The sequence below is a fragment of the Maricaulis sp. genome, from assembly GCF_030149235.1.
Lineage (GTDB): Bacteria > Pseudomonadota > Alphaproteobacteria > Caulobacterales > Maricaulaceae > Maricaulis.
On record NZ_JASBRW010000037.1, the window covers coordinates 1 to 56,823 of the forward strand.

Here is a 56,823-nt window from a genome sequence, read left to right on the forward strand (position 1 = left end):
TTCAGAATGTAGATCACTTGCGTCATGGCCTTGCGTCCCCCCGCGACGAAGTTCTACGACGTGTTGGAACAGCGAGACAAGCAAGCGGAGCGGTTAACGCCATGGACCTCACCGTCAATGGGGAAGCAAAACGGGTCGATGAAGGCCTGAATATTGCCGGACTGCTGGGCGAGCTGGGCCTGGATAGCCGCAAGGTGGCCGTTGAACGCAATCTCGAAATCGTACCGAAATCGGCCTATGCCGAGACCCAATTGCAGAGCGGCGACAAAATCGAGATCGTCGCCTTCGTCGGAGGTGGATAAATGGATGACGCCATGACCCTGGATCGCGCGCTGGAGGACGAATCGCTCGTCGTCGCCGGCCGGACCTTCAATTCCCGCCTCATTATCGGCACCGGTAAGTATGAGACCTATGCCCAGAATGCCCACGCGCTTGAAGCTTCCGGTGCGGACATGATCACGGTGGCGGTGCGCCGGGTGAACCTGTCTAACCCGGACGAGCCGCGCCTCGTCGATTTCATCTCGCCGGAGGATTACACCTTCCTGCCCAATACGGCAGGCTGTTTCACCGGCGAGGATGCGGTGCGCACGCTGCGTCTGGCGCGCGAGGCGGGTGGCTGGGACCTGGTCAAGCTCGAGGTCTTGTCCGACCCGAAACATCTCTATCCGGACATGGCGGAAACCCTGCGGGCGGCGGAAATGCTGATCAAGGACGGGTTCGACGTCATGGTCTATTGCTCCGATGACCCGGTCTACGCCAAGAAGCTGGAAGAGATCGGCTGTTGCGCCATCATGCCGCTGGGCGCCCCGATCGGTTCGGGCCTGGGCATCCAGAACCCGGTCAATATCCGCCTCATCATCGAGCAGACGAAGGTGCCGGTCATCGTCGATGCCGGGGTCGGCACGGCGTCCGATGCCGCTGTGGCGATGGAGCTGGGCTGTGATGGGGTGTTGATGAATACCGCCATCGCCGAGGCCAAGGACCCGATCCGCATGGCCAAGGCGATGAAGCATGCCGTGATCGCCGGTCGCGAGGCCTATCTCGCCGGTCGTATGCCGAAAAAGAAATACGCCGACCCGTCGAGCCCGCTCAGTGGCCTGATCTAGGAAGGCGGCGGGGGACGCTACAGCGCCCGGCCCCGATCACGCACTGGACCCGGTTTACTCGGCCAGCGCTTGCTGCAGCGCTTCTTCCAGACCCATCGTATTGGCGCCCGGGATGACGGTGCCGTTGAGGATGAAGAAGGGCGTGCCGGTCACGCCCATGACCTGGCCCAGGCGGCGGACATCGCCGATATGGCTCATGATGGCCGGATCACTCATGTCCTCGCGCATTTGCTCGACATCAACACCCGCGAGCTCGGCCAGCTGGTCGATACGGGATCCCGGCAGCGGGCCCGAGGCCGTGACAAGCGCCATGTGGAAGGGCTCATAGACCTCAACGCCCTGGCGGTGAGCCGCCAGCGCGGCGCGCGCGGCCTCGATCGATTCCGGGCCGAGGATCGGGTATTCCTTGAAGATGAACTGGACGCGGTCGCCATAGCGTTCGCGCACGTCGTCGACCCATTCGCCGGCCACACGGCAATAGCCGCACTTGTAATCCATGAACTCGACGATGGTGACCTGCGCATTATCCGGACCGAGGCGCGGGTCGCGCTCATCATTGTAGATTGCGTCCTGGTTGGCCTCGATCGCTGTGTAGAAGGAGTTGAGTTCGCGGTCGCGGGCGCGGCGCTGCAGCTCGATCAGCGCGTCCTCGATGATCTCCGGGTTTTCGATGATGTATTCCCGCACGATCTCGCGGATTTCTTCGCGATCGGCTTCGTCGAACTGGGCGTTGGCCGGCGGTTGCTGACAGCTGATCAGGGCGATGGACGCAGCAATGAGCGCGAAGAAACGGTACATGGACAAGACCCTCCAGGAAATCTGCCTCCTTATCTAGACGAGCCCGGCGCGGCTTTCGAGGCCTGCTCTACAGAAGCGCAGTAAAATACCCGTGTTGTGGTCTTGAGGGCTGGCCGTTTGGCGATGGCGCTCTAAGCTCCACGTCCAAGCCAGACAATAAGCGGGAGGACGCATCATGGCAGGTCGATTGGACGGCAAGGTCGCACTGGTCACCGGAGGAGGTCGCGGCATCGGCGCGGCGATCGCGAAACAGTTCGGCGCGGAAGGGGCCACGGTCGTACTCAGCTATGGCGGCTCCAAGGATGCGGCGGAAGCCGTGGCCGAGGCGATCCGCGGCATGGGGCAAAAAGCCGAGGCGGTGCATTGTGATGCCTCGGTCTCCGGCGAGACGGACAAGCTCGTGCGCGAGACGGCCGAGCGCCATGGTCAGCTCGACATCCTGGTCAATAATTCCGGCGTCTATCCGATGACGACGATTGCCAAATGCTCCGACGAGGAATGGGAACGCACCATGGCGATCAATCTGCGCGCGCCCTTCGAGGGCTTCCGTGCGGGCTATAATGTCATGGCACCGGGCGGTTCGATCATCACCATCGGGTCGATCGCGGCCGAGGGCGTGCTGGCGCCGGGCATTGCGGTTTATTCCGCGTCGAAATCGGGTGTGCAGCTCTTGTCGCGCGGCGCTGCGCGTGAGCTCGGGCGCAAGCAGATCCGCTCCAATGTCATCCAGCCCGGACCGATCGACACGGACATGAACCCGGCCGATGGCGATCACGCGGATTTCCAGAAAATGATGGTGCCGCTGGGCCGTTACGGAAAGGTCGAGGAAATCGCCGAGCTGGCGGCTTTCCTGGCGTCTGACGACAGTTCTTACATCAACGGCGCGGTGATCAATGCCGATGGCGGCATGACGTCCTAGGACCGGGCCCAGCTGAAAGGCGAGCCGGTCTGGCTCGCCTTTCAGGCTCTATTCTCTCAGGCGATTTCAAACACGCCGTCGACCTCGACCGCGGCGCCGAGCGGCAGGGCCGGGCAGGAGACGGCGGAGCGGGCGTGGCGTCCCTTGTCACCGAAGACCTCGACCATCAGGTCGGAACAGCCATTGATGACTTTGGGAATGTCGAAAAAGCCCGGTGCGGCGGCGACGAAGCCACCCAGCTTCACAACGCGCTGCAGGCGCTCGAGATCGCCGTCACAGGCGGCCTTGAGCTGGGAGATCAGGTTGATCGCACACAGGCGCGCCGCGGCCTGGCCCGCGTCTACATTCATGTCCTGACCCAGCGTGCCGGTGACCAGCCCGTCCGCACCGAGCGAAATCTGGCCGGAAATATAGACCTGGTTGCCGGAACGCACGAAGGGCACGTAATTGGCGACCGGAGCGACCGGCTCGGGCAGGGTGATGCCGAGTTCGGCAAGGCGGGTTTCGATAGTCATTGAACTCTCCCAGAGGTTTGCACCGCTCTTAAAGTCGGAATGCTTGCTATGCAATCGCGTCGCTTGACCTGACGTTCACGTAAATGGGCATGCTGGCGCCATGACCGAGATCATCACGCAAGACGTCAATCTGAGGGCCCGCGACGGGTTTGCCCTGTCGGCCCAGTCGATCTGCCCGGCGTCACCGCGGGCGGCGGTGTTGATCTCGTCGGGGACAGGTTTCCCCAAAGAGCTTTATACCCGCCTGGCGGCCTATGGTGCCGAGCGGGGTTATGCCAGCCTGATCTATGATTATCGCGGCATTGCCGGGTCGGCGCCGCAGACGATGCGCGGTTTCCAGGCCGATATCATGGACTGGGCCCGGCTGGACTTTGCCGCCGCGCTCGACGCCGCCGCCGCTCTGGCGCCCGGCAAGCCGCTTGTGACCTTGGGGCATTCCGTCGGCGGGCATTTGCTGGGCTTCGCCGATAATGCGCTGACACCGCAAGCCCATGCCTTCATCACGGTCGGGACTGGCTATCATGGCGCTCATGAGCCGGGCTGGCGGCCGAAGGCGCGCATGTTTTGGTGGCTCTACGGCCCGCTCATGCTGGCCCTGCACGGGCGTATCCCGGCCGGCGGTTTGTGGAGCGGGACGGCCCTGCCGCGCGATGTTTTCCTGCAATGGCGGCAATGGGCCCAGCGCCCAGGCTATTTCAGCGAATTTTTCGACGCCCTCGGCGAGCATTCTTTCGACCGGGTCAGCGCGCCGATCCGCAGCTGGAGCTTCAGCGATGACCAGCTGTGCTCACAGCGCGCCGCCGACGATCTCCTACGGATTTACAGCGCGGCACCGAAGGCGCATTTGCGGATCGATCCCGCCTCGGTCGGGGCCGAGCGCATTGACCATCACGGGGCGTTCAGCCGGGCTGCGTCCGGTTTCTGGCCCTTGCCCTTCGACTGGTTCGATGAGGTGTTGTTCCAGTCGGCCGCAACCGAGTTTTCCATTACCGGCTAGCGTTTGGCCGGTTTCAGGGCGCGGCCCTTGATCACGGCGTCTGTACCGAATTTCGCCCGCGCCTGGTCCATGGCCCGTTCGGCGGTGGCGCGCCGGATCGCTTGTGGATCCAGCAGGTCGCCGGCATCGCCGACGGCCTGGGTGAGTTCGGAAAAGCCGATGCCGATCAAACGGTATTGCGTGCCGTTGAGCTCCGCCGCGAGCAGTTCCCGCCCGACCCGGAACAGCGTGTCGGCCAACTGGCTGGGTTCGCTCAGCGTGCGCCTCCGGGTCAGCGTCTTGAAGGCCGAGGTTTTCAGCTTCAGCGTCACCACCGAACCGGAGATATCCTTGGTCTTCATGATGTCGGCGACCTTGACGCAAAGCCGCCACAGCACGCCCTCCAGCGTCTCCTTGTCGCTGTGATCGGTGTTGAAGGTCGTCTCGCTGGATACACTCTTGCGTTCGCCGACCGGATCGACCTTGCGGTGATCCTCGCCGCGCGACAGCCGGGCCAGGCGATAGCCCATATCGCCATAGCGCTGGGCCATCGCCTTGTCGCCGCGCTTGCGGATATCGGCGAGGGTATGCAGCCCGTCCCGTTCAAGCTTGCGGGCAAAGGCCGGACCGACCCCATAAATGGCCCGCACGGGTCGGGGCGCTAGGAAATCGAGCACCTCGCCCTGGCCGATCACAGCAAACCCGTCGGGCTTTTCCAGGTCGGAGGCCGTCTTGGCGAGGAATTTGTTGAAGCTCAGGCCGACAGACACCGTGATGCCGACCTCCTCGAGGATATGGCGTTGCAGGCGCAGCAGGGTGTGGGCTGGTGGCGCGCCATGCAGGCGTTCCGTCCCGGTCAGGTCGAGGAAGGCCTCATCGATCGACAAGGGTTCCACCAGGGGCGTAATGGCGCGCATCAACTCCCGGATGCGATGGCCCTCGCGCGAATACTTGCTGTGATCGGGCCGGATCACGACGGCGTCTGGGCAAGCCTTGAGCGCCTTGAACATCGGCATGGCCGAATGCACGCCATAGATCCGCGCAACATAACAGGCCGTCGAGACGACACCGCGCCGCCCGCCGCCGATGATGACGGGCTTGTCCTCCAGTTCCGGATTGTCGCGTTTCTCGATGGCGGCGAAGAAGGCGTCGCAATCGATATGGGCGATGGCGAGCGCATTGAGTTCGTCGTGGCGCACAATGCGCCTGGCGCCGCACGCGCTGCATTTGAGGGGCTCTGCGTCGAGCGGAGTGAGACAGGCCCGGCAATAGGCGGCCCGGGCACTCATGCCTCGACCTGCCAAAGCCAGGCCGCTCCGCGCACCCCGGAGCTGGCGCCGTGCTGATGCGTCCGCACTTTGGTTTTGACGCCATCGGAAAACAGGAATTCACCCAGCAGCGCCTGCGTCCGCTCGGCGAGGCCCGACGTGTCGGACACGCCGCCGCCGAGAACGACGGTGTCCGCGTCGATGATGTTGATGACGCTGGCGAGCGCGCGTGCCAGACGATGCGCATAGGCCTCGCGGCTCGCTTCAGCCTCGGGTGTCTGTGCCAGGGCGATGTCGCGGGCGCTGAGTTCGGTGCCGTATTGCCGGTTGCAATGCGTCGCCCATCCGGGACCGGAGAGGAAAGTTTCGATACACCCGGTCTGGCCGCACCAGCAGGGTTCGCCGGGATATTCGGAGGGCTGCATCCAGGGCAGGGGGTTATGACCCCATTCCCCGGCAATGCGCTGGGCGCCATCGAGCAACCGGCCGTCAATGACGATACCGCCGCCAACGCCGGTGCCGAGAATCACCCCGAAGACGATGCGGCCGTCGCAGCCGGCCCCGTCGGTCGCTTCCGACAGGGCAAAGCAATCCGCGTCATTGGCGAATCGCATGGGGCGATCGAGGGCGCGGCCGAGGTCCTCGGCGAAGGGGCGGTCATTGAGCCAGACCGAATTGGCGTTGCGCATGCGGCCCGTATCCGGGCTCAGCGAGCCGGGATGGCCGATACCGACATGGGCGCGCTCGCCGGTCGCGGCCTCCGCCTCCTGCACCAGCTGGCAAATCGCAGCGAGCGAGCGGTCATAATCGCGTGGCGTTGCGATGCGGGCGCGGTGGATCTCGCGGCCGTTCGGATCGAGGCCCAGAGCCTCAATCTTGGTGCCGCCGAGGTCGATGCCGATGCGAAACATTATTTTGCCGTATCTGGATGAAATGCCTTGGGAGACCTATCTTGTTCCTAACTTGTTCCGAAAGTCGAGGAAATCCGCCCCAGACTCATGGTTAGTTAAGGAAGATAGGGTTTAGTGCAGGTGGGGTTTATCAAGCACCTAAAGGTGCGTCATCAACGGGAAGCGCGTCGCCGACATGCTGCAGGTCATGCCGAAAAAGGTCCTGATCGTCGAGGATAACGAGCTCAACATGAAGCTCTTCAACGACCTGTTGGAGGCTCATGGTTACGAGACCTTGCAGACCAAGGATGGTTTCAAGGCGCTCGAGATGGCGCGCGAACACACCACCGACCTGATTCTCAGGGATCTCCTGCTGCCGGAAGTGTCCGGCCTGGAAGTCACCAAATGGCTCAAGGATGATGAAAGCCTGCAGACGATCCCGGTCGTCGCGGTCACGGCCTTTGCCATGAAGGGTGATGAAGAGCGCATCCGTGAGGGCGGATGCGAAGCCTATCTGTCCAAGCCGATCACCGTGTCCACCTTTATCGAGACGGTGCGTCAATTCCTGGACTAGGGGGCAAGGATCGATGAGTGCGCGTATCCTTGTCGTAGACGATCAACCCGCCAATGTCAGAATGCTCGAAGCCAAATTGCAGGCCGAGTATTTCGACGTGTGCACGGCCCATGACGGGCCGTCGGCGCTGAGCGTCGCCAATAGCGAACAACCCGACCTGATCCTGCTCGACGTGATGATGCCGGGCATGGACGGTTATGAGACCTGCCGCCGGCTCAAGGCGGAGAATCGCACGCGCCATATCCCCGTGGTCATGGTCACCGCGCTCGACCAGCGCGAGGACCGCATCAATGGCCTCGAGGCCGGAGCAGATGACTTCCTGACCAAGCCGGTTGATGACGTCACCCTGTTTGCCCGGGTGCGCAGCCTCTTGCGGCTCAAGGCCGTGCTCGACGAGTTGCGCTATCGCGACCAGGGCGGGGCTCTGGCGGGCATTGTCAGCGATCCCGCCGAGCTCGATGGCGGCAAGGCTGAGGCGGTGATTATCACGCCCGACGCCAAGGCCGGCGCGCGCTACAACGATGCTATGCCCGAAGGTGTATCCGGGCGTTGTGTCACCGCTCCGGGCGAAGCTGTGGAAGCGGTCGCCGTGCGCTGTGACATCGCCCTGATTGATCTGAGTCATACCGGTTTTGATGGTTTGCGCGTCTGTGCGCGCATCCGCTCGATGCCGAAGACGCGGCAAATGCCCTTGATCGCCATCATCAATTCCGATGATACGCCGAGCGCCGTTCGGGCCCTTGATCTTGGCGTGAACGATATTCTGCATCGCCCGGTCGACGCCCAGGAACTGGCCGCGCGTCTGCGCACCCAGCTGCGCCGCGCCCGCTATGCCGACAAGCTGCGTAACCGGCTCGATGAAAGCCTCGAGATGGCGGTAATCGATCCGCTCACCGGGCTGCACAATCGCCGTTTCCTATCAGCCCGGCTCAATCATGCGGTCGAGAGTGCCAATGTGGGTGGAGCGCCGGTCTCGGTGCTGATCGCCGATATCGACCATTTCAAGCGCGTCAATGACACGCTGGGCCACGAGGCCGGTGACGCGGTGCTCAAGGTCTTTGCAGAGCGTCTCGGCAGCGATCTGCGGGCGCTGGACCAGGCGGCCCGCTATGGCGGTGAGGAATTCGTGGTGATGATGCCGGGCGCGGGTCTGGCTGAAGCCCAGATCGCAGCCGAGCGTCTGCGCCGGGTGATCAGCGAGACCCCGTTCCAGGTCGACGGGATCGGAGAGGTTCCGGTCACGGTGAGTGTAGGCCTGGCCCAGCTGCATGCGGGCGAGAGCGTTGAGTCGCTTCTGCGTCGGGCTGATGCTGCGCTCTATGAAGCGAAGACCGAGGGCCGGAATCGCGTTCAGGCCGCGGTGAATGCCGCAGCCTGATCACGCATCAAACAAGCAGATCAGTCTGCTTACTTGATTTTGCCTTCTTTGAATTCGACGTGCTTGCGGGCAACCGGGTCGTACTTCTTCAGCACGAGCTTCTCGGTCATGGTGCGCGCATTTTTCTTGGTCACGTAGAAATAACCCGTACCAGCCGTGGAGTTCAGGCGGATTTTGATGGTTGTCGGCTTCGCCATGGCTCTAAAGTCCTGGTGTTACGCGCGCGAGCGGCCCCATGCCGTCGCGAGAGCGCGCGAACATACTCATGGGAGGGCGTGTGTCAACTGTTTGACGGTGCCCGAACTGCACGCCAGGCGACGATCAGCACGTAGCCCCCGGCAATTGCGGACAGGACCCAGAGCAGGCCCCAGGGGCCGGCATGGTCCATGGCGATCCCAGCGGCCGGCGGGCCGCCAAATGATCCCAGACCGTATGCGAAGATGAAAGCGGCATTGGCCGCAGCAATGGCACCGCCGGTGAAGCGTTCCCCCAGGAGTGAGAGCCCGACGGTATAAAGACCGCTGACGGCTCCTGACTGCAAGAACATCACGGTCAGCAGCAGCGGGATGTTGGCCCCGGCAAGGCCGACGAAAATGGGTCCGATCGTGGCGGCGCAGGCGATCCACAACAAGGTCAGGCGCCGGTCGGTGCGGTCCGCGACCCAGCCGACCGGGATCTGGAACACGATGGCTCCGAGCGCGACGGCGACGATCATCATCCCGATCATGGAATGATCGAGGCCGATCCGTTCGCCATAGACCGGCATCATCGAGAAAATGAGGGTTTCGATCGCCCCGAAGGCCAGTCCCGCGAGAATCGCGGCGGGCGCCATCGGGATCATCTTGATCATGCTGACCACGGATGCCGCATGAGCGTCGGGGGCGGTTGGGTCAGGCCCGCGCAGGAAGAAGATGGGGATCACGCCCATCAGGAATATCAGGCCGCCGATATAGAAAGCCGCATCGCCAACGCCATGCAGAGAGGAAAACAACAGCCCGCCCGTCCCGAAACCGCCGGCGAGGGCGGTGCCGTATACACCGAGCATCATGGCGCGCCGCTCTGGTGTGACGACCTGGTTGATCCAGCTTTCCGAGATCACGAAGATCACGGTCATGAAACAGCCCACGCTGAAGCGCAGCAGGAACCAGACCCAGACATTGGGGAAATTTGGGAACAGCACGAAGAGCGCCGCCGCCGCCGCCAGCGAGCCGGCCAGAAGCAGGCGGGGCGGTATATAGGTCATCAGCCGCGGCACCAGCGGGGCCATCAGCAGGGTCGACAAGGCCGCTGCTGCCCCATTGAGGCCGACCATCAGACCGGAGCCCGTCATATGTTCCAGCCGCAGCGAGACCAGCGGCATGGACAGGCCGAATACGATGCCGCAGACCATGGCACAGGAGATGGCCGCGACGAGCGAGCGCGTCTGGGCAAACCGATCATCGATGAACAAGGACACCATGGCCGCTGACTTACTCCTAGCCGGGTACAGGTCTTAGTGCTGAAAAATAACCTGGCCGATCAGATGGCCAGCTAGAGCATGTCCACAGCCATGCCGCCGCGGACCTCGCGGATCCAGCGCGGGGGCTCCGGCGCCGGCGGCTGCACGCGTTTCAGTTCGTCTAGAACGAAATGCGTGATGATCGGCAGGTCGAGCGATCGGGATTGGTCCCAGGGCACCCATTGCACGTCTTCCAGCTCGTCGCTGGGCTGAGGTGCACGGTCATCGGCGAGCGCGGAGGCATCGGCGGTGAAGAACCAGGTGTCGAACCGGCGCGTGCGGCCCGGAGGCGTGATGGCGCGGGTAATCAGACGCAGTTCGCCCAGATCGGGCAGTACGCCGTCGCGCAGGAAAGGGCGCCAGTGCGGGTGGCGGGAATGATGCTGGCCGGGACGGGCAATCAAGAGACCGGTTTCCTCGGCTGTTTCACGCACGGCGGCCACCGCGGCGGCGCGGGCCCGGTGTTCCGGGATGCGGCGGCTCATCATGTCGAGGGCTGTCGTTTCAAGGTCGCGGGCGATTGGCGCGGTGGCGTCCGCCCGGTCGACCCGGCCGCCCGGGAAGACGTATTTATTGGGCATGAAGACATGCTTGGACGAGCGCCGGCCCATCAGCACTTCCAGCCCGGCGCCTTCGCCGCGGGTCAGGATCAGCGACGCCGCCAGGCGCGGACGGATCGGTTTGAGCTTTTCATTGCGGCGCTCATCACTCATCGACGGCGTCCTCGTTTCGGTCCGCCGCGTCGCGGAGCATGACCGGGGCGCCGCATGCCTGCACGGCGCGTCGGTCGCGGGCCTTTTTCCGGCCGGGTCAGGATATCGAGCAGCAGCCCGCCGGTCACCGGCGTGGCTTCCTCGATTCGCACGGTAACCGTCATGCCCAGGCGATAGCGATTTCCGCTTTCCTCACCGACCAGAGCATGGGCGCGCTCATCATGATGCCAGCGCTCGGCTCCGAGCTGGCTGATCGGAACCAGGCCGTCGGCTCCGGTTTCCAGCAGCCGGACAAAGGCGCCAAAGCGGGTGACCCCGGTGATCCGGCCTTCAAATTCACCGCCGACGCGTTCCGCCAGATAAAGCGCAATGAAACGGTCGACCGCATCGCGCTCGGCCGCCATGGCGCGGCGTTCCGAATGCGTGATCTCTTCCGCGATCGTGTCGAGGCGGCTGCGTTCCTCATCAGTCTGGCCATCAGGGCCAAGGTCCAGAGCTCGGATCAGGGCGCGGTGGACGGTGAGGTCGGCATAGCGGCGGATCGGCGAGGTGAAATGGGCGTAGCGGTCGAGATTGAGGCCGAAATGGCCGAGGTTTTCGGTATCGTAGATGGCTTGGGACTGGCTGCGCAGCACGACCTCGTTGACGGTCTCATAGTGTTCGGTGCCCTTGGCCTGGGCGAGCAGCTTGTTGAAGCGTTTCGGCGTCGCCTTCTCGCCCTTGCTCCACTTCATCGACACGGTCTGGAGAAAGTCGGACAGGCCCTCGATCTTCTCCAGCGAGGGCTGTTCATGCACCCGGTAGATCAGCGGGGTGCGTTTCATTTCCAGGCTTTCTGCGGCGCAGACATTGGCCTGGATCATGAATTCTTCGATCAGCTTGTGCGCGTCGAAGCGCTGTCGCACTTCAACTCCAAGGACCTGACCATCCTCACCAACCCTAACGCGGCGTTCGGGCGCATCGATTTCCAACGGCTCGCGGTCAGCGCGCGCCTTGGAAAGGGCCGCATAGGCGCCCCATAGCGGCCGTAGGACGCTGTCGAGCAATTGTACGGCCTTGTCCGGCCCGCCGCCGTCGATGGCGTTCTGGGCGTCGGTATAAGAGAGTTTCGCCGCCGACTTCATCCAGCCGCGGATGAAACGGTGAGAGCGTTTCTGGCCGTATTGGTCAAACACCATGCGAACGGCCATGCAGGGGCGCTCTTCCAACTCGCGCAGTGAACACAGATCGTTGGACAGGCGCTCCGGCAGCATCGGCACGACGCGGTCGGGCAGGTAGACGGAATTGCCGCGCTTGAAGGCGCCACGGTCCAACTGGCCGCCCGGTTCGATATAGGCGGCGACATCGGCGATGGCGACAATGACGACCCAGCCGCCCTTATTGCTTTCGTCCTCGTCCCGCGCCGCAAAGACCGCATCGTCATGGTCTTTCGCGTCATCCGGGTCGATGGTGATCAGCGGCAGGGCGCGCAGGTCTTCGCGCTGGCCCATCTTGGCCGGTTTGATCTTTTTCGTCTCGGCCAGCTCGGCCTCGGAGAAGCCTTGCGGCACACCATGGGCGTGCAGGGCGATAACACTGCCGGCGCCGGGGCTGTCGACATCGCCGAGCACTTCAACGATTTCGGCGGTCTTGAGCCCGTAGCGGCGTTCCTTGGCAATGCGCACCAGGACGAGATCGCCATCCTGAGCCTTGTCATTCTCGCCCTTGGCCGGGACCAGTTCGTGCCGTGTGCGTCTGTCGACCGGCATCAGGCGGGCATAGCCCTTTTCCGGTTTGCGCATCACGCACAGCACACGATGCGCGCTCTGGCCGAGCTTCTTCAGCAGGCGTGCCTCATAGGAACCGTCATCCTGCACTGCGAGGCGGACGAGGGCCTTGTCACCGATCCCGAGCGCGGGCTGGCCCGGGCCGCCCGCGCCCTCGCCAGGGGCGAGGCGAATGACCGGGGCTGCCCGGTCGGCACGGACCGGCTCAGCCAGCAATTCCCCATCGCTGTCGCGGTCGGTGATCATCACCACGGTGACCGCGGGCAGGGCGCCGGCAAGGACGTAATTGCGCTTGGAATCCTTGGCGATGACGCCTTCTTGCTCAAGGATCGCCAATTGTTCCTTGAGATGGCGTTTGTGATCGGAGCCCTTCAGGCCGAGTGCACGTGCAAGCTCGCGCTTGCCGAACTGGCCCTCGCCCTGTTTGACGGCCTCGACCAGGCCTTCGCGGGTGAAGCCGGCCAGTTTCGGATCCGGTTTGCTCACGCCTCAATCCGCTGCTTTCTTGGTGGTCTTCTTGGCCGTGGTCTTCTTCTTGGCGGGCGCTTTCTTCTTGGCCGGCGCCTTTTTCTTGCCGCCCCTTGCCGCCTTGGCGTTGACCAGTTCCATGGCCTGTTCAAGCGTCACCGTTTCCGGCTCTGTGCCCTTGGGCAGGGTGGCGTTGATCTTCTCGTATTTGACGTAAGGACCATAGCGGCCGCTCATGATGCGGACCGGCTTGCCCTCATGCTCGCCGAGCTCCTTGAGCGCGGTTGCAGCTTGGCCGCGGCGGCCCGGATTGGCGATCTTGTCGGCGATGGCCGAGACGGCGCGATTGAGGCCAATCTCGAACACATCCTCGACCGATTGCAGGTTCGCATAGGTCTTGCCGTGATGGACGTAGGGCCCATAGCGGCCAATCGCTGCGGTGATCGGCTCGCCATCATCAGGGTGATTGCCCACCAGGCGCGGCAGGCTCATCAGCTGAATCGCCTTGTCCTCGGTCAGCGCGTGCGGATCCCAGCCCTTGGGGATGGAGGCGCGCTTGGGCTTGTCCTCGCCGTCGACTTCCATTTCCAGGTAAATGCCGAACCGGCCATCCTTCATTATGATCGGCTTGCCGCTGTCAGGGTCGATCGCGATCTTGCCATCGCCCTCGATAACGCTCTGCGCCTCGGTCGGGCTCATCTGGCGGGTGAATTTGCAATCGGGGTGATTGGAACAGCCCAGGAAAGCCCCGAATTTGCCCAGACGCAGGCTCAGCGTGCCTTCCTTGCAGGACGGGCACAGGCGCGGATCAGAGCCGTCTTCGGTCGCCGGGAAGATGTGCGGGGCGAGCGCTTCGTTGAGCGCGTCGAGCACATTGGTAATACGCAGCTCGCCGATCTCGTCTACCGCCGAGCGGAATTCGGTCCAGAAATCGCGCAGCAATTGCTTCCAGTCGAGATCCCCGGCCGAGACCTTGTCGAGCTGGGTCTCGAGGCCCGCGGTGAAGTCATATTCGACATAGCGCGCGAAGAAATTCTCGAGGAAGGCTGTGACGACGCGGCCCTTGTCTTCCGGGTGGAAGCGGTTCTTGTCCATGCGGACATACTCCCGGTCGCGCAGCACCTGCAGCGTCGAGGCATAGGTCGAAGGGCGGCCAATGCCGAGCTCTTCCATACGCTTGACCAGCGAGGCTTCGGTGAAGCGCGGCGGCGGCTGGGTGAAGTGCTGGTCGGCATAGGTTTTCTCTGCCGAAGCGGCCGCACCTTGCTCGACCTTGGGCAGGCGGGCTTCGCCTTCGTCCTCTTCATCGTCGCGGCCTTCCTGGTAGAGCGTCAGGAAGCCATCGAACTGCAACACCGAACCGGTGGCCCGCAGGGCGGTCTGCTGGTCCGAGCTGGTTATATCGATCGTGGTGCGCTCGAAGCGGGCGCTTTCCATCTGGCTGGCGACCGCGCGGCGCCAGATCAGCTGGTAGAGACGCGCCATATCGCCGTCGAGATTGAGTGTTTTGGGCAGGCGCGAGAAACTGGTCGGGCGGATCGCCTCGTGCGCCTCCTGGGCGTTCTTGGCCTTGGAGGAATAGAAGCGCGGCTTGGGCGGCACGTAGAGTGCGCCATGTTCGTCGGCGATGACGTCGCGCACCTGGTTGATGGCTTCGCTGACCATGGAGACGCCGTCGGTACGCATATAGGTAATGAGACCCACCGTCTCGCCACCGATATTCACGCCCTCATAGAGTTTCTGCGCCGTCTGCATGGTGCGGGTGGCGGAAAAGCCCAGCTTGCGGGCGGCTTCCTGCTGCAGTGTTGAGGTGGTGAAGGGCGGGGGCGGATTACGCTTGGTCGGCTTGGCTTCGACCGAGGTTACCGAAAGGTCGGCCGCATTGATGGCGTCTACCGCGGCATTGGCCGAAGCGCGGTCCTTGATCGAGAGCTTTTGCAGTTTCTTGCCGTTAAGGCTGACCAGTTTGGCCCGGAACGGATCCCCACCGGCGCGGATATCGGCATCGACAGTCCAGTATTCTTCCGCCGTGAACTTTTCGATCTCCAGTTCCCGGTCACAGATCAGGCGCAGGGCTACGGATTGGACACGGCCAGCGGAACGCGAACCGGGCAGTTTACGCCAAAGCACCGGCGACAGGGTGAAGCCGACCAGATAATCCAGCGCGCGGCGCGCCAGATAGGCGTTCACCAGCTCCATATCCACGGCACGCGGATGGCGCATGGCCTCCAGGATCGCCGGCTTGGTAATAGCGTTGAAGGCGACCCGCTGCACGTCGACATTCTTGAGAACGCGGCGCTTGGTCAGCGCTTCGAGCAGGTGCCAGGAAATCGCTTCGCCTTCGCGATCCGGGTCAGTCGCCAGGATCAGGCGATCGCTTTCCTTGACCGCATCCGCGATCGCCTTGACGCGCTTGGCCGACTGGCTGTCGACCTCCCAGTCCATCGCGAAATCCTCATCCGGCTTGACCGAACCATCCTTCGGCGGAAGGTCGCGGACATGCCCGAAACTCGCCAGCACGGTATAGTCGGAACCTAAGTATTTATTGATGGTTTTTGCTTTTGCAGGCGATTCGACGACGACAACATTCATCGGGGCAGCATCCAGTCCGGAACGGGAGAATCTCCAAGCTCAAAGCTTAGCGATCGGGGCGCGCGAAGGTGTGCGACCGATTTGGCGCTGTCAACTCGGCTGTGCGGGGGCCGTTTGCCGCGAGGCCAGTCTCAGCGGCCCGGAGCGACCGTGAAACAGGGTTCGCCCTGGGCTGAAAAGTCGGCGCAGGCGGCATCGGCCTGGGAGGCGCTCAGGGCCTCGAAGCGGGCGCGCCAGAGCACGCCATTATCGGTCTCGACCCGGCGCGCGGCTTGCTGGGCGCCATCCAGTGCGGTGGAGACATGGGCGATACGTGACAGGCGTGCGCGCGCTTGATCGGCAGAATGATAGGCGCCGACCTGGACCGACCAGACCGTGAATGAAGCGGGCGGACCGGCGTCTTCTGCCTCGGCGCCTTGCATGGGGGCGGTGCCCGGCTCGCGCAGTTCGTCGGTCAGTTCGATCCGTAGCGGTTGATTGGCCTCGGCTGACCCCATTTCTGTCGGGGCTGCGACACCGAGCGCGGCGAAATCGTGCGCGATCAGGCGCTGTTCGCGCACCGGGTTGAGCCGCGGCGAGGACAGTTCGGCGAAAAGCTGGGTTTCCTGGCGGCGGGCAAGGGAGCCAAAGGCGGCGTCGAGCAATTCTTCGGCATGGGCATCGCGGGCCTGCGCGGTCGGCCCGCCCATCACAACGGCAATCAGGCGGTGACCGTGACGCTCGGCAGAGACGACGATATTGAAGCCGGAGGCGCGGATATACCCGGTCTTGAGGCCATCAACGCCGTCGACGCGTCCGACCAGCGAGTTGTGATTGCGGTAGGTCTGGCCGCCATAGGTGAAGCTGTCGGCGTTGAAATAGGCAAAGTATTGGGGGTAGTCGCGATGCAAGGCGATGGCCAGTCGCGCCATGTCGCGGGCGCTGGTGACCTGGCGGGCGTCCGGCAGGCCGGACGCGTTGCGGAACACTGTGTTTTCCAAACCAAGACCGGTGGCCCGTTGGGTCATGGCTTCGGCAAAGCGGGCTTCCCCTCCTGCCAGACGCTCGCCAACGGCCAGCGCGACGTCATTGGCGCTTTTGACGATCAGGGCGAGAATGGCGTCTTCAACCGTGATGGCGTCGCCGGTACGCAATCCCAGGTGCGAGGGCGGAGCCGCAGCAGCCCGGGCACTGACGCGGATCTGGTCTTGCAGTCCGATCTCACCGAGTTCTATCGCCTCGAAGATCATGTACAGCGTCATCATCTTGGTGAGAGACGCTGGATGGCGCTGGGCCTCTGACCGACGCGAATGCATGACCACGCCCGTGCCCTGGTCGACGACAAAGGCCGCATAGCGTTCATTGGCCGTTGCTCCAGCGACCGGCAGGGTCAGGGCGAGGAGGCTCGCGCTCAGGGCGATTATCAGCACGCGAAGAATGCTCATGCCGAAAGTCTAAAGGGCAGGCTGTTTCCAGCCGGTTAAGCCTAATCCCCGGGCAAAATCCGGGTTTTGTGCGGTGCACAAAATTCGCTTGACGGGCGTGCTGCAGGTGCGTATAAATGCTGCGACTGCGAAGATGTAGTCAAGCATCAGCACAGTGTGAGCCATGACCGACACACCAAAGACCGAACCCAAAGCTGCCAAGCCTGCCGCGCCCTCCAAGCCGCGCGACATTGCCAAGCCGGTTGCTGCATCCGAGACTGCCCCGGCCGCTCCGGTTGCCAAAGCCGCGGTGAAAAAGGCTCCGGTGAAAAAGTCGGCCGCGAAGACTGCATCTGCGAAGAAGCCGGTCGCCAAGCCGGCTCCGAAGAAATCCGCACCGAAAAAGCCGGTTGCGAAAAAAGCGGCACCGAAGCCTGCCGCTGACAAGAAGACGAACTCTGCGGCCGCCGCCCCGGCCGCCCAAGCCAAAGTTGGAATTGATATGAACCAGACCCTGGAAACCATGACCACCGCCTCCAACGAAGCCGTCAAAGAAGGCTTCGAGAAGACCCTGTCTGCCGTTAATGATGCCACCAAGTTCCACAAGGAAACCGTGGACGCCATGATCGAGTCCGTTACCGTCACCGGTAAGGGCATCGAAACCGTCAACTCCAATGCCGTCGCTTATGCCAAGTCGGCCATGGAAGAGAGCGTCGCGGTCACCAAGGCTGTCGCCTCTGCCAAATCGGTCCAGGAAATCTTCGAGATCCAGTCTGACTACGCCAAGTCCGCCATGGATACCTACCTGTCCGAGCTGAACAAGACGTCCGAGCTGTTCTCCGACCTGATGAAGAACTCGGCCAAGCCGATCAATGACCGCGTTTCTGCGGCAATCGATCTGGCTCAGTCCCAGCGTTAAGCGAGTGGCGCCGTAGCGTCATCCCAAACTCGTGAGTGAAGATGGGTCCGGCGTTCGCGCCGGGCCCATTTTGTTTGCGGTGAGCTGCGGGTGGATTCTTGCGGCCGGGGAAAAGCCGGGAAACCGGCTGGACTTCATGTTACCATAAAGTGATGGATGGTTTGCAGGAGGCCTCTTTCCGGCCCGTCCGCTCCTTCCTATCTATCTGTGCGAAGTGCCTGAGTAAAAATTAGACCGATTATAATATGACCGAACGAAATCAAGAAGATGCGGGCCCTGACGAGGAATCCGGCCTGGCGACAAAGACCCGCCCGGCGACAAAGAAACCTTCGCTTTACCGTGTTTTGCTACTCAATGATGACTACACGCCCATGGAGTTCGTCGTTGAGATTCTCGTTCGAATATTTCGGAAAACTCCCGAAGACGCAGCAACAATAATGCTCCACGTTCATCAGAACGGCGTCGGTATGTGCGGTGTGTACACGTACGAGGTTGCCGAAACCAAGGTGGCTCAGGTTATGGACGCTGCACGACGCGGTCAGCACCCGCTCCAGTGCACGATGGAAAAGGAATAGAGTGGTGCCGAGTTTCTCTACCGACTTAGAAGACAGCCTGCACCGCGCTTTAGGTTATGCCAATGAGCGTGGGCACGAATTCGCTACGCTGGAGCATCTCCTCCTTGCCCTCGTGGACGATCAGGATGCCAGCGCGGTCATGAAGGCCTGCGATGTCGATCTCGACGAGCTGCGTGCGACCCTGGTGGAGTATATCGACAGCGAGCTGACCGAGCTTGTTGTCGACGACGACGAGGACGCCAAGCCGACGGCGGGTTTCCAGCGGGTGATCCAGCGCGCCGTGATTCACGTCCAGAATGCCGGACGTGAAGAGGTGACCGGGGCCAATGTGCTCGTCGCGCTGTTCGCCGAGCGCGAAAGCCATGCGGCCTACTTCCTCGCCGAGCGCGACATGACGCGCTATGACGCGGTCAACTTCATCTCCCATGGTATTGGCCGCAAGGCCGGCGCGACCGAGTCCCGTGCCGTGCGCGGAACCAATGAGGAGCCGGAAGAAAAGCAGAAAGATGGTGATGCGTTGACCGCCTACACCGTCAATCTGAACGAGAAGGCCAAGGCTGGCGGTGTTGATCCGCTGATCGGGCGCGACTCGGAGGTCGAGCGCTGCATCCAGGTGCTGTGCCGCCGCCGCAAGAATAATCCGCTCCTGGTCGGTGACCCGGGTGTTGGCAAGACCGCCATCGCCGAGGGCATTGCGCGCAAGATCGTTGAAGGCCAGGTTCCCGAAGTGCTCGCGACCGCGACGATCTACTCGCTGGACATGGGTTCGCTCCTGGCCGGCACGCGCTATCGCGGTGATTTCGAGGAGCGCGTGAAGCAGGTCGTCAAGGAGCTCGAGCAAAAGGACAATGCCGTCCTCTTCATCGACGAGATCCACACCGTCATCGGTGCAGGCGCGACGTCGGGCGGGGCGATGGATGCATCCAACCTGCTCAAGCCGGCGCTGCAGTCCGGCGAGCTGCGTTGTATGGGGTCAACGACCTACAAGGAATACCGTCAGCACTTCGAGAAGGACCGGGCCCTGGCTCGGCGCTTCCAGAAGATCGACGTGGTCGAGCCGTCGGTGCCGGATGCGATCAAGATCCTGCAGGGACTGAAATCCTATTTCGAGGATTTCCACGATGTCCGCTTCACCAATGAATCGCTGAAGTCCGCTGTCGAGCTGTCTTCGCGCTACATGGGGGATCGCAAACTGCCCGATAAGGCGATTGATGTGATCGACGAGGCCGGAGCCCAGATGCGTCTGATGCCGGCGTCCAAACGCAAGAAGACGATTGGCGTGAAGGAAGTTGAAGGCGTGGTTGCGACCATTGCCCGCATTCCTCCGAAGTCCGTGTCCAAGGACGATGAGACGGCGCTGAAGAATCTCGAAGGCGATCTGCAGCGTGTGGTCTTTGGCCAGGACGAGGCGATCACCAAGCTGTCGACTGCGATCAAGCTGGCGCGTGCCGGCCTGCGCGAGCCGAACAAGCCGATTGGTTGCTATCTCTTCTCCGGCCCGACCGGTGTCGGCAAGACCGAGGTCACCAAGCAGCTGGCCGACATTATGGGTGTCCATCTGGAACGCTTCGACATGTCCGAATACATGGAGCGTCACGCGGTTTCCCGCCTGATCGGCGCACCTCCGGGCTATGTTGGCTTCGATCAGGGCGGTCTGTTGACCGATGCGGTCGATCAGCACCCGCACTGTGTTCTGCTGCTCGACGAGATCGAGAAAGCGCATCCGGACCTTTTCAATATCCTTTTGCAGGTGATGGACAATGGAACGCTGACCGACTCGAACGGCAAGAAGGTTGATTTCCGCAATGTCATCCTGGTGATGACCACCAATGCGGGCGCGGCCGATGCGCAGAAGGAAGCGATCGGTTTCGGTCGTGGCAAGAAGACCGACGAAGCCGACAAGGCCGTCGAGAAGCTGTTCACGCCGGAATTCCGCAACCGTCTCGATGCAGTCATTCCGTTCGCACCGCTCAGCGCCGAGTCGATCTCTCGCGTCGTCGAGAAGTTCGTGCTGCAACTGGAAGCCCAGCTCATCGATCGCGGCGTGACTTTCGAGCTGACCCCGGATGCGACGGCCTGGCTTGCGGATCGCGGCTATGACAGTCGCTTCGGTGCCCGCCCGCTCGGACGGGTGATACAGGAGCACATCAAGAAGCCGCTGGCGGATCAGATCCTGTTCGGCGAGCTTAAGAAGGGCGGCCTGGTCAAGGTGGATATCGACGAAGCCGACACGGAACGCCTTGACTTCCACATCACGCCTGGCGATCGGCTGCTGCCGCGTAACAAGAAGGGGGCCAAGGACAAGGCCGAAAAGGCTTAAGTCCCAGGTTCAGACCTGATGAAGACGGCGCTGCTGACGGGGCGCCGTTTTTCCTTGGGGAAAATGCGGGTGGCGTGTGCACCATCACACTGTGAACTCGTGCCGGCCGGGCTAATCTCGGCCTCATGTCCCGCGCCCGTGAAATACTGGCCGAAACCTTCGGCTTTCCCGCCTTCCGGCCCGGCCAGGAAGACGTCGTCGAGCGTCTCCTGGCGGGCACAAACACGTTGTGCGTCATGCCGACCGGGGCCGGTAAATCACTGTGTTATCAGGTACCGGCTCTGCTCAAGGACGGGCCAAGCATTATTGTCTCACCGCTGACGGCCTTGATGGACGCCGGCCTCGCCGCGAATGGTGTGAACGCCGCTGCGATCCATTCCGGCCGCAGCCGGGAGGAGAATGTGGCCGCCTGGATGGCATTCAAGTCGGGCGAGGCCAAACTGCTTTATCTCTCGCCGGAACGCCTGATGACCGAGCGTATGCTGTCAGCCCTCGAGCCCCTGGCTCCGGCGATGTTTATCGTTGACGAGGCGCACTGCATCTCCAAATGGGGCGCCAGTTTCAGGCCCGAATACGAGATGCTGACAGCGCTCAAGCAGCGTTTTCCTAATGCCACTCTGGGCGCGTTTACGGCAACGGCAGACGAGGCCACCCAGGCCGATATCGCCGCCAAGCTTTTCGACAGGGATGGCGATGTCCTGGTGCATGGTTTTGACCGGCCCAATCTTTCGCTGGCGGTAAAGCCCAAACAGGGCTGGAAAGCCCAGCTGATCGAGTTCCTTGAGCCGCGCCGGCAGGCTGCGGGTATTGTCTATTGCCTGTCGCGTCGTCAGACCGAGGAGGTTGCGGAGCTGCTGTGCGCTGAAGGCTATCGCGCCTTGCCCTATCATGCAGGGCTATCGCCCGAGACCCGCCGGGAGAACCAGGAAAGCTTCATGGCCGAGAGCGGCGTGGTTATGGTCGCCACGATCGCCTTTGGCATGGGCATCGACAAGCCGGATATTCGCTATGTCCTGCACCTATCGCTGCCAGGCTCAATGGAAGCCTATTACCAGGAAATCGGCCGGGCCGGCCGTGATGGTGCGCCGGCCGATGCGATGATGCTCTACTCCATGGCGGATGCGCGCTTGCGCCGGCAATTCATAGAGGAAGAGGGGGCCAGTGAGGACCATCGCCGCCGCGAGCACAAGCGCCTGGATGCGCTCCTGGCCTATTGTGAAGCCACCCAATGCCGCCGCGTCGCCTTGCTGGCCTATTTCGGTGAGGGCGGGGCGGAGGCCTGCGGGAATTGCGATGTCTGCCTCGACCCGCCCGAACTGATCGACGGCACGCGTGAGGCGCAAATGCTGTTCTCCGCCATCGCCCGGACCGGCGAACGCTTCGGTGGTGGTCACATTACCGATGTTCTGCGCGGTAGTGCGACGGAAAAAGTCACCGCCCGCGGCCATGACAGCCTGCCGACCTTCGGCATCGGAGCAGACAAGGCCAAGACTTATTGGCAGGGCCTGATCCGGCAAATGCTGGCCGGTGGCTGGCTCGAGCTTGATATCAGTGGGTATGGCGCCCTGCGTCTGACCCCGGCCGGCCGCGCGGTATTGAAAGGCGAGGGCAAGGTCGAGATCCGCCAAATCGTCACCAAGCGGGAGAACCGCCGCACCAAGACCGCTATCGCCGCGGCTGCCGAGGGTGTTGATGATGAACTCCTGGCCCGTCTCAAGGCGGTTCGCCGCGATCTGGCGTCCGAAAAGGGCGTGCCGGCATACGTGATTTTCTCTGATGCCAGCCTGATCGACATGTGCCTGATACAGCCGCGGACGCTGGATGAAATGGCGAGCGTCAACGGCGTCGGACCGAAAAAGCTCAAGGACTTCGGCGAGACTTTCCTGACCGCCTTGGCGACAAGCGCCTGAGTTCGCTTTACTCGTCGCTGGGCGATGCGGACATTTATCGTGGTACACGGCGTCTGGTTTTCCCGCTTGAGCCTGATGGGCTGGTTCATGCTGAACCAGGGGCCGAACGGCAATACCCGAATACTCGATGGGCCTGCAGACATCATCATTTCCTTTGCCTGCTATCTGCTGCCGCTGTTGATTTTCGCGCTCTATCAACGCGTTGCGGACAGTTCTGAGGCCTGGTTCAAATGGGTGATGTCCGCCGTCATGCTGCTTGCGGTTGCGGCGACTGGTTTGGGGATCATCGCGGCCTACATGATGCTGCAGAGCCCGCACCTTTAAGGCTTGCTGTATTCGTCTGCTCGCTTTCGCGTGCAAAGCGAATTTTGCAGATTGTCAGATGGTGAGGAGCTGTTAACTATTCCGCTCCAGCTCGGCTGGTCGATAGATATCACTAGGGGAGAATTCCATGAAGAAGCTCGTTCTCGGCGCACTCGTCGCCGCTTTTGCCGCTGCGCCGGCTCTGGCTCAGGCCACCACCATCGAATTCGTTCGTGATGATGGCACCACTTTTGTCGGCGTGTTCGATGCCGACGGTACGGCCTCCATCAATGGTGCAGCTGCAGAAGGCTATACCTGGGACGAAACCACGCGGCAGCTCTGCGCCAGCTCCGGCCTTTGCGTGACCTTCGACGAAGCTGGTGAAGGTGTGGGTTTCTCCACCCGCTACACCACCAATGAAGGCAATGCCGGTACCGCGACGATTACGGCGCGCACCGAGTAAGCCTTTTGAAGCATTGCTTCTATGGCAACGGCGCTCCGGTTTCGGGGCGCCGTTTCTTTTTGCGGTCAGGGGCTTGATTAGCGTCGCCACGGCGATGAAGCTGGCTGGCTACAAAACGGGAAATCCGGGGAGGTCGATATGAGCTGGGCATTGTCCATTGATCGTGAAACGATTGCCAATGTGTCGCTGGTGGAAGAGGCCGAGCGGGCTCTTGATGCCGGTCAGGCGCGGCTGGCCGTGCGCCGGTTTGCGCTGACCGCCAATAATATTACCTATGCCGCCTTCGGCACGGTGATGCGCTATTGGGACTTCTTCCCGGGCGAGGACGGACGGGGACGGCTTCCGGTCTGGGGTTTTGCCGAAGTGGTCGAGAGCCGGGCTGAAGGGCTCGATATTGGCGAACGCATCTACGGCTATTTTCCCGCAGGAAGCGAATTGGTCGTCCAGCCCGAACGGATTGATGAGGCGGGTTTTATCGATGCAGCGCCGCACCGCGCCGAGTTGCCGCCCGCCTATAACCGCTATCAGCGCTGCAGCGCGGACCCGGCCTGGTCCGAAACCATCGAGCCGGCGCAAATGGTTCTGCAGCCACTTTTCATTACCTCTTTTCTCATCGCGCCCTATCTGCGCGAGCTAAACGCCTTCGGGGCCGCGACTATCGGCCTTACTTCGGCGTCTTCAAAGACTGCGATCGCCTTGGCCTGGCTGCTCAAGGCCGCTCCCATTGAGGGGGTGAAGGTGGAAGGCCTGACCTCGGCGCGCAATGCTGCCTTTGTCGAGGGACTTGGCCTCTATGACAGCGTGCGGACCTATGACATGATCGAGGACATGCCGGTCGGGGAGGCTTATGCGGTCGTCGATTTCGCGGGTGATGGCGGGCTCAATACGCGGCTGCACAGCCATCTCGGGACCGCATTGAATGCCAATGTCCGCGTTGGCGGCGCGCACTGGGAAAACAGTGCGCCGGTCAGTGACCTTCCGGGGGTGAAACCGGAATTCTTCTTTGCTCCCGATCATGTGCGCAACAAGATCAAGGAATGGGGCCAGGATGAATTCAACCGCCGCTACAAGTCGGATTGGGATGGGTTTGCCGCCGCAGCCGCGGAGTATTTCGACTATACCGAGGCCGCAGGCGGTGAGGGCGCGCTTGAGGTCTATCAGGCCTTGATCCGCGGCGCGGTGGCAGCCTCCAGTGCGAAAACCGTACGGGTCTGACCGGACCCGTAATGCCTGCTCAGGGCAGTTCGATCTTGGCGGCGATCTGTGCGGCGAGGGCCTGAAGCTCCTCCATATCCGCCATGCCGTTTCCATGACCCGCCATCACATCGTTTTCCATGCGCGGAATGATGTGAAAATGGACATGAAAGACGGACTGGCCGGCGGGAGCACCGGAGAATTGCGTCATGACAATGCCATCGGGATCGAGGGCCTTGCGTACCGCCTCGGCAATCCACTTCACCCGCACCATTGCCCCCTGTAGGGCGCCGTCCGTGAGTTCAAGCAGATTGCGCGCGGGTTCGCGCGGCACGACAAGAACATGGCCGCGGGTCTGCGGGAAGGCATCCATGAAGGCGAGAACCTGCTCATCCTCATAGACCTTGGCGCAGGGCATTTCGCCGCGCAGGATCTTCGCAAAGATGTTGTCCGGGTCGTAGCTGCCGTTGAGGCTCATGGAAGATCTCCCTGTCCAATATCCGACTTAAACGGGCTCTCTTCATTCATCAAGGCGATGTCTTGAAGGATGGCGGGGCGTTCACGTGCCAGATAATCGGCGACAGCGCCCCGCAGGCCGTCGTGGGCAATATAGTGAGCCGAGTAGACCGGGGATGGGCGATAGCCGCGAGCGAGCTTGTGGTCGCCTTGGGCACCAGCCTCGACGCGGTTGAGGCCGCGTGCGATCGCGGCATCGACGGCCTGGTGATAGCAAAGCTCGAAATGCAGGAAGGGATGATCGGCCAGCCTGCCCCAATAGCGGCCGTAGAGCGCGTGCGAGCCGATGAAGTTGAGTGCGGAGGCGATATAGCGCCCCTCGGCCTTGGCCATGACCAGCAAGACCTTGTCGGCCATGCGCTGGTGGATGAGATCGAAAAAGCCCCGGTTGAGATAGGGATAACCCCATTTGCGTGAACCGGTATCCTGGTAGCAGGCAAAGAACACATCCCAGTGCTCCGGGCGCAGCGCGTCCCCGGTCAGCTGCTCAATCTCCAGCCCTGCCTGGGCCTCGCGTCGTTCGCGCTTCAGATTCTTGCGCTTGCGTGCGGACAGGTCAGCGAGAAAGTCGTCGTAATCGGCATAGTCGCGATTGCTCCAGATAAACTGACGATCAATCCGTTTGAGCAGGCCCAGCTCGCCGAGCTCATTCCAGGCGTCTTCGGTTGGAAAATTCAGATGCCAGGAAGACACGCCCCATTGCTGTGTAGTCTGGACCGCCCCGGCGACAAGCGCACGGCGAATGCCGGCATCCTCCGCCAGAACCCGCCGCCCGGTCACAGGGGTGAAGGGAACCGCCGTCAGCAGTTTGGGATAATACTGGCCGCCGGCGCGCTCCAGGGCATCTGCCCAACCATGGTCGAAGACATATTCGCCCTGACTGTGGGTTTTAACATAGAGCGGCAGGGCACCGCGTAGGGTCGTGGTCTCGTCTTCAACAATAAGATGGCGCGGTGACCAGCCCGTCTCATCTCCGACGCAGACACTTTCCTCGAGCGCCTGCAGGAAGTCCCAGCTGAGGAAGGGGTCGTACTCGGCGCCGGGCGGATTGGCGATCGCGTCCCACGCGCTAGGCTCGACCTCGCTCAGGCTCGAGATCGAGCGCAGGGTCAGAGACGGCCCCTCGGTCTCATGCGCCTCTTCATCATCCATAGCGGCTTAGTTGCGGCGGCGGCGCTCGCGGCGTTCGCGGCGCAGATCGGCTTCGGTCGGCATGCTCACCGCGACGATCTCGGACGCCCGGAACCAGGCGGGCGTGCCCTGGTCAAGATGCTCGCGAGCCCGGCTGGCAAATTGGTGCGCGCGGGACCGGTTGCCCATGGCAAAGGACTGTTCCGCCACGGCCAGCCGTGCCAGGCCGGTATCGCCATTGCGCTCGTGTACGATGGACAACTGGTACCAGCCAAAGGAATTGTCCGGCTCGATGTCGAGTGCGACCCGGAGGTGGCGCTCAGCCTCTTCGGTATAGCTCGGCTCATCCATGGCAATCATGGCGACGGCGAGATTGATGCGGAGAAGGGGGGCGGTCGGCTCGAGCTCGACGGAGCGAGCATGATAGGCGATCGACTCCTCCGTGCGCCCGCTTTCGAACAGCATCTGGCCGTAGAGTTCCTGGAAATACGGGTTGTCCGGTTCCTCGGCGATCAGGCTTTCGATCTCCTCACGCGCTTCGTCGAGGCGCGCGTCATGGTAATAGGCAACCGCGCGAGCATAGCGCGCCGGGATGGACTGGTCGGTTTCCGGATAGCGGAAAAACACGAAGCGCGGTTCCACCAGGAAACCATAGATCTTGGCCTGGATGCGGCGCAGATTGGCGATTTCTTCCGGCGTGTCGGTGACTTCATAATGCTCGGCACTCTCAACGCGCTCGCGCAGGGCCGCGATACGGTCCGAGGAGAGCGGGTGTGAGCGGAAATAGGGGAAGCGCCGCGCATTGCTCATCACTTCCTGGTAGCGGAACTTCTCGAAGAACTCGACGAGTCCGAGACCGGACTGGCCGCTATCCTCCAGAAAGGCGAGGGCCGCCTGGTCTGCCGAGGCTTCCTGGGCGCGACTATAGGTGAGCCATGAAAGAGCGCCGAATTGTTGGCTTGAGCCAATCAGCGCACTGGCGGCACCGCCTTCACCGGCCAAGGCAGCAAGCAGGCCGAGCCCCATTGAGACATACATCGGGACCGCTGCGGCCGCCATGCCATCACCCGATCGCGCCAGGTGCGCGCCGGAAATGTGCGCGGCCTCGTGCGCGATGACGCCCTTAAGCTGGTTCGGCGTATTGGCTTCAACAATGATGCCGGTGTGGAGGAAAATATTTTGACCGCCGGTAACGAAGGCGTTCAGGCTCTGATCTGCCACCAGATAGAGGCTGACATCGGCCCGTTCCAATCCGGCGGCATCGAGCAGGGGATCGGAATACTCGCGCATCATGTGCTCGATTTCCGTGTCCCGGATCAGGGATTGGCCCAAGGCCGGTACGCTTGTGACCGCCAGCAGACTAGCTGCTGCGGCGATGGCTTTCAGGATATTCATCCTGCCTCCACTACTCAGCCCCCGCCCTGGCATGATAGCAGCGGATCCCCATCGCGCTACTGGTGATGCAAACGGCCGGCTATCACAAGACGGAGAGCCGGCCGTCAGGCGTAATCAGTTGCCGAACAGACCCGTCCGGTTCCACCAACCGCGCCGTTTCGGCTTGGACGGCTCATCCGGTTCGGCGGCTTCAGCCTCAGTGACGACTTCCGGTTCAGCCTTCGACTCAGCTTCGGCTACCGGATCCGGCGCGGCTTCAGCGACCGGCTCGGCAGCCGGCTCGGCCTCTACGTCCTTCTTCTTACGCGAACGCCTCGGCTTGGGCTTTTCCGTCGCGGCGTCGGTGCTGTCATCCGCAGCGGCCTCGACAGAAGGCGCTTCAGCCGTCTTGCGGCGCGTGCGGCGCTTCGGCTTGGCTTCAGCCTCGGCCGGCTCCGCCGCAGCTTCTACCGTTTCCGTTTCAGCGGCCTCGGCTTCTTTCTCTGCCTTGGTCTTGCGGGGGCGACGCGTGCGGCGCTTCGGCTTGTCTTCGGCCTCTGCGGTTTCTGCCTCGGCCTCTACAGCGGGCTCAGCCGGGGCTTCGCTGGCCGTGTCAGTCTCTGCGGCGGTCTCGGCCGTCGCCTCAACCGTGTCGGCGTTTTCAGCCGGCTTGCGGCGGCTGCGACGCTGGCGCTTGGGCTTGTCTTCAGCCGGGGTTTCTTCCGAGGCTTCTGCCGGAGTGTCTTCGCCCTCGGCAGGAGCAGCCTCATCCGCCTCAGCCGGCGTCGTAGCAGCCTCCGCGTCGGCGTCCTCGCTCACAGCCTCCTCGGCATTGGTATTCTCGCCCCGGCGACGGCCTCGGCCGCCACGGCGACCGCGACGACGGCGGCGACGCGGGGCGCCGTCTTCCTCGTCTTCACCGGCCGCTTCCAAGCGCTCGGCCGTATCTTCACCATCACCGCTCTCTTCGGCGCTAGTTTCGACATTGCTCTCGGCATTGTCCTCGCCCTTGCCGCCACGGCGGCGACGACGGCGGCGGCGACGACGGCCGGAGCCCTCGCGCTCTTCCTCGCCGTCAGCGTCGGGTTCAGGCGTCTCGATTTCGTCGACACTTTCCACCGAGAGCGGTGCGATCTGCAATTCCTCACCCGGTTCACGGCTTTCCAGCGGTTCAATGCGCAGGGCCGGGGCGATCAGGTCATCATCCGCAGCCACAATCACCCGCATCTGGAAACGCTGCTCAATATCGAGCAAGTGGTCACGCTTGTCGTTGAGCAGGTAGAGGGCAACAGCCGTCGGAACGGAGATGCGAACGCGCTTGGACCGTCCGCGTGTGCCTTCCTGTTCGAGGCCGCGCAAGGCGACTAGGGCGCTTGATTCACTCGAGCGCAAATGACCCGTGCCGCCACAATGCGGACATTCCGTGGTCGAGCCCTCGATCAGGCTGGTGCGGCGGCGCTGGCGCGAGATTTCCATCAAGCCGAACTGGGAAATACGACCCATCTGCAGCCGCGCCCGGTCGCGCTTGAGAACTTCCTTCATCCGCTTTTCAACGGCGCGGTTATTCTTCGCTTCATCCATATCGATGAAATCGATAACCACCAGACCGGCAAGGTCCCGCAGACGCATCTGACGGGCCGCCTCTGCTGCCGCCTCCAGATTGGTCTTCAGCGCGGTCGCCTCGATATTGCGCTCGCGGGTGGCGCGGCCCGAGTTGACGTCGATCGAGACCAGGGCCTCGGTCGGGTTGATCACCAGATAACCACCGGATTTTAGCGGCGCGATCGGCGAGTAGATCGCCTCAAGCTGGTTTTCGCAGCCATGACGCAGAAACAGCGGAACAGCTTCCTTGTAGTGCTGAACCTTCTTGGCGTGGCTCGGCATCAGCATGCGCATGAAAGCCTTGGCTTCCTTGTAAGCTGCTTCGCCTTCGACGAGGACTTCGTCGATCTCCTTGTCATAGAGATCGCGAATGGCCCGCTTAACGAGATTGCCTTCCTCGTAAATCAGGGTTGGCGCCACCGATTGCAGCGTCGCCTCGCGGATATTGCTCCACAGACGCAGGAGGTAATCCGCATCGCGGCGGATTTCCGTCTTGGTCCGCTTGGCGCCGGCGGTTCGGATGATCAGGCCGACGCCCTTCGGCAGGTCGAGCTCGGAGACAACCGATTTTAGGCGCTTGCGGTCCGCCGCATTCGAGATTTTGCGGGAAATACCGCCACCGCGCGGCGTATTCGGCATCAGGACGCAATAGCGGCCAGCCAGGGAAAGGTAGGTGGTCAGCGCTGCGCCTTTATTGCCGCGCTCTTCCTTGGCGACCTGGACTAGCAGGACCTGGCGCCGCTTGATTACTTCCTGGATCTTGTATTTGCGATACAGCTGACGGCGCATGCGCGCCGCTTTCTGGTCGTCGATATCGTCTTCGACATCATCGGCGGCATTATCGATGGCCTCAGCTTCGCCTTCAGCATCAGCCTCTCCATCTTCGCCGTCGGCCTCAACGGCCACCTCAGACGTGTCGGCGTCTTCTCCGGCGTCAGCTGCGGCATCGGACGCGTTGGCGTCATCGGCCTCATCGTCTTCCTCGGCCACGGCACTGGCTTCTTCTTCAGCCAGGGCGACACGGTCCTCATAGGGGATCTGGTAGTAATCCGGGTGGATTTCATTGAAGGCAAGGAAGCCGTGGCGATTGCCGCCATACTCGACAAAGGCCGCCTGCAGGGACGGTTCGACCCGGGTGACCTTGGCGAGATAGATATTTCCACGGATAGGCCGCTTGGCAGCAGCCTCGAAATCAAATTCCTCGACTTTCGAGCCGTCGGCGACGACGACGCGGGTCTCTTCGTGATGACCGGCGTCGATCAACATTTTCTTCGACATTAACTGAGTCTCCAGCGCGCACTCGCACAGCATCATCCAGCGCATAAGGGCCGGTGGACGGGCGGGGTGGCGATAGGGTTGTGAGCGGGGCCGGGCCTGTCATCTTGGACATGTCGATCATGTCTGTTTTGCTCATCAGGCGCGCCTCACGCATCGGCGGGTCCAGTTTCGAGGTCCTGAGCGGCGGTCACCGAACGGATCGGCCGGGGTCCTCGAGGTGGGTCGGGGCCGCGAGGCTCTCAAGCAGTAGGCGTTGAGACCGCGGCGGAGTTCGTCAATCCGATATTCGCGAATCGAATATCGCGTCTCGTTCAGGCAGCAATCACTGGCGGGTCGCGAGCGAGAAGCGGCTTGAACGCCAACAGGATGCAACATTCGGCACAGGAAGGAAAGTGCCTGTAGCGGTGGTAATTTGCGTGGTATCGATTGATTTCATCAACCAAACGTCAAGTTCCGGGCATTATAGTGCTGCAAAAGCCGTGGAAAGAATCACGGCGCATGCGATGGTAAGTGGATGCGTATTCTGGCTGCAGCAGTTTTGGCGATCACCTCGGTTCTGGCCGTTTCTCCGGCCGTGGCCGACCAGGAAGTCCGTTCCGTTCGCTTCGGCGGGGATGAAAGCCGGACCCGTGTCGTGGTTGAAACCGCCGAGCCTGCGGAGTTCCGCGCCTTCACACTGGACGGCGTGTCGACCCGCCTGGTGATCGATCTCCCGGCGTCGTCCTGGCAAGTCGATGGGCTTGAAATGGGCGAGGGGGTTGGCCGCGGACTGGTCGACGACTTCCGCTTCTTCAACAATTCCTCGGCCTCGTCGCGCATCGTCTTCGAGCTTGAACACCCGGCCGTGATTTCCGAGCAGTTCTCGCTCGATCCAGCGAGCGGCAGCAGCAATTATCGCCTTGTCGTTGATCTTGAACGGACCAGTGCGGAAGCCTTCCGCGACAATTCCGGCTATCACCGCATCGGTGACATGAACAGCCTTATCGCCGAGCGCGTCGAAGCGATCTATACGCCGCCGGCGCGTGAGCGTCGTGTCATCGTTATTGATGCCGGTCATGGGGGGCATGATCCGGGCGCCATTGGTGTCGGCGGTACGCATGAGAGTACGGTCACCCTGGCTGCGGCACGCGAACTGCGCCGCCAGCTTGAGGCGACGGGGCGCTATCAGGTCCTGATGACCCGCGATCGCGATATCTATCCCTCCTGGGAGCAGCGGGTCGGCGTGATGGCCGAAGCGCGCGCGGATCTGTTCCTGTCGCTGCATGCGGACGCTTCGCGCAATCCCAATGTCCGTGGCGCCTCGGTCTACACGCTCAATGACCGTGCCGAGAACCGGGCCCGCACGCGTGCCCGCCAGGATGCAGCCCATACCGACCAGGCGGACGTCAATAATATCCTGGTGGAGCTTGAGCTGCGCGAAAAGCGTAACCAGTCATCGGTCTTCGCCCAAGTGCTGCTCGACCATCTCGATGACAGTAGCCCGTTGCTGACCAACCCGCACCGCCAGGCCAATCTCTTTGTGCTTCTCGATCCGCGGGTACCGGCCGTATTGGTGGAAATGGGCTTCATGTCCAACCGCACGGATGAGCGCAATCTCCTGTCGGAACGCTTCCGCCGTAACCAGATGGCGTCCGTGGTCCAGGGCATCGATGCCTACTTCGCCGGACGCGGTGATGATGACGAGCCTGCTGCATCTGCCAGCCTGCGTGCCCGCTGAAACGCTTTTCACAGTCACGTCCAGACGTCATAATGTTGCCGGGATGCCGCGTACAACACTGCGGCATGGGGAAGTAGGCCAGAGAGTGCGATGAAGATTTTCACGCTTCGCAATGTAATGCGCGCAGCGCTTTGGGGCGGTGCCGCCGCCGCGGTGCTCGCCGTTGTCGGTTTCATCACGGCGGCTGTTTATGTGGTGCGTGTCACCTCTGATCTGCCTGATTATCAACAGCTGGCAGAGTACGAGCCCCCGATCATGAGCCGAGTCCATGCCGGTGATGGACGGCTGATCGCGGAATACGCCCGTGAGCATCGTGTTTTCGTGCCGATCGAGAATATCCCGCAAAGCCTCGTTCATGCCTTCGTCTCGGCCGAGGACAAGAATTTCTACGAGCATGGCGGTCTCGATTTCCGTGGCATTGTCCGCGCGGCCTTCGCCAATATCGGCCATGTCCTGCGCGACGAGCGCCTCGAAGGGGCCTCTACGATCACCCAGCAGGTGGCCAAGAATTTCCTGCTGTCCTCGGCCCAGCGCCTGGAACGCAAGGTGCAGGAGATGGTACTCGCCCGCCGGATCGAACGCGCCTTCACCAAGGACCAGATCCTCGAGCTCTACCTCAATGAGATCTATTTCGGCCAGCGCGCCTATGGAGCGGCGGCAGCGGCCCTGAACTATTTTGACAAGTCACTCGATGAGCTAACCCTGGCAGAAAGCGCCTTGCTCGCCGCTGTGGTCAATGGACCGTCGCGCTTCCACCCGATCCGCCATCCCGAGCGTACGATTGATCGCCGAAACTGGGTACTCTCCCGCATGGCGGCCAATGGCTATATCACGGAGGAACAGGCACGTGAGGCGGCCCAGGATCCGCTGCAGATCGCCGAACGTCTTTCGGGCGATGATTATCTGGCGGCCGAGTACTTCGTCGAGAATGTCCGCCGCCAGGTCTTCTCCATGTATGGCGAGGACGAGCTGTATGATGGCGGTCTGTCGATCCGGACGACGCTGGACACGCGAATGCAGATGGCGGCCCGGCGGGCGTTGCGCGACGGCCTGGAGACCTATGATCGCCGCCATGGCTATCGCGGGCCGCTGGCTAATATCGAGCTCGGGGAGGGCTGGGAAGAGCGCTTCGATGAAGTGTCTATTCCGCGTGACCTTGATGATGGCTGGGTGCCGGCGCTGGTTGTTGAAGTCAGCGATGAGGCGGCACAAATTCGCTTTGAGGATGGCAGCGAGGGAACCATTCCGATGGCCGAGCTGAGCTGGGCCCGGGAAAACCTGCCCGATGGCGAGCTTGGACCGGTGGTCCGCAGGGCCGGTGAAGTCCTGTCCGCTGGCGATGTGGTTCTGGCCGGTTATCCGACCGCCGAGGTGCAGGAGCCTGATACCTATTCACTGCGCCAGGTTCCTGCGATCAATGGCGGTATCATGGCGATGGATCCCCACACCGGCCGCGTTCTGGCGATGATGGGCGGGTATTCCTTCCAGCACAGCCAATTCAACCGCGCGACCCAGGCGCGGCGTCAACCGGGCTCTTCGTTCAAGCCCTTTGCCTATGCGGCAGCGCTGGACAATGGTTATACCCCAGCCAGCCTGATCCTGGACGCCCCCTTTGTGGCCTCCGGCGGTGCAGATGAGCGGTTCTACATGCCGTCGAACTATTCTGAGCGCTATTACGGCATGTCGACCATGCGGCTGGGCCTTGAGCTTTCACGTAACGTGATGACCGTTCGCCTGGCCCAGGAAATGGGCATGCGACCGATTTCCGAATACGGCGTGCGCTTTGGTATTTACGACGAGCTGGACCCCGTTCTGGCGATGTCGCTGGGTGCCGGCGAGACGACGCTCTATCGCCTGATTTCGGCCTATGCCTCGCTGGTCAATGGCGGCCGCCGGGTGGAGCCGACCATACTGGATCGTGTCCAGGATCGCAGCGGGGCGACGATTTTCGCCCATGAGCAACGTGAGTGCGAGACGTGCGATGTCGAGGAATGGCAGGCTGATCTGCTCGAACCCTTCTTCCCCGATACGCGCGAGGAAGTTGTCGATCCGGTGACGGCCTACCAGGTCGTACACATGCTCGAAGGCGCGGTTCAACGCGGGACCGGTACGGCTCTGCGCTCGCTTGGGCGCCCGCTGGGTGGCAAGACGGGAACGACCAATGATTTCCGGGATGCCTGGTTTGTCGGCTTCGGGCCGGACCTGATTGTGGGTGTCTATGTCGGCTTCGATACGCCGTATCAGCTCGGCAGTGGTGAAGCCGGTGGCCGTGTTGCGGCCCCGATCGTGCGCGACTTCTTTGAAGACGTGATCGGCGATTACCCGGTGGCGCCGTTCCGCGTACCGGAGGGCGTACGCCTTGTCCCGATCAACCGTCTGACCGGTGAGCCGGGCGTGCTGGGGCAGTCCGGAGTTATCCTGGAAGCCTTTCGTCCGGGCACCGAGCCGTCGCGGCAGTCACCAGAAGAGGAGAGCGGTCTGAGTTTTGCCCGCTCCTCGGTCAGTGATGATCCGCTTGCCATCCTGCTGGAGGAAGAAGCCGGCGATGACCAGGACGAGGATGAGGATGAAGGGATTGGCGGGCTGTATTGACCCGCTTGTCTGCCTGCCCGCCTCTGATTACGTCTGAACCTCCTGATTTGCTGAACCGGATTCGCCCATGCGCGCTGACATCCAGACCCTGTCCGACGAAATCCAGCAGGCCGTAGGCTTGCTGAGGAGGCGTCTTTGACTGGGATACTGCCCAGAAACGCCTAGACGAGCTCAACGCCCGGTCCGAAGATCCGGATTTCTGGAATGATCCGCAACAGGCCCAGAGCCTGATGCGAGAGCGCAACCGGCTCGATGATGCGATCAAGCTCATCAACGAGGCCGAAACCGAACTCGCTGATACGGTCGAGCTGCTCGAACTGGCTGAGATAGAAGGCGATGACAGCCTCGTCGATGACGCGGCCGCGGGCCTCAAGGCGCTGTCTGAGCGCATGAAGCGGGCGGAGCTGGAAGCGCTGCTTTCCGGCGAGGCCGATGGCAATGACAGCTATATCGAAATCCATCCGGGCGCAGGCGGGACAGAGGCGCAGGACTGGGCCTCGATGCTGTCGCGCATGTATTCCCGCTGGGCCAGCGCTCACGGCTACAAGGTCGAAGTGATCGAGGAACAGGCGGGCGATGAGGCTGGCCTGAAATCGGCCACGCTCCTGGTCAAGGGCGAGAATGCCTATGGCTGGCTCAAGACCGAAGCCGGCGTGCATCGCCTGGTGCGGATCTCGCCCTATGATTCCAGTGCCCGACGCCATACCAGTTTTGCCAGCGTCTGGGTCTACCCCCTGATCGACGACAATATCGAGGTCGAGATCGATGAGGGTAAGGTGCGGACCGATACCTATCGCGCCTCCGGCGCCGGTGGTCAGCACGTCAACACGACCGATAGCGCGGTGCGTCTGACCTATGACATGCCCGGCCAAGAGCGGCCCATTGTCGTACAGTGCCAGAACGAGCGCTCACAGCACAAGAACCGCGCTTCGGCCTGGGACATGCTGCGGGCCCGTGTCTATGAAATCCAGCTCCAGGAACGCGAGGCCGCGGCCCAGGCGGAAGCGGACAGCAAGACCGATATCGGCTGGGGTCACCAGATCCGCTCCTACGTGCTGCAGCCTTATCAGATGGTCAAGGATCTACGCACCGAGGTGGAGACCTCGAATACCGGCGCTGTGCTCGACGGAGATCTCGACGCCTTCATGGCTGCCGCGCTGGCCGCACGTGTCGGCGGGGATGACGAGGCTGACGCCTAGGCCAGCAACCGTCCAGAGAAAACTCTTTTGGCAAAGAAAAACGGCGGGGCCCAGAGGCTCCGCCGTTTTCATTGAGAACGATGTCGAGTGGCGTTTAGGCCGAGCTCTTATTGGCCGCGACCGGCGGCTCCATCGAAGTCACCGAGGATTTGCTCGGTGCCGGCGGAGCGGACGGGTCCGACTTGCCAACCGGCTTCGGTGCGCCGGACTTTTCGCTCAGCGGATCGGAGGAATGGCGGCAGTGGCCATCGAAGAATGCGCCGCTTTCGACCGACAGGGCTGCGTGGACGATGTCGCCTTCAATGCGAGCGGTCGAGGCCAGCTGGACCTGACGGGCATTGACGGAACCGTTGACGCGGCCGCGAATAACAACCGTTTCGGCAATCACTTCGCCGTTGACCACGGCTTCTTCGCCGATGATCAGCGATCCGGCGCGGATATCGCCTTCGACCGTACCGTCGAGTTGAACTTCACCTTCAGAGGCAATGGAACCGGTCAGCACGAGGTCGCCGGAAAGAATGGAAGGGGCTTTGGATTTCATGGCTGTCCTTTTCGGCGGCGCGCTGCTTGGCTGCAGCATATCGGGGGTGGAGGTGTCTTTGTTAGACTTATTGAACATAGCGTCCCGCTCTCAATAATCTGTCCGGATCAATGGCCGAACCGTTGTACCAGATTTCGTAGTGCAAATGCGTTGCGGTGCTTCGACCCGTCGACCCCATGCCCCCGATCTGCTGACCGCGCTCAACGACGTCGCCACGACGCACTGCGATTTCGTGAAGGTGAGCATAGCGGGTTACAAACCCATAGCCATGATCAATCTCCACGGTACGACCATAACCGCCTCGCCAGCCTGCGTAAATGACCTCGCCCGGGCCGGTTGCAACAATCGGAGCGCGGCGGTAGGCGCCATAATCGAGACCGCGGTGCTGGGTTGGGCGGCCATTGAACGGATCGCGACGCAATCCAAAGCCGCTGGTGCGACGATGCGGGACTGAGATTGGCGGGCCAAACGGGCCCTGAGCCGCGAATTCTTCCAGCTCATTGACTTCCAACAGGCGGGCCGCGATGCGGTTGATGCGGCCTTCGAACTGACCGTCGAGCTCGATGCCCGGAGCGAAACTGCTTTCACTGATCGGCAGGAAGGGACCGCCCTGTTCGTCGCTGTCGCGCTCGCTGGCAACCACTTCTTCGATATCGAGGTCAGTGAGACGCAGGATGGCCCGCAGGTTTTCGAGCTGTGCTTCCGTCGCGTTTTCTGCGCGGGCCAGGGCGACATCCTGCTCGGACATCAAGAAAGTAATCTGGTCTTCCGGTGAATCCGAAAGGGCGGCGACGCTGACCGGGATATCCCGGGCTTCGCGCGGTGCCGGGTCAGCCGGGGTGGCGGCCATAAGGACCGAACCATCCGTGCCGGTGGGGGAGGGCATGATTTCGTCACCACTGATGCGTTCGACAAAATCGAGCAGCCGGCGCAGACGCTCATGGCGCACTTCAAATTCAACGGCGGTCTCGTCAAAGGTCTGCATCTGCGATTCAACGAAGGCGCGGGCGGACACCTCATTGGCGCGGGCTTCGGCGACAATGCGCTCGGCCTCACGCTGCATTTCATCGACTTCCTGGTCCTTTTCGGCCAGGGCCGCGCCGTGGAAAGCAACCGAGACAGTAGTGAAGCATAGCCAACAGGCCAGCACAGCTGCACTGAGCAGGGCCGAGATCTGCAGTCCGGTCGAGATAGCGAAATACCGCACCTGACCATCGCTGCGATGGTATATCTGCCGATCCGGGAACCAGCGCTGAGCCGTTCCCCAAATCGCGTCTTTCACGCTTGCGAACATTCGTACGCCGCTTGTCTACGCTTGCCCCAAGGCCCCGAAGGGATGTGACACAAAACTCGTCCAAATATCAACCGACACTTATGCAAAACCCGGGCCCGTTTGTGCCAACGGTAAGTAAAAGGCTTCCGGCAGGCCGGCATCTTGTCTTGCTTTGAAATTAAAGGGCATTTTCAGTCCACCCTTGAAATGCTTGCGCACCAGCTGTTGATAGGTGGTCTGCGGATCGGCAGACATGGCGCTGCAGATTGTGCCGAACCAGCGCGCTCCGGCGCCGACATGACCGATCTCTTCATTGTAAATAACGGTCAAAACTGCTGCACTGGCTTGGTCTCCCGCCGAGCGGAGCCGCTCGATCATGCCCGGGGTCACGTCGAGGCCACGGGCCTCCAGGACCAGCGGAGCCACGGCTAGTCTCGCGGCCAGATCATGCGATGTGGACTGTGCCGCATCCCAAAGCCCGCTATGGGCGGGGAGGTCGCCATAGGTCGCCTCGAGCTGGTTGAGCCGGTTTTCGACCATGACGAAATGTCGCGCCTCGTCATCGCCCACACCGATCCAGTCGCTGATGAAGGCCTGCCGTTCCGATTCGCAAATCCGCGTGTCCCCGCCGAAGCGAGCGATCAGGTCGAAGGCGAGATCGATGGCGTTGAACTCAATGTGGGCGATGGCATGCAGCAGGGCGACGCGGCCCTGTTGACTATTGAGCCGACGGCGCGGGACCTCGCCCGGTGGCACCAGAGCGGGCGCGGACGGCCGAGCCGGGGGCGGCATGTCACCGCCGGCCCGCCAGTGAACGGGGAGCGTCAGGGCATCCTCGCGCCAGGCGGCGGCGGCCGCGCGCGCGGCAGCGGCCTTGTCGCGCGGTCCGGCCGTGGCCAGCACCTTCAGCGCAGCACTCTGGATGTCGGTCCCGGCCAGCGTCATGCGGCGACGGTTTTCACGGCCTCGAGTACCGCTTCGACATGCCCCTTCACTTTCACCTTGCGCCAGATTTCGCGCAGGGTTCCGTCCGGTCCGATCAGGAAAGTCGCGCGCTCGATACCCAAATACTCCCGGCCGTACATTTTTTTGAGGACCCACACGCCATAGGCCTCGCACACGCCGCTATCCTCATCGGACCCCAAAATCACAGACAGGTCGTGTTTGGCCTTGAATTTGTCGTGTTTGGCAACCGTATCCTTGGACACGCCGATCACAACGGCACCCGCGGAGTCGAAATCTGCTTTTGCCGTGCTGAAGTCGATGGCCTCGGTCGTGCAACCCGGCGTATCGTCCTTGGGATAGAAATATAGCACGACAGTCTTGCCCTTCAGGGCTGATAGTTCGACCGTGCCGCCACCATCCGTCGGCATGTTGAAATCCGGAGCCAGGTCGCCAGTCTTGAGTTCGCTCATCGCAATGTCCTTTCGATCGAATACCATTCGGTGTCGCCGAGGCGGTAAATTGCGCGGGTTTGCGTCCGCGTCCAGTGCGCAATGCTCAAAGGTGACCGGGTAATGGTGCGCAAGTCGCTCAAATGGACGCTGATTTACCTCCTCGAAGCGGTGGTCGTCCTAATTACGCTGGCGATCTTCGGCCTGGGTGCGATTTTTTGGCGATTATCGTCCGGCCCCTTCGATCTCGATTTCTTCCGGGCTGATGCCCAGGCGATGATTGCCGATGTGTTTGAAGGCGACGTTGTCGCTCTGGGAGAGCTGAGTGCCCGGTATGACCCAGAGCTCAGCGCACTTATCGTCACCGCGGCTGATGTCAGCGTGGCCCAGGAAAATGGGGAACTGGTTGCACGGGCACCGCGGATCGAGGCCGGCGTTGCTGTCGGGCCCTTGCTGTTTGGCCGTATCGAAGCCGTCAGCCTGATGATCAATGGCGGTTCGCTGTCCGTTGTGCGCCGGGCCGATGGCGCCGTCGGTGCCGGGCTGGGCGGTGTCGAGCGCGTTCGTGCCAATGCCCGTCAGCCTGAAGGCGGCAGCGATGACAGTGCAACGCTGTTCGCCCTTTTGCAGGACCCGGAAACCACTAATGGCGGTCTGGGACAGCTCAGTTTTGTCCGGGTCGAGAATGCCAGTGTCAGGATCGTGGATGAGATCAGCGGCATTGCCTGGTTGGTCAATCGCGCTGGTGTCATGCTCGACCGCAATGAGAGCCGGATCGTAACCGAGCTACACGGCGAGCTGGCGACCCCATCCGGCTTTGCGCAGCTCGATATCCGGCTCCAGGCCGGCGCCGACCTGGATGCCCTGTTGCTGGAAACACAAATCGATAATTTGTCTCTCGCCACAGTAGCGCCGGATCAGGGGCCATTGGCGTTTCTCGGCGGGCTCGATGCGCCCTTACGTCTCGACCTGGTGATGGATGCACGGCGTGATTCCGGCATCCGCAACGCATCGCTGGAGCTGGAGGTCGGGGCGGGCCGAATTCTCGCTCAGGGCGTGGACCGTGACTTCCGCGGCGCCCAGCTGGCACTTGATTTCGACCCGATTGCAGGCGCGCTCACGGTTACACAGGGCGCGGTCGACTCCGATGTCGTGGCCGGCAGTCTCAGCGGTCAGATCTCGGAACTTGGCGGATATATCGGCGCGCTGCCGACCGAGTGGAATTACGAGTTCGCGGCTGGGCCGGGTTTCATCGATATGGGTGAGATTTTCTCGCGGCCGCCGCGCTGGGAGGGTTTGACCGTCGCCGGCAAGGCAGATTTGAGCCAGCGGCGCCTGGTCTTTGACCGGTTTGATTTCGAGCTCGATGGGGTGGCGGCCCGTCTTACCGGCGAGACCTCGCTCAGCGAGATTGAGGAAGGGCGCTGGCTGCCCAATCTCAGGCTGGAAGGGCCGGTCGAGGGCGATATCAGGGTCGATACGGTTCTGGCCTACTGGCCGGTCGAGCTCGCCGATAGCGCACGCAGCTGGATTGTCGACGGTATCTTGGGCGGGCGCTTCTACAATGCACGCGTATTCATGGATATCGACGCTGAGTCGATCGCGGCTGGGGAGCTCGCCAATGAGCGTCTCAACCTGTCTTTCGATGTCGAGAACGCCCGTGTCCGATATATCTCCACCATGACGCCGATCACGGAAGGCGTCGGACGTGCCGTATTGTATGGCAATGCGTTTGAAGTCTTTCTCACTGATGGCCGGATCGGCGATATCGAGCTGCTCGACGGGTATGTTGATTTTCCGCGTCTCAATCCGAAAGGGGCCATGGCCCGCTATGGCGGCCGGGCACGTGGTCAGGCGTCTGACCTGCTCAGCCTCATCGACGAAGAGCCGCTCGGCTTCCCGTCAGATTATGGTATCGACCCTGAGGCGGTTGGTGGCAGCGGCGAGATCGAGTTCGAAATCCGCCGGGCCATGCTTACCGAGGTCGCTCCGGAAGATATTCCCTTTGTTATTCGTGGTGGTTTTACCGAGGCGTCGATCAGCGTCCCCGACACGCCGTTTGCCTTGAGCGAGGGTGTCGTCGATGTCGAGGTCGACCAAGGCGGCCTGCGGGCCAATGGCACCGCCTTGCTCGCAGACACGCCGGTTTCCATCGTCTGGCTCGAAAATTTCCAGGCCGCTGACGATACTCCATCGACCACGGTCGAGCTTTCCGCCGATGTCGGTGCAAGGGCGTTGGATCTGTTCGGAATTCCGGCCCGTCGATATCTCAGCGGCGAGGTCGGCCTGGAAGCCCGGGCCCGGTCGAACGGTCTTGATATAGTCAGTATCGATGTCGACGCAGACCTGACCAATGCCGTGCTGGAAGCGCCGGAATCGGTTTGGGTGAAGGAGGCCGGGGTCGCCGGCATGGCCGGCTTCACCTTGAGCCGGAATGATCAGTCCGACTATGTCTTTGAGGAAGTCCTGGCCCGGACCGAGGGCGTCGATATTGCAGCCTCGGCGGTCCTGTCGCCAGAGGGTCGTCTGGTAGAAGCGGTCATCGACCAGCTCCACATCGAGGGCTTTATGGATATCGGAGGGCGTCTCGCAGCGCCGGCCGAGGACGGCGCCGCGTTTACGGCTCGGTTGTCAGGCGACTATGTCGACGCGCGAGAAATTCTTCCGCACATCAACCGCTTCCAGGGCGGCGAGGACGGCCTGCCCTTATCGCTTACCTTCGACGTCGCCAGTCTCGTGGTCTCCGACACCTCGGTTTTGAATGATTTCAGTGTGGTCTGGCGCTCTGAGGCGGCCGGGGTACGGGCTTCATCCATCTCTGGTCGGTCCGACGCCGGGCCGTTCTTTGTTAATTTCGGCGCGGCCGAGGAGGGCGGGAGCCGCGAGCTGCGGATTGAAACCCAGTCTCTTGAACGCTTGTCCGGTCTGCTTGGTTATGACGGTTATATTCGAGGCGGCCAGATGTCCGTCCTCGGCGAGGCCCCGCCGCTTGGCATGCCGGGGCCGCTGGAAGCCCGCGTCGAGATCAATGATCTCACCCTGGTCGAAGTCCCGGTCCTCGCTCGCATTTTGGCGGCGGGCTCATTTGAAGGTCTCGGCGCCTTACTCAATGGCGATGGAATCCGCTTTGACACGGTCAGCGCCGACATCATGATGCAGGATCAGTTGCTTACCGTCGGCGAAGCCCAGGCGACTGGGAGCTCGCTCGGCGTCACCGCATCCGGCACGGTGGACTTTGATGGGGAGCAGGCAGCGATCGACGGCAATCTGGCACCGTCCTACGCGGTCAATTCGCTCCTGGGCGATTTGCCGGTCATTGGCGAGATCCTGGTCTCGCGGCCGGGCGAGGGGATATTCGGGATCACCTATTCCGTTGAAGGCCCATTTGACAGCCTCACCGTTTTCGCCAATCCACTCTCGGTTATCGCGCCGGGTGTATTCCGGCGCATATTCGAGGGGACCGCAGCCGAGCGCGCGGCGCGCGAACGCGAAGCGGAGGCGGATGCTGCCTCGCTGCCCGAGCTATTGCCGGCAGAATTGGTAGAGCAGCTCCAGCGCGAGCTTGAAGCGGCGGCGCCTGAGGCGGGATCAGAGCCTCAGAGCGCAGAGGAACCCGACAGTGAGGAACCCGCCGGGCCTGAACCGGAAGCTGGAAACCGTTAGACCGGTTTGGCGAGGGCGTGCCGCTTCTTGCCGACCGAGAGCTTGATCGCACCATCGATGAGGAGGTCAGCGCTGGCCTTGGCATAGGGGTCCGTCAGCGGCTCGTCATTGACCTTGGCCGCGCCGGATTTCATGTGCCGGCGAACCTCGCCATTGGAGCCGGCAAGACCGGCTTCAACGAATAGGCCAATCAGGCCGACCTCGCCACTGTCCAACCCTTCAAATTCTACCGTTGGCAATGCCGCACCGGTTTTACCTTGGGCGAAGGTTTGTTTGGCGGTTTCCTCCGCTTCGCGTGCCGCGTCCGCGCCATGCATCATCGCGGTAGTTTCATTGGCCAGACGCACCTTGGCTTCATTGATCGCGGCGCCATCGAGCGCTTCGAGTTTGGCGATTTCGTCGAGCGGCAGATCGGTGAAAAGCTTGAGAAAGCGACCAACATCGGCGTCCTCTGTATTGCGCCAGAACTGCCAATACTCATACGGGCTCAACATATCGGCATTGAGCCAGATGGCGCCATCTGCCGTCTTGCCCATCTTGGCGCCTGAGGCGGTGGTGATCAGCGGCGTGGTGAAGGCATGCACTTCCTGCTGGTCGACACGCCGGCAGAGCTCGACCCCATTGATGATATTTCCCCACTGATCACCGCCGCCGAGCTGCAGGGTGCAGTCATAGCGACGGTTCAGCTCGAGGAAGTCGACCGCTTGCAAGAGCATGTAGTTGAATTCCAGGAAGGTCAGCGGCTGTTCGCGGTCGAGGCGCAGTTTTACCGACTCAAACGTCATCATCCGGTTGATGGTGAAGTGGGGGCCGAATTTGCGGAGGAAATCGATATAACCGAACTCGGACAGCCATTCGTCATTGTCGCAGAGAATGGCATCGGTCGGTCCGTCGCCAAAATCGATGAGCGGACGGAAGGCCTTGAGGATGCTCTGCTTGTTCGCCTCGATCTGACCCTCAGTCAGCATGGAGCGGGATTTGTCCTTGCCTGACGGGTCGCCGATTTTGGTCGTGCCGCCGCCCATCAGGGCGATAGGCCGGTGTCCGGTCTTCTGCATGACACGCAGCATCATGATCTGCACGAGTGAACCCACATGCAGGCTCGATGCGGTCGCATCGAAGCCGATATAGCCGGTGATCGGGCCCTTCTGCGCGCGCTCGTCTAGCGCATGCAGATCGGTGGACTGGAAGTGATAGCCGCGTTCAACCAGTGTGCGGACCAGATCGGACTTGTATTCACTCATTGGACTTCTCCTGATAGAGCGCTTCTAGGACGCGTTTGGGGACGTGAAAAGAGGAGAGGGCATGAAGCGTGTGATCGGCTTGATGAGCGGGACGTCACTTGATGGTGTGGATGGCGCGCTGGTCACGACGGATGGCGAGGCGGTCATTGCCCAGCTGGCGTCGGCCTATCGCGCCTACAGTGCCGAGGAACGCGCGATCCTGCAGGCCGCTGTCGACGCGGCTCTCACCTGGGGTTTTTCCGGCCCCCGACCTGATTTCACTGACGCCGAAGCGGTGTTGACCTGCGCCCATTCCGATGTGGTGGGGGATCTCTTGGGCGATGTAATGTTGCTTAAGGACGAGGTCGATCTAATTGGCTTTCATGGTCAGACCGTGATTCATCGTGCGCCGGACCATGGTCGCAAGGGCGAGACCTTGCAGATTGGCTCGGGTGCGGCGCTGGCCAACGCCACTGGCCTCCCGGTGATTTATGATTTCCGCTCTGCCGATATGCAAGCCGGAGGTCATGGCGCGCCCCTCGTCCCGCTCTATCATCAGGCGCTTGTGCAGGGTTCCGCGCTCAAGGGCCCGGTCGCGATCGTCAATATCGGTGGCGTGGCGAATGTGACCTGGGTGCCCGAGACGGGAGACCCGATCGCCTTCGATACCGGACCGGGCAATGGGCTGATCGATGCCTGGTGCCTGGACCAGTCCGGCAAGCCCTATGACGAGGGCGGGGAGCTGGCCGCCAGGGGGCAGGCCGACCTTGCCGTGTTGGAACAGCTCCTGGCGCATCCGTATTTCGCCAAACATCCCCCCAAATCGCTCGACCGTTGGGATTTTTCTCTTGATCCGGTTCGGGGGATGTCGACGGAAAATGGCGCTGCGACTCTGGTCGAGTTCACCGCGAAGAGCATTGCTGAAGCTCTCAACGCGGTTGGTCAGACCCGCCAAGTTTTCATCACTGGAGGCGGTCGGCGCAATCCGTATTTGATGCAGCGCCTCAGTGCGCGACTCGGGTTTGAAGTGCAGCCGGTCGAGGCCAGGGGTTGGGATGGCGACCTGATGGAAGCTGCGGCCTTTGCCTGGCTGGCCGCTCGCGTCGAGAGAGGCCTGCCGACGAGCCTTCCCTCCACTACGGGGTGCGCGGCGCCGGTATGTGGTGGGCGCAGGGCCGAACCGGCATAAAGGCAACAAAAAAGCCCCGGCATCGACCGGGGCTTTTGTTGGGTAGAGCTGATCTTGCCTAGCGCTTGCCGGTCATTTGCCGCTCGGAGCGTTCCTTCTCGACGATCGGCAGGCGGTCATCAAGATAGGTATTGATGCGGGTTTCCAAGACTTCCTGGTGTTCGGTGAAGAGGTGGTTGGCGTCCGGGATGATTTCGCGCGTGATTTCGATACCCTTCTGGACGCGGATCTTCGACATCACCCGTTCGACATCGTCCGGCGGCACAATCTTGTCGGCGCCACCATTGATAATGATGCCAGACGCCGGGCAGGGGGCCAGGAAGGTGAAATCATACATATTGGTCGGCGGGGCAATGGAGATGAAGCCGGCGATCTCCGGACGGCGCATCAGGAGCTGCATACCGATCCAGGCGCCGAAGGAATGGCCGGCGACGAAGCAGAAGCGCGCTCCGGAATTATACCCCTGAACCCAGTCAAGCACGGTCGCCGCGTCGGACAATTCACCGAGGCCCTGATCATAACTGCCCTGGGAGCGACCGACACCGCGGAAATTGAACCGCAAGGTCGCGTAGTCGCGCTTGCGGAAATTGTCGTAGAGCATCTCGACAATGGGATTGTCCATGCTGCCGCCGCCGAGCGGGTGAGCGTGCAGAATAAGGGCAATCGGTGCGGTCTCGTCTTCGCTTGGGCTGTAGCGCCCTTCCAGCCGACCGGCCGGGCCGGGAATGATCACGTCAGGCATTCAACGGGCCTTTTCCTTGTCTGTGTGCGTCACGGTGAAAAAATCGGGTTTGCGCTATTGAAACCCTGATTGACCGAGCGCATTTACTTGACTGTTTAGGTCGGGTATTGGCTGCGCACTGATTTCAGCAAGCACCAAACCCCGCCCCGAAGCGACGCGTCTTAGCATAATCACGGCAAAAGATGCGAGCATTTAAGGAGGTAGATACATGAAGCTCAGCACCAAGGGACGTTATGCCGTCATGGCGATGGCTGATCTCGCCTCGGCGAGCCAGGATGGCCCGGTCACTCTTAGCGATATCGCATCGCGCCAATCAATTTCTCTGTCCTATCTGGAACAGCTGTTTGCCAAACTGCGCCGCGCGGACATTGTGTCCTCGATCCGCGGTCCCGGTGGCGGTTATCGCCTGAGCCGCGAGCCGAGCGAAATCCGCGTTTCCGACGTTATCGTCGCCGTGGATGAGCCGCTGCGCGCAACGCGCTGCTCGGAAGCCAAGGGGTGCCTGGCTGATGGTCGTCGCTGCATCACCCACGATTTGTGGGATGAGCTCGGTCGTCATATCTACCTCTTCCTGAGTTCGATCACACTTGAAGATGTCCTGGAACGGCGCCTTCTCGGTGCGGCATCCGGTGCTATCGGGGCCAATGACCGTCTGCGAGCTGAGGCCGCCGAGTAATTCATGCCTGTCTACCTGGATCACAACGCCACGACGCGTGTGCGGCCCGATGTGGCCGCGCTGATCGCCGAGATCATGACCGAGGAGGGGAACCCGTCCTCGGTGCATTCGCATGGTCAAGCGGCGCGCAAGCGGGTGGAAAATGCCCGCCGGCAAATCGGCAAGGCGCTGTCAGCGCGGGCTGAGGATGTGATCTTTACCGGTGGCGGTACGGAAGCGCTCAATCTCGCACTCAATAGCGTGATTACTTCGGGCAGAGCCAAACGGCTCCTGGTGTCGGCCGTGGAGCATGAGGCGATCGCTGTAACGGCTGAGGCGAGCGGGCTGCCGGTCGAAACCGTGCCGGCCACGGAAGCCGGCGTGGCGGATCTCGCCTGGCTGGGTGAACGCCTGCAGCGCTGGAATGATGTCGATGAGGGTGTTCCTGTTCTCGCCTTGATGCTGGCCAATAACGAGATCGGCACGATCCAGCCGGTCGCGGAGGCGGCGGGCTTGGTCAAGGCCAGGAACGGCCTGCTGATTGTCGACGCGGTCCAGTCTGCGGGAAAGATCCCGGTCGATTTCGCCGGTCTCGGGGCCGACTACATGGCGATCTCCGGTCACAAGTTCGGCGGTCCCCAAGGCGTGGGTGCACTGGTCGCGGCCTGTGATGCGCCTGTGTCGCGTCACAGCCATGGCGGTGGTCAGGAGAAGGGCCGACGCTCGGGTACGTTGAATGTGGCCGGTATTGCCGGCATGGGTCTGGCGCTTGAACAAGCGGTTGCCAGCCTTGCAGATTTCGCTGCGCTTGCCGCCTTGCGCGACAAGGCGATCGACGCGATACGCAGCGCGCATCCCGGTGTTGTCGTGCTGGGCGAAACCGCGCCGCGCTTGCCCAATACGATCGGTCTTGCGGTTCCGGGCTGGCGCGGGGAAACCCAGGTGCTGGCCATGGACCTGGCCGGTGTTTCGATCTCTGCCGGGGCGGCCTGTTCCTCTGGCAAGGCCAAGGCCTCGAAGATCGGCACTGCCCTGCGGCTCGACGAGACGCTGTCTGAGGGTGTCATTCGGATCAGCCTGGGCTGGCCGACAACAGAAGACGATGTCGATGCGGCCATCAGCGCCTGGACCGGTGCCTGGGCCCGCATCCAACCGAAAATAAAAGAGACCGCCTGATCATGGCTGCAGTCAAAGAAACCATTGAAGACGTCAAGAAGCTCGAAGCCGACAAGTACAAGTACGGCTTCACCACGGACGTTGAAACCGAGCTCGCGCCGAAGGGGCTGAACGAGGATATCGTTCGCTATATCTCGGCGCAGAAGAATGAGCCGGAGTGGATGCTGGAATGGCGCCTCGATGCGTTTGAGCGCTGGCAGCAGATGAAGGACCCGACCTGGGCCAAGGTCGAGTATCCGCCGATTGACTATCAGGACATCCACTATTTCGCCGCCCCGAAGGCCGGCGCGAAGTATGAGTCCATTGATGATGTTCCGGAAGAAATCCTCAAGGATTTCGAAAAGCTGGGCATCCCGCTCAAGGAGCAGGAAGTCCTGCTCGGCGTAAAAGGTGCCGCAGAGAGCGCTGCAGAAGCGCGTCAGGCGCCCAAAGTCGCCGTCGATGCGGTGTTCGATTCTGTGTCGGTCGTCACGACCTTCAAGGCAGAGCTGGCCAAGGCCGGCGTGATCTTCTGCTCGATATCCGAAGCGATGCGTGATCACCCGGAACTGGTGAGGAAATATCTCGGTTCGGTCGTGCCGACCTCGGACAATTTCTTTGCCACGCTGAACTCTGCCGTCTTCTCGGACGGGTCCTTTGTCTATGTCCCGCCGGGCGTACGCTGCCCGATGGAGCTCTCGACCTATTTCCGCATGAATGCAGAAGGCACCGGCCAGTTCGAGCGCACCCTGATCATCGCCGACAAGGGCGCTTACGTCTCCTATCTGGAAGGCTGTACAGCACCGATGCGCGATGAGAACCAGCTCCACGCTGCCGTGGTGGAACTGGTCGCGCTGGACGATGCCGAGATCAAGTATTCCACGGTCCAGAACTGGTGGCCGGGCGATGAAAACGGCAAGGGCGGGGTCTACAACTTCGTCACCAAGCGCGGTGATTGCCGCGGCAAGAATTCCAAGATCTCCTGGACCCAAGTTGAGACCGGGTCCGCGATTACCTGGAATTACCCGTCCTGCATCCTCCGCGGCGAGAACTCGCGCGGCGAGTTCTACTCCATCGCCGTGACCAATGGCCGCCAGCAGGCCGATACCGGCACCAAGATGATCCATCTCGGCAAGGGCTCGACCAGCCGCGTCATCTCCAAGGGTATTTCGGCCGGGCGCTCGGATCAGACCTATCGCGGTCTCGTCTCGGTCCACAGCAAGGCCGAAGGCGCGCGCAATTTCACCCAGTGTGACAGCCTGCTGATCGGCGATCAGTGCGGCGCCCACACCGTGCCCTATGTCGAGTGCAAGACGTCTAAGGCGGTGCTCGAACACGAGGCGACGACGACCAAGCTCTCGGAGGACCAGCTCTTCTACGCCCGTCAGCGCGGCCTCGACGAGGAGGCGGCGACCGCTCTCCTGGTCAATGGCTTTGTTCGCGAGGTGTTGCAGGAGCTGCCGATGGAGTTTGCGGTCGAGGCCCAGCAATTGCTCAAGGTCAGCCTTGAGGGGAGTGTGGGCTGATGAGGCTCGAACAGGGCTTGATTCTTGGTCTCGCGAGTGTGTCGCTGGTGGCCTGCGGCTTGAGCGACACGGTCGAAGAGGTCGCGTCCACTCCGGTTGAGGACGTGGCGGCCACTTCGGATGCTGAGCAAGAGCCGATCTCGGCGCGATTCGAGGCGGCACCGGCCTGTGATAGTCTGGGCTATGACCAAGGTCGGACAGACTGCGTCCTGGCTCTGGGCGAAGATTTGATTGTCTTTTTCGACTATGGCCCCGTTGAAGATGACGGCTTCCGAGGGGCTTCCGCGCTGACCATCGCGGTGAACCTCGTCGACGACGGCGACTACCAAGTCTTTGAAGAGACGGTTTCGACCTCCAGAATTCCCGAGGTCGCCGACGTCAATAATGACGGCATGCTTGAGCTGATGGTGCCGACCTATCTGGGCAATGTGAACACCAGCTGGTCGGTCTATCAGCAATTGGGCGGTGGTCTGGCCAAGGCGGGCGAGGTGAGCGGTCTGGGTCTCTCTTACGATGACCAGTCGGGGCTGGCGGCGATCTCGGCGCGCTCCAGTGCTGTCAGTTGGGCCATTCAGCGTTACCGCCTGGATGAGGCGGGTCTGGCGCTTGTCTACACGCTCAATACCGATATGGCGGAGCAGACCTGCTCCCTGGACCAGGGCCCGGCCTTTGCCGCTAGTGGCCTGAATACAAATGACATTCTCACGCGCTGTGACGCGGGCATGGGAGAGGAATAAAATGCTGAAAATCAATAATCTCCACAATAAGGTCGAGACCCAGGACGGCGAGGAGAAAGTCATTCTGAAGGGGCTCTCGCTCGAAGTGCCTGCCGGCGAGGTGCATGCCATCATGGGCCCGAACGGCTCCGGCAAATCGACGCTGTCCTATGTGCTGACCGGCCGGGATGGCTATGAAGTCACGGACGGCGAGATGGAATTTCTCGGCGAGGAGCTGGGCGAGCTGGAGCCGGAGGAGCGTGCCGCCAAGGGGCTCTACCTGTCCTTCCAGTATCCGGTCGAAATCCCAGGCGTGCCGACCATCACCTTCCTCAAGGAAGCGCTCAACGCACAGCGCACGGCGCGCGGCGAAGAGGCGATGTCTGCGCCAGACTTTATGAAGTTCATTCGCGAGCAGGCCAAGGCGCTCGGCGTGTCGATGGACATGCTAAAACGTCCGGTCAATGTCGGTTTTTCCGGTGGCGAGAAGAAGCGCATGGAGATCCTGCAGGCGCTGATCCTGCAGCCGAAATTCCTCATTCTCGACGAGACCGATAGCGGTCTGGATATCGACGCGCTGAAGACTGTGGCCGAAGGCGTCAATACGCTGCGCTCTGACGACCGTGGCATGCTGGTGATTACCCACTATCAGCGCCTGCTGGACTATATCAAACCGGACGTCGTCCACGTCATGGCCAATGGCCGTATCGTCAAATCCGGCGGTCCGGAACTGGCCCATGAGCTGGAAGCGGAAGGCTATGACAAATTCATCGGTGAGGCGGCCTAAATGGGTGCAATCACGCATACGCCAGCAGAAAAAACGCTGATCGACCTGCTCGACGGGGCCGAGGACTGGCGCGCGGCAGCCCGCGATGCCGTCGTGCGGTTCGGTTTGCCGACCAAGCGGGCCGAGGCCTGGAAATGGTCGGATCTGCGACGGGCGAGCCACGGGATCGAGACGGCCGGCCAAGCAGAATTCCGGCTGAACGGTGCGACGGCCGCGGATCGATTGACGATCGATGCGGATGCCGAGCTTGAGCTAGCCGCTGAGGCCGGTATCTCGGTCGCCAGCATCGAGATTGATATTCCCGCTGGCACCCGTGTTGTGCTCAAGGAGCGCTACAGCCTGGCCGAAGGCGCTTTTCCGACAGCGCGGCTGGAGATTACGCTGGGCGAGGGCGCTGAGCTGGAACGCGTGGTGCTGTGCGATACGCCGGAGAACTCTATCCCGGTCGTGCGCAGCCGAGTAGTTGTCGCCAAGCAGGCGCATTATCGCCAAGCAACGCTGACTTTCGGCTCCAAGCTGACTCGCAACGAAACCCACATTACCCATGCCGGTGAGGGCGCCGAGGTTGAGCTGGGCGGTGTTTATCTGCTCGAGGAAGGCCGTCATGCCGATTTCACCTCGACCGTAACCCACACCGGACCGGGCGGAGTAACCCATCAGCTGCTCAAGGGCGCCGTTGCCGCGCATGCCCAGGGCGTTTTCCAGGGCAAGTTCAAGGTCGAGCAAGCGGCCCAGCAGACCGATGCGAAAATGACCCACCGCGCGCTGATGCTGGATGATCGCGCGGAGATCGATGCCAAGCCCGAGCTCGAGATTTATGCCGATGACGTCCAGTGCGCACACGGCAATGCCCTGGGGGCGATCGACGAGACGGCGTTGTTCTACATGCGTCAGCGTGGCCTGTCCGAGGTCAAGGCCCGGGCGATGTTGATCGAGAGCTTCCTTGCCGAACCGCTGGACATGATCAGTGATGACGTCCTGCGTGAGGAACTGGCCGCGATCCTGCGCCAGCGTCTGGGAGCTATCCGATGACGGCCCAGACCCCGATCAAGCTGCCGCTCAATATCGACGGCATTCGTGGTGAATTCCCGATCCTTCAGCGCGAGGTGAACGGCAAGCCGCTGGTCTATCTCGACAGCGCCGCCTCGGCGCAGAAGCCGGAGTTCGTTATCGAGAGCGTGGCCGGTGTTTATCGCGCGCAATACGCCAATGTGCACCGGGGCCTGCATACGCTGGCCAATGAGACGACCGAGGCTTTCGAGGCCGCGCGCGAGGATGTGCGCCGTTTTCTCAATGCCCGCTCGACCAAGGAAATCGTCTTCACGCGCGGGACGACCGAGGCCATCAACCTGCTCGCAGCCAGCTTCGGCCAGCTGTGGAAAAGCGGTGATGAGATCATCATCTCGCAGATGGAGCACCACTCCAATATCGTGCCCTGGCGCCTGATTGCCGATCGCATCGGTGCAGAGCTGAAATGGGCTCGTGTTACCGATGAGGGCGAGCTCGACTATCAACACCTGTCCGATTTGATCGGGCCTAAGACCAGGCTGATCGCCGTCACTCACATGTCCAATGTGCTGGGATCGGTGGTTGATGCGTGCCGGGTTATCGAGATGGCCAAGGCTGCGGGCATCCCGGTCATGCTCGACGGCTCCCAGTCAGCCGTGCACCTCGATGTCGATGTTCAGGCGCTCGATTGCGACTTTTTCGTCTTCACCGGTCACAAGCTCTACGGCCCGTCAGGTATCGGCGCGCTCTACTCCAAGGGCGACTGGCTTGACCGTTTGCCGCCCTACCATGGCGGCGGCGAGATGATTGCCGATGTCTACGAGGACCACGTCACCTTTGCCGACGTACCGCACAAGTTTGAAGCCGGTACACCGCCGATCGCCGATGCGATCGGTCTCGGCGCCGCCATTCGCTGGGTCGAGCGCTATGACCGCAAGGCGATTCTCGAACATGAGCGGGCCTTGCTCGATCGTGCCATGCGCGGCCTGGCTGAGATCGATGGATTGCGCGTCATTGGCACCGCGCAGGAGAAGGGCGCCATCATCAGTTTCGACATGGAGGGCGTGCATGCGCATGACATCGCCCAGATCGTCGACAAATATGGTGTGGCCATTCGGGCCGGACATCATTGCGCTCAGCCGCTCATGCGCCGTATGGGCGTCTCCTCCACAGGGCGGGCGAGCTTTGCCGTCTACAATACCGTCGAAGAAGCCGATGCCTTCGTCGAGGCCTTGAAGAAGGCCCGAGACTTCCTCATCTAGGATCCAAGATGACTGATAATTCCGAACGCGATGTGATTGACCTGTCTGGCTCAAAAATGCCGGCACCGGCCGAGCCGGTGACTGAGGCGCCGGAGGCTGGCGAGACTGCGCCGGTCAGCGCTATCCCGGAAGCCGAACTGGCGCGCATTACTGATGACATCGTCACCCAGCTCAAAACCGTCTTTGACCCGGAAATTCCTGTCGATATCTACGAACTTGGCCTGATCTACAAGGTGGATCTGGAAGATGATCGTTCGCTCAAGGTCGAGATGACCCTGACGGCGCCGGGCTGCCCAGTGGCCGGGGAAATGCCTGTCTGGGTCAAGGATGCTGTGGAACAGGTCGATGGTGTTGAGAAGGCTGTCGTCGAGCTGACCTTTGAGCCGCCCTGGACGCCGGAGCGGATGTCGGATGAAGCGCGTCTCGCGCTCAACATGTTCTAGGGAGAGCGATCATGCGTGAACGCCCCAAAGCCGTAAGCCTGACCGATGCCGCCGCTGAGCGTGTCAAATCCATCATGGCCAGCCGCGAGAAGGGATTCCTTCGCGTCGGCGTCAAGAATGGCGGCTGTGCCGGTATGGAATACGTCATGGAATACGTCGAGGCGCCGGAAGCCCTGGACGAGCGCGTCGAGGACAAGGGCGTTGAAATCGTGCTTGAATCCAAGGCCTTGCTTTTCCTTCTGGGCACCCAGATCGACTATGAAGTCACGCCGTTGCATGCGAAATTCACCTTCAATAATCCGAACCAGACGGATGCGTGTGGCTGCGGCGAAAGCGTAACAATCATTCCGGTGACGGAAGTCTAGCCCATTGAAACTCCTCGTCTCTGACACTTCGCCCTATGCCCGAAAATGCCGCATTCTGGTGCACGAACTGGGCCTGGGTGACCGGGTTGAGGAGGTTGATGCGCATCCGTTTCAGGATGGCGAAATCCTTCTGGAAGCCAATCCGCTCGGGCGTGTCCTCGCCCTCATCATGGATGATGGGCGGGCGCTGACTGAGAGCCTGTTGATCGGGACTTATCTGGCAGCCCAAGCGGACCAGCCCTGGGGTGAGGACTGGGATGAATGGCGTCTGCAGACTCTCGGCTCCGGTCTCATTGATCTTGCGGTTGGTCGCCGGGTGGAGATGGTCCGGGATGAAGCGCTTTACAGCGACTACTGGATCGGGCGCCGCGAGCGCGGGATCGCCCGGGCTCTGGACCAGCTCGAGCCCGAAGCGGCGGGACTGTCCCAGCCCCTTGGCTTTGCCGGGCTGACCATAGCCGTTGCTCTGGATTATCTGGATTTTCGCTATCCCGAGGCGAATTGGCGCGAGGCGCGACCGCATCTGATCGCACTGCACGGTTTCTGGTCTCAGCGGGAGAGTTTTGCGGTCACACGTCCGCCGGCGGACGCCTGATCAGGCTGCGTCGCGTGACGAAGCTGCCGTATCAGATGTTGCCCGATTGCGGCCTTCGGTCTTGGAGCGATACAGATTGGTGTCTGCACGCTCGATCAATTCTTCGATCGATTCCTCGCCCGTATAATTGGCGATACCAAGCGAGACGGTGATATTGCCGAGATCCTCATTGGTCGATTTGCGCAGCAATTTTTTAGATTCGACCGTCTTGCGGATTTTCTCGGCGATGAGGGACGCGTCGGCTATCGACGTCGACGGCATGACAATCCCGAATTCCTCACCGCCATAGCGGGCGACGAGATGTTTCTCCATCGAATGCCGGGTTAGGCAGCCAGCGACAAAGCGAATGATCTGGTCACCGGTCTGGTGGCCCCAGGTGTCGTTGAAGCGCTTGAAGAAATCGATATCGCAAAGGACCAGGCTGAGCGGTTCCTTGGTGCTGTCGGCACGGCGCTTGGCCTTGCGCAGGCTTTCATCGAAACGCTTGCGATTAGCAATGCCGGTGAGGGCATCCGTCATGGCTTCCTCGCGAACCTTTTCCAGGTTCGAGCGCAGCTGGGTCACCTCGTTGCAGGTCTCCTGCAGTCGCTTTTCGAGATCCTGCGAGCGCCGCTGCATCTTGGCCGTAGCCGACACCAGCGATTCGACGAGGGTCTTGATACCATTCTCGTCTTTCACGCCCTCAAGCTTGCTGGAGGCCCCTTCAAGGGCCTGACCGTAAGCGGCTGTATCGCGCTCGGCTGCGGCCAGGCTTTCCTTTACGGCGCCAAGCTCGCGGGACATGGCGCCGCCGCTTTCCAGGACCGCATCCTGGATGGCCCGCCATTGGAAATACTGGGCGAATAGTTCGGCGTTGAAACTTTCGGAGAACGCCTCTTGGGCTTCGATGCGCGCCGCAATGCTGGCGCAAAGCTCCGGGTTGCTCTCTGTGGCGAAGGAAATCCAGACGGCGTAGTTTTCCGGCGTCGGCGGGACGTCATGCTCTGCCATGAGCTCAAGCGCATTAGACGCGAGCTCCTGCCCCTCATTTCCAAGCAATCGACCGTTCACTGCCAACCCTTCCATTCGCGGAATCGATCTTGTTCGACCCCTTGGAGCGGAAGCTAGCGTCTAAAGGAAAAGAAGAGGTAAAAATCGGGCATAAGCTCAGAGCCAAGCCGCGATTTTTGGCGGTCAGAGCACTTGTATTACGGTCGGCTACAGCGCTTAGGAACCGGCGCGCATGAAGTCGGGAACGTGGTCACCGAAACCGACGACGCGCTTGTTCTCCCGCTCATCCGGTCTGTCCTTGCGTGCGGAACGACCGCGATCGGGCTTGGCCTGGGGCTTTTTCTCTTCGGTGATTTGCGGCTTCTCGGAGCGTTCCTTGGGCTTGGGGCGATCTTCGCTCCTGCGCTTGGAGGACCGGCTGCGCGGTTTTTCGCCAGCATCGGCCAAAGCGTCTGCAAGGCCTTCTAGTGCCAGTTCGGGAACGTCGGCCTTGATCAGCTTGAGGACGGCGTCGAGGGACTTGGAATCTGCCGGTGTGCTGATCGTTACCGATTCACCGGTTTTGCCAGCGCGACCGGTGCGGCCGATACGGTGCACGTAATCATCGGCATGGTGCGGTACGTCATAGTTGAAGACGTGGCTGACATTGGGAATGTCCAGCCCGCGCGCCGCGACGTCGCTGGCGACAAGGAATTTGAGCTCGCCGGACTTGAAATTGTCCAGCGTTGCCGTGCGGGCGCTTTGGTCGAGATCCCCGTGGATCGGATCCGCCGAGAAGCCATACTTCTTCAAAGAGCGGGCGATGATGTCCACATCGCGCTTACGATTGGCGAAAATAATGCCATTGCGGACACCGTCACGGGACATGGCAAGGCGTAGTGCGGTGCGTTTGGCCTTCGGCACATTGGTGTCGAGGCGGACCAGGAACTGGGTGATGTTGGCACTCGTTGTCGCCGGACGGGCCACCTCGATACGCTCCGGATTATTCAGGAACCGATCGACAAGCGACTGAATTTCCTTCGGCATCGTCGCCGAGAAGAAGAGCGTTTGTTTGCGCGGCGGGGTCAGGGAGAAAATTTTCTCCAGATCCGGAATGAAGCCCATATCGAGCATGCGGTCGGCTTCATCGACGACCAGCATTTGTACGCCATTGAGGAGCAGTTTGCCGCGCCCGAAATGGTCGAGCAGGCGCCCGGGCGTTGCGATCAGGACGTCAGCGCCGCGATTGAGGATTTCCTCCTGCGGACCGAAAGCCACGCCGCCGATCAGCAGTGCCATGGAGAGTTTCTGACCGGTCGCATAGGTCTCGAAATTCTCCGCGCATTGCGCAGCAAGCTCC

General features: G+C 61.8%; 51 protein-coding genes (1 of these 51 only partly in view). 28 read left to right on the forward strand and 23 right to left on the reverse strand.

Going from position 1 to position 56,823, the window contains the following annotated elements; translation table 11 throughout:
* Positions 1–101 precede the first annotated feature (101 nt).
* Both thiS and Q1V51_RS05230 read left to right on the forward strand, forming a co-directional pair.
* Positions 102–302: a sulfur carrier protein ThiS gene (gene thiS, locus Q1V51_RS05225; RefSeq protein ID WP_300553807.1), complete on the forward strand. Its 201-nt coding sequence runs from the start codon at positions 102–104 to the stop codon at positions 300–302.
* Positions 303–1,106, forward strand: coding sequence for a thiazole synthase (locus tag Q1V51_RS05230; protein WP_366522710.1), 804 nt, complete (start codon positions 303–305; stop codon positions 1,104–1,106).
* 54 nt (positions 1,107–1,160) lie between these two features.
* Here Q1V51_RS05230 and Q1V51_RS05235 read toward each other — a convergent pair whose 3' ends face one another.
* Entirely contained in the window at positions 1,161–1,904 is a 744-nt protein-coding gene (locus tag Q1V51_RS05235) for a DsbA family protein (protein ID WP_300553811.1), read from the reverse strand.
* A gap of 175 nt (positions 1,905–2,079) precedes the next feature.
* Between Q1V51_RS05235 and Q1V51_RS05240 the strand changes: the two genes are divergently transcribed.
* Complete coding sequence (locus tag Q1V51_RS05240; protein ID WP_300553813.1) at positions 2,080–2,823, forward strand: SDR family oxidoreductase; 744 nt, start codon at positions 2,080–2,082, stop codon at positions 2,821–2,823.
* Positions 2,824–2,879: 56 nt separating this feature from the next.
* On the opposite strand, the gene Q1V51_RS05245 is transcribed toward Q1V51_RS05240, so the two are convergent.
* On the reverse strand, positions 2,880–3,338 hold the full coding sequence (locus tag Q1V51_RS05245; protein WP_300553814.1) for a RidA family protein: 459 nt from the start codon (positions 3,336–3,338) through the stop codon (positions 2,880–2,882).
* 100 nt (positions 3,339–3,438) lie between these two features.
* Here Q1V51_RS05245 and Q1V51_RS05250 point away from each other — a divergent pair, with 100 nt between their 5' ends.
* A complete protein-coding gene (locus tag Q1V51_RS05250; RefSeq protein ID WP_300553817.1) occupies positions 3,439–4,335 on the forward strand; it encodes an alpha/beta hydrolase in 897 nt (298 codons plus the stop codon).
* On the opposite strand, the gene Q1V51_RS05255 is transcribed toward Q1V51_RS05250, so the two are convergent.
* A complete protein-coding gene (locus Q1V51_RS05255; protein WP_300553819.1) occupies positions 4,332–5,603 on the reverse strand; it encodes a DNA polymerase IV in 1,272 nt (423 codons plus the stop codon). The genes Q1V51_RS05250 and Q1V51_RS05255 overlap by 4 nt on opposite strands.
* Positions 5,600–6,493 carry an ROK family protein gene (locus Q1V51_RS05260; protein ID WP_300553822.1) on the reverse strand — a complete coding sequence of 298 codons (894 nt, stop codon included), beginning with the start codon at positions 6,491–6,493 and terminating at the stop codon, positions 5,600–5,602. The genes Q1V51_RS05255 and Q1V51_RS05260 overlap by 4 nt, the downstream gene beginning before the upstream one ends.
* Before the next feature lie 175 nt (positions 6,494–6,668).
* Between Q1V51_RS05260 and Q1V51_RS05265 the strand changes: the two genes are divergently transcribed.
* Positions 6,669–7,046, forward strand: a complete 378-nt coding sequence (locus Q1V51_RS05265) for a response regulator (protein ID WP_366522711.1) — start codon at positions 6,669–6,671, stop codon at positions 7,044–7,046.
* A gap of 13 nt (positions 7,047–7,059) precedes the next feature.
* Complete coding sequence (locus Q1V51_RS05270) at positions 7,060–8,424, forward strand: PleD family two-component system response regulator (protein ID WP_300553825.1); 1,365 nt, start codon at positions 7,060–7,062, stop codon at positions 8,422–8,424.
* Positions 8,425–8,453: 29 nt separating this feature from the next.
* Here Q1V51_RS05270 and rpmG read toward each other — a convergent pair whose 3' ends face one another.
* From rpmG to Q1V51_RS05305, 7 genes are all read right to left on the reverse strand, one after another.
* Positions 8,454–8,621 (reverse strand): 50S ribosomal protein L33, encoded by a 168-nt coding sequence (rpmG, locus tag Q1V51_RS05275; RefSeq protein WP_009800672.1) that lies wholly within the window; start codon positions 8,619–8,621, stop codon positions 8,454–8,456.
* Between the two features lie 83 nt (positions 8,622–8,704).
* Complete coding sequence (locus tag Q1V51_RS05280; RefSeq protein ID WP_300553827.1) at positions 8,705–9,883, reverse strand: MFS transporter; 1,179 nt, start codon at positions 9,881–9,883, stop codon at positions 8,705–8,707.
* A 71-nt stretch (positions 9,884–9,954) separates the two neighbouring features.
* Positions 9,955–10,635, reverse strand: a complete 681-nt coding sequence (locus Q1V51_RS05285) for an NUDIX hydrolase (RefSeq protein ID WP_300553829.1) — start codon at positions 10,633–10,635, stop codon at positions 9,955–9,957.
* A complete protein-coding gene (rnr, locus tag Q1V51_RS05290) occupies positions 10,632–12,887 on the reverse strand; it encodes a ribonuclease R (RefSeq protein WP_300553831.1) in 2,256 nt (751 codons plus the stop codon). The genes Q1V51_RS05285 and rnr overlap by 4 nt, the downstream gene beginning before the upstream one ends.
* 3 nt (positions 12,888–12,890) lie before the next feature.
* Complete coding sequence (gene topA / locus Q1V51_RS05295) at positions 12,891–15,461, reverse strand: type I DNA topoisomerase (protein WP_300553833.1); 2,571 nt, start codon at positions 15,459–15,461, stop codon at positions 12,891–12,893.
* A gap of 131 nt (positions 15,462–15,592) precedes the next feature.
* Positions 15,593–16,885 carry a D-alanyl-D-alanine carboxypeptidase family protein gene (locus tag Q1V51_RS05300; protein ID WP_300553835.1) on the reverse strand — a complete coding sequence of 431 codons (1,293 nt, stop codon included), beginning with the start codon at positions 16,883–16,885 and terminating at the stop codon, positions 15,593–15,595.
* Between the two features lie 9 nt (positions 16,886–16,894).
* Entirely contained in the window at positions 16,895–17,389 is a 495-nt protein-coding gene (locus tag Q1V51_RS05305) for a hypothetical protein (protein WP_300553837.1), read from the reverse strand.
* Here Q1V51_RS05305 and phaP point away from each other — a divergent pair.
* From phaP to Q1V51_RS05340, 7 genes are all read left to right on the forward strand, one after another.
* Complete coding sequence (gene phaP, locus Q1V51_RS05310; protein WP_300553839.1) at positions 17,367–17,783, forward strand: TIGR01841 family phasin; 417 nt, start codon at positions 17,367–17,369, stop codon at positions 17,781–17,783. The two genes, Q1V51_RS05305 and phaP, sit on opposite strands and share 23 nt — an antisense overlap.
* A gap of 245 nt (positions 17,784–18,028) precedes the next feature.
* On the forward strand, positions 18,029–18,358 hold the full coding sequence (gene clpS, locus Q1V51_RS05315; protein ID WP_300553842.1) for an ATP-dependent Clp protease adapter ClpS: 330 nt from the start codon (positions 18,029–18,031) through the stop codon (positions 18,356–18,358).
* A gap of 4 nt (positions 18,359–18,362) precedes the next feature.
* On the forward strand, positions 18,363–20,678 hold the full coding sequence (gene clpA / locus Q1V51_RS05320; protein WP_300553845.1) for an ATP-dependent Clp protease ATP-binding subunit ClpA: 2,316 nt from the start codon (positions 18,363–18,365) through the stop codon (positions 20,676–20,678).
* Between the two features lie 125 nt (positions 20,679–20,803).
* On the forward strand, positions 20,804–22,588 hold the full coding sequence (gene recQ / locus Q1V51_RS05325) for a DNA helicase RecQ (RefSeq protein ID WP_300553848.1): 1,785 nt from the start codon (positions 20,804–20,806) through the stop codon (positions 22,586–22,588).
* 39 nt (positions 22,589–22,627) lie between these two features.
* Complete coding sequence (locus tag Q1V51_RS05330) at positions 22,628–22,912, forward strand: hypothetical protein (protein WP_300553851.1); 285 nt, start codon at positions 22,628–22,630, stop codon at positions 22,910–22,912.
* A gap of 127 nt (positions 22,913–23,039) precedes the next feature.
* The gene (locus Q1V51_RS05335) at positions 23,040–23,354 is read left to right on the forward strand and encodes a hypothetical protein (RefSeq protein WP_300553854.1); all 315 of its coding nucleotides are present in this window, start codon (positions 23,040–23,042) and stop codon (positions 23,352–23,354) included.
* Between the two features lie 138 nt (positions 23,355–23,492).
* Positions 23,493–24,569 carry a DUF2855 family protein gene (locus Q1V51_RS05340; RefSeq protein WP_300553857.1) on the forward strand — a complete coding sequence of 359 codons (1,077 nt, stop codon included), beginning with the start codon at positions 23,493–23,495 and terminating at the stop codon, positions 24,567–24,569.
* 19 nt (positions 24,570–24,588) lie between these two features.
* Here the strand turns inward: Q1V51_RS05340 and Q1V51_RS05345 are convergent, their stop codons facing one another.
* From Q1V51_RS05345 to Q1V51_RS05360, 4 genes are all read right to left on the reverse strand, one after another.
* On the reverse strand, positions 24,589–25,026 hold the full coding sequence (locus Q1V51_RS05345) for an HIT family protein (protein WP_300553860.1): 438 nt from the start codon (positions 25,024–25,026) through the stop codon (positions 24,589–24,591).
* Entirely contained in the window at positions 25,023–26,216 is a 1,194-nt protein-coding gene (locus Q1V51_RS05350) for a GNAT family N-acetyltransferase (protein WP_300553863.1), read from the reverse strand. The genes Q1V51_RS05345 and Q1V51_RS05350 overlap by 4 nt, the downstream gene beginning before the upstream one ends.
* A gap of 6 nt (positions 26,217–26,222) precedes the next feature.
* On the reverse strand, positions 26,223–27,590 hold the full coding sequence (locus Q1V51_RS05355) for a M48 family metalloprotease (protein WP_300553866.1): 1,368 nt from the start codon (positions 27,588–27,590) through the stop codon (positions 26,223–26,225).
* A 114-nt stretch (positions 27,591–27,704) separates the two neighbouring features.
* On the reverse strand, positions 27,705–30,449 hold the full coding sequence (locus Q1V51_RS05360; RefSeq protein WP_300553869.1) for a ribonuclease E/G: 2,745 nt from the start codon (positions 30,447–30,449) through the stop codon (positions 27,705–27,707).
* Positions 30,450–30,963: 514 nt separating this feature from the next.
* Between Q1V51_RS05360 and Q1V51_RS05365 the strand changes: the two genes are divergently transcribed.
* From Q1V51_RS05365 to prfB, 3 genes are all read left to right on the forward strand, one after another.
* Positions 30,964–32,166, forward strand: a complete 1,203-nt coding sequence (locus tag Q1V51_RS05365; protein ID WP_300553872.1) for an N-acetylmuramoyl-L-alanine amidase — start codon at positions 30,964–30,966, stop codon at positions 32,164–32,166.
* 90 nt (positions 32,167–32,256) lie between these two features.
* A complete protein-coding gene (locus tag Q1V51_RS05370; protein WP_300553874.1) occupies positions 32,257–34,758 on the forward strand; it encodes a penicillin-binding protein 1A in 2,502 nt (833 codons plus the stop codon).
* A 67-nt stretch (positions 34,759–34,825) separates the two neighbouring features.
* A protein-coding gene (gene prfB / locus Q1V51_RS05375) for a peptide chain release factor 2 (protein ID WP_300553876.1) occupies positions 34,826–35,957 on the forward strand; the annotation gives its coding sequence in 2 pieces (ribosomal slippage) (positions 34,826–34,894 and positions 34,896–35,957; 1,131 coding nt in all).
* Positions 35,958–36,051: 94 nt separating this feature from the next.
* Here prfB and Q1V51_RS05380 read toward each other — a convergent pair.
* The 4 genes from Q1V51_RS05380 to bcp all read right to left on the reverse strand — a co-directional run bounded on the left by Q1V51_RS05380 (position 36,052) and on the right by bcp (position 39,186).
* Positions 36,052–36,498, reverse strand: coding sequence for a polymer-forming cytoskeletal protein (locus tag Q1V51_RS05380; protein WP_300553879.1), 447 nt, complete (start codon positions 36,496–36,498; stop codon positions 36,052–36,054).
* Between the two features lie 67 nt (positions 36,499–36,565).
* On the reverse strand, positions 36,566–37,705 hold the full coding sequence (locus Q1V51_RS05385) for a M23 family metallopeptidase (RefSeq protein WP_300553881.1): 1,140 nt from the start codon (positions 37,703–37,705) through the stop codon (positions 36,566–36,568).
* A gap of 165 nt (positions 37,706–37,870) precedes the next feature.
* Positions 37,871–38,716: a ferritin-like domain-containing protein gene (locus Q1V51_RS05390; RefSeq protein ID WP_300553884.1), complete on the reverse strand. Its 846-nt coding sequence runs from the start codon at positions 38,714–38,716 to the stop codon at positions 37,871–37,873.
* Positions 38,713–39,186 (reverse strand): thioredoxin-dependent thiol peroxidase, encoded by a 474-nt coding sequence (gene bcp / locus Q1V51_RS05395; RefSeq protein ID WP_300553886.1) that lies wholly within the window; start codon positions 39,184–39,186, stop codon positions 38,713–38,715. Before bcp ends, Q1V51_RS05390 begins: the two co-directional genes overlap by 4 nt.
* Before the next feature lie 102 nt (positions 39,187–39,288).
* On the opposite strand from bcp, the gene Q1V51_RS05400 reads away from it, so the two are divergent.
* On the forward strand, positions 39,289–42,828 hold the full coding sequence (locus Q1V51_RS05400) for an AsmA-like C-terminal region-containing protein (protein WP_300553888.1): 3,540 nt from the start codon (positions 39,289–39,291) through the stop codon (positions 42,826–42,828).
* On the opposite strand, the gene tyrS is transcribed toward Q1V51_RS05400, so the two are convergent.
* A complete protein-coding gene (gene tyrS / locus Q1V51_RS05405; RefSeq protein ID WP_300553891.1) occupies positions 42,825–44,072 on the reverse strand; it encodes a tyrosine--tRNA ligase in 1,248 nt (415 codons plus the stop codon). The genes Q1V51_RS05400 and tyrS overlap by 4 nt on opposite strands.
* Before the next feature lie 61 nt (positions 44,073–44,133).
* Here tyrS and Q1V51_RS05410 point away from each other — a divergent pair, with 61 nt between their 5' ends.
* Entirely contained in the window at positions 44,134–45,240 is a 1,107-nt protein-coding gene (locus Q1V51_RS05410; RefSeq protein WP_300553893.1) for an anhydro-N-acetylmuramic acid kinase, read from the forward strand.
* Between the two features lie 58 nt (positions 45,241–45,298).
* Here Q1V51_RS05410 and Q1V51_RS05415 read toward each other — a convergent pair whose 3' ends face one another.
* On the reverse strand, positions 45,299–45,982 hold the full coding sequence (locus tag Q1V51_RS05415; protein ID WP_300553896.1) for an alpha/beta hydrolase: 684 nt from the start codon (positions 45,980–45,982) through the stop codon (positions 45,299–45,301).
* 208 nt (positions 45,983–46,190) lie between these two features.
* Here Q1V51_RS05415 and Q1V51_RS05420 point away from each other — a divergent pair, with 208 nt between their 5' ends.
* The 10 genes from Q1V51_RS05420 to Q1V51_RS05465 are packed head-to-tail and all read left to right on the forward strand — an operon-like array spanning position 46,191 to position 54,494.
* Positions 46,191–46,658, forward strand: a complete 468-nt coding sequence (locus Q1V51_RS05420) for an Rrf2 family transcriptional regulator (RefSeq protein ID WP_300528609.1) — start codon at positions 46,191–46,193, stop codon at positions 46,656–46,658.
* Positions 46,659–46,661: 3 nt separating this feature from the next.
* A complete protein-coding gene (locus Q1V51_RS05425; protein ID WP_300553899.1) occupies positions 46,662–47,813 on the forward strand; it encodes a cysteine desulfurase family protein in 1,152 nt (383 codons plus the stop codon).
* A 2-nt stretch (positions 47,814–47,815) separates the two neighbouring features.
* Positions 47,816–49,318, forward strand: a complete 1,503-nt coding sequence (sufB, locus tag Q1V51_RS05430; RefSeq protein ID WP_300553902.1) for a Fe-S cluster assembly protein SufB — start codon at positions 47,816–47,818, stop codon at positions 49,316–49,318.
* On the forward strand, positions 49,318–50,055 hold the full coding sequence (locus Q1V51_RS05435; protein ID WP_300553905.1) for a hypothetical protein: 738 nt from the start codon (positions 49,318–49,320) through the stop codon (positions 50,053–50,055). Before sufB ends, Q1V51_RS05435 begins: the two co-directional genes overlap by 1 nt.
* 1 nt (position 50,056) lies before the next feature.
* A complete protein-coding gene (gene sufC / locus Q1V51_RS05440; protein ID WP_300553908.1) occupies positions 50,057–50,821 on the forward strand; it encodes a Fe-S cluster assembly ATPase SufC in 765 nt (254 codons plus the stop codon).
* Complete coding sequence (gene sufD / locus Q1V51_RS05445; RefSeq protein ID WP_300553911.1) at positions 50,822–51,853, forward strand: Fe-S cluster assembly protein SufD; 1,032 nt, start codon at positions 50,822–50,824, stop codon at positions 51,851–51,853.
* Positions 51,850–53,091 (forward strand): cysteine desulfurase, encoded by a 1,242-nt coding sequence (locus Q1V51_RS05450; protein ID WP_300553913.1) that lies wholly within the window; start codon positions 51,850–51,852, stop codon positions 53,089–53,091. The genes sufD and Q1V51_RS05450 overlap by 4 nt, the downstream gene beginning before the upstream one ends.
* Positions 53,092–53,099: 8 nt before the next feature.
* Positions 53,100–53,534: an SUF system Fe-S cluster assembly protein gene (locus Q1V51_RS05455; protein WP_300553916.1), complete on the forward strand. Its 435-nt coding sequence runs from the start codon at positions 53,100–53,102 to the stop codon at positions 53,532–53,534.
* A gap of 11 nt (positions 53,535–53,545) precedes the next feature.
* Complete coding sequence (locus tag Q1V51_RS05460; RefSeq protein WP_300553918.1) at positions 53,546–53,899, forward strand: iron-sulfur cluster assembly accessory protein; 354 nt, start codon at positions 53,546–53,548, stop codon at positions 53,897–53,899.
* A 4-nt stretch (positions 53,900–53,903) separates the two neighbouring features.
* On the forward strand, positions 53,904–54,494 hold the full coding sequence (locus tag Q1V51_RS05465) for a glutathione S-transferase N-terminal domain-containing protein (protein ID WP_300553921.1): 591 nt from the start codon (positions 53,904–53,906) through the stop codon (positions 54,492–54,494).
* Here Q1V51_RS05465 and Q1V51_RS05470 read toward each other — a convergent pair whose 3' ends face one another.
* Positions 54,495–55,484: a GGDEF domain-containing protein gene (locus tag Q1V51_RS05470; RefSeq protein ID WP_300553924.1), complete on the reverse strand. Its 990-nt coding sequence runs from the start codon at positions 55,482–55,484 to the stop codon at positions 54,495–54,497. It abuts the gene before it with no gap.
* A 216-nt stretch (positions 55,485–55,700) separates the two neighbouring features.
* Positions 55,701–56,823, reverse strand: the 3' portion of a protein-coding gene (locus Q1V51_RS05475; RefSeq protein ID WP_300553926.1) for a DEAD/DEAH box helicase. The gene runs 245 nt beyond the window's last position; 1,123 of the gene's 1,368 nt are visible here — the last part of the coding sequence; the start codon falls outside the window, past its right edge; the stop codon is at positions 55,701–55,703.

Coding starts and splice junctions, on each gene's coding strand:
- thiS (WP_300553807.1), top strand. CDS start 102: ATGGACCTCACCGTCAATGGGGAAGCAAAACGGGTCGATGAAGGCCTG.
- Q1V51_RS05230 (WP_366522710.1), top strand. CDS start 303: ATGGATGACGCCATGACCCTGGATCGCGCGCTGGAGGACGAATCGCTC.
- Q1V51_RS05235 (WP_300553811.1), bottom strand. CDS start 1,904: ATGTACCGTTTCTTCGCGCTCATTGCTGCGTCCATCGCCCTGATCAGC.
- Q1V51_RS05240 (WP_300553813.1), top strand. CDS start 2,080: ATGGCAGGTCGATTGGACGGCAAGGTCGCACTGGTCACCGGAGGAGGT.
- Q1V51_RS05245 (WP_300553814.1), bottom strand. CDS start 3,338: ATGACTATCGAAACCCGCCTTGCCGAACTCGGCATCACCCTGCCCGAG.
- Q1V51_RS05250 (WP_300553817.1), top strand. CDS start 3,439: ATGACCGAGATCATCACGCAAGACGTCAATCTGAGGGCCCGCGACGGG.
- Q1V51_RS05255 (WP_300553819.1), bottom strand. CDS start 5,603: ATGAGTGCCCGGGCCGCCTATTGCCGGGCCTGTCTCACTCCGCTCGAC.
- Q1V51_RS05260 (WP_300553822.1), bottom strand. CDS start 6,493: ATGTTTCGCATCGGCATCGACCTCGGCGGCACCAAGATTGAGGCTCTG.
- Q1V51_RS05265 (WP_366522711.1), top strand. CDS start 6,669: ATGCTGCAGGTCATGCCGAAAAAGGTCCTGATCGTCGAGGATAACGAG.
- Q1V51_RS05270 (WP_300553825.1), top strand. CDS start 7,060: ATGAGTGCGCGTATCCTTGTCGTAGACGATCAACCCGCCAATGTCAGA.
- rpmG (WP_009800672.1), bottom strand. CDS start 8,621: ATGGCGAAGCCGACAACCATCAAAATCCGCCTGAACTCCACGGCTGGT.
- Q1V51_RS05280 (WP_300553827.1), bottom strand. CDS start 9,883: ATGGTGTCCTTGTTCATCGATGATCGGTTTGCCCAGACGCGCTCGCTC.
- Q1V51_RS05285 (WP_300553829.1), bottom strand. CDS start 10,635: ATGAGTGATGAGCGCCGCAATGAAAAGCTCAAACCGATCCGTCCGCGC.
- topA (WP_300553833.1), bottom strand. CDS start 15,461: ATGAATGTTGTCGTCGTCGAATCGCCTGCAAAAGCAAAAACCATCAAT.
- Q1V51_RS05300 (WP_300553835.1), bottom strand. CDS start 16,885: ATGAGCATTCTTCGCGTGCTGATAATCGCCCTGAGCGCGAGCCTCCTC.
- phaP (WP_300553839.1), top strand. CDS start 17,367: ATGAACCAGACCCTGGAAACCATGACCACCGCCTCCAACGAAGCCGTC.
- Q1V51_RS05305 (WP_300553837.1), bottom strand. CDS start 17,389: ATGGTTTCCAGGGTCTGGTTCATATCAATTCCAACTTTGGCTTGGGCG.
- clpS (WP_300553842.1), top strand. CDS start 18,029: ATGACCGAACGAAATCAAGAAGATGCGGGCCCTGACGAGGAATCCGGC.
- recQ (WP_300553848.1), top strand. CDS start 20,804: ATGTCCCGCGCCCGTGAAATACTGGCCGAAACCTTCGGCTTTCCCGCC.
- Q1V51_RS05335 (WP_300553854.1), top strand. CDS start 23,040: ATGAAGAAGCTCGTTCTCGGCGCACTCGTCGCCGCTTTTGCCGCTGCG.
- Q1V51_RS05340 (WP_300553857.1), top strand. CDS start 23,493: ATGAGCTGGGCATTGTCCATTGATCGTGAAACGATTGCCAATGTGTCG.
- Q1V51_RS05345 (WP_300553860.1), bottom strand. CDS start 25,026: ATGAGCCTCAACGGCAGCTACGACCCGGACAACATCTTTGCGAAGATC.
- Q1V51_RS05350 (WP_300553863.1), bottom strand. CDS start 26,216: ATGGATGATGAAGAGGCGCATGAGACCGAGGGGCCGTCTCTGACCCTG.
- Q1V51_RS05355 (WP_300553866.1), bottom strand. CDS start 27,590: ATGAATATCCTGAAAGCCATCGCCGCAGCAGCTAGTCTGCTGGCGGTC.
- Q1V51_RS05360 (WP_300553869.1), bottom strand. CDS start 30,449: ATGTCGAAGAAAATGTTGATCGACGCCGGTCATCACGAAGAGACCCGC.
- Q1V51_RS05365 (WP_300553872.1), top strand. CDS start 30,964: ATGCGTATTCTGGCTGCAGCAGTTTTGGCGATCACCTCGGTTCTGGCC.
- Q1V51_RS05370 (WP_300553874.1), top strand. CDS start 32,257: ATGAAGATTTTCACGCTTCGCAATGTAATGCGCGCAGCGCTTTGGGGC.
- Q1V51_RS05380 (WP_300553879.1), bottom strand. CDS start 36,498: ATGAAATCCAAAGCCCCTTCCATTCTTTCCGGCGACCTCGTGCTGACC.
- Q1V51_RS05390 (WP_300553884.1), bottom strand. CDS start 38,716: ATGACGCTGGCCGGGACCGACATCCAGAGTGCTGCGCTGAAGGTGCTG.
- bcp (WP_300553886.1), bottom strand. CDS start 39,186: ATGAGCGAACTCAAGACTGGCGACCTGGCTCCGGATTTCAACATGCCG.
- Q1V51_RS05400 (WP_300553888.1), top strand. CDS start 39,289: ATGGTGCGCAAGTCGCTCAAATGGACGCTGATTTACCTCCTCGAAGCG.
- tyrS (WP_300553891.1), bottom strand. CDS start 44,072: ATGAGTGAATACAAGTCCGATCTGGTCCGCACACTGGTTGAACGCGGC.
- Q1V51_RS05410 (WP_300553893.1), top strand. CDS start 44,134: ATGAAGCGTGTGATCGGCTTGATGAGCGGGACGTCACTTGATGGTGTG.
- Q1V51_RS05415 (WP_300553896.1), bottom strand. CDS start 45,982: ATGCCTGACGTGATCATTCCCGGCCCGGCCGGTCGGCTGGAAGGGCGC.
- Q1V51_RS05420 (WP_300528609.1), top strand. CDS start 46,191: ATGAAGCTCAGCACCAAGGGACGTTATGCCGTCATGGCGATGGCTGAT.
- Q1V51_RS05425 (WP_300553899.1), top strand. CDS start 46,662: ATGCCTGTCTACCTGGATCACAACGCCACGACGCGTGTGCGGCCCGAT.
- sufB (WP_300553902.1), top strand. CDS start 47,816: ATGGCTGCAGTCAAAGAAACCATTGAAGACGTCAAGAAGCTCGAAGCC.
- Q1V51_RS05435 (WP_300553905.1), top strand. CDS start 49,318: ATGAGGCTCGAACAGGGCTTGATTCTTGGTCTCGCGAGTGTGTCGCTG.
- sufC (WP_300553908.1), top strand. CDS start 50,057: ATGCTGAAAATCAATAATCTCCACAATAAGGTCGAGACCCAGGACGGC.
- sufD (WP_300553911.1), top strand. CDS start 50,822: ATGGGTGCAATCACGCATACGCCAGCAGAAAAAACGCTGATCGACCTG.
- Q1V51_RS05450 (WP_300553913.1), top strand. CDS start 51,850: ATGACGGCCCAGACCCCGATCAAGCTGCCGCTCAATATCGACGGCATT.
- Q1V51_RS05455 (WP_300553916.1), top strand. CDS start 53,100: ATGACTGATAATTCCGAACGCGATGTGATTGACCTGTCTGGCTCAAAA.
- Q1V51_RS05460 (WP_300553918.1), top strand. CDS start 53,546: ATGCGTGAACGCCCCAAAGCCGTAAGCCTGACCGATGCCGCCGCTGAG.
- Q1V51_RS05470 (WP_300553924.1), bottom strand. CDS start 55,484: ATGGCAGAGCATGACGTCCCGCCGACGCCGGAAAACTACGCCGTCTGG.